Raw genomic sequence first — 44219 nt, 5'->3', positions numbered from 1 at the left:
GTGGAGCTCTTCGGCATCGTCGATCTCCCCGCGCATGAGCGTTCGAGCCACATGGCCATTGACGATCACTGAGATGCGGTCGCAGAGCTCGATCAATTCGACGAGATCGGACGAGACGACGAGGACGCCGGTGCCGTCACGAACGGCATTCCGGATTACACCGTAAATTTCCTCCCGTGCGCCCACGTCGACGCCAACCGTCGGCTCGTCCAGAAGCAGGACGCGCGGTCGCGGATCATTCCATTTTGCGAACACGACCTTCTGCTGGTTGCCGCCCGAGAGTGTCCGGACCAAGCTGGAGGCACCCTGCGCCTTAACGGCAAGCTTGGTGATCGCGGCCGCCGCACGCTTGGCGGCGGCGTGCTGCTGCATCCAGCCCCACCGCGAGAAATAGGGAATTCGTGACAGGGTGACGTTGCGTTCGATCGAATGGTCCAGGACCAGACCCTGCACGTGCCGATCTTCCGGCACTAGCGCGATACCCTGATCGATCGCATCGGCCGGGCTCTTCGGCAACCAGCGCCGGCCCTCGATCTCAATTGTGCCGCTGTCGAGTGGCCGGAGGCCGAACACCGTCTCCAGAATCTCCGTGCGTCCGCTGCCGATCAATCCGGCGAGGCCGTGGATCTCGCCTTTCAGCACGGACAGATCGACGGATCGTAGCCGGTCATTGAACGCACCCGACAGAGACAAGACCGACGACGGATCGAACGCGCGCTTTGCCGCGGGCTCGGCGCGCGACGCCGCTGCGGGCGTCAGTCGATCGGTTCCGACGATCGCATTCACCAGCCGCTTCATGTCGGTATCGACGGTGACGAACGTGCCAGCATTGGCCCCATCACGGAGCACTGTGACACGCTGCGAGATCTCGAAGACCTCGTTGAGCCGATGGGTCACATAGATCACGCCGACCCCCCGCCGCGTCACCTTTCCGATCGCATCAAACAGGATTCGGACTTCGTCCGACGTCAGCGACGATGTCGGCTCATCGAGGATGAGCAACCGCACCTCGCCCATTAGCGCCTTTGCGATCTCCGTCATCTGGCGGAAGGCGAACGGCAGCGAGCCGACCGTCGCTTTCGTATCCAGGGGTATGCCGAGTTCCGCCAGGAATGCTGTGGCCTGCGCCATCAGTTCTCGCTTGCGGACGAAGCCGAAACGCATGCGCGGCTCGCGGCCGAGCAGCAGATTGTCAGCGACGCTAAGCGATTCAACCAGGCTCAGGTCCTGATAGACGACGGCAATCCCCGCCTCGCGCGATTTTGCCGGACGGTCGAACGCCACTGGCCTGCCCGCAATCTCGATCGTGCCGCTGTCGAGGGCATGAACACCGCTCAGTATCTTGATCAGTGTGGATTTTCCGGCGCCGTTCTCGCCCAGCAGCGCGTGTACCTCGCCGGCTCGCACCTCGAGATTTACGTCGCGCAGCGCACGCACTCCACCGAAGCGCTTGTTGATGCCGTTGACCATCACAAGCGGCGTCGGAGGCCGTGCGGCAACCGAACCAGACGGCTCCAAGCTCTCCTCCGTCGTAGTCCCACCTCTGGTACGATGGTGACATTTTGTTATTATCGCAACTTAGTTTGTTATAATTCTATCAGATTGACCGACTGTCAATGGGAGATCGGCCCGAACGAACGTTTGAGGACACTGATCCGGCCGCATGCGGCCGTCATCATCGTGCGATAGGGTCGTGCGATAGAGATTGTCGTCGGCGTCGACATGCGGCCAACGCGCTGGGTGCGCCTGGTTCGCCGCAACCGATCTCTGCGCCAAGCCCTGCGGATTTTGCTTCGAACAGAAGCTTCACGGTAATCGCCGCAGCGACTACGTCTTGGCGTTGCCCAATTAGAACCGACCCGGCTCGCTCCGAGGCGGCTTCATCAGGCTTGAAAGTTGCGGGCTTCACCAATGGTTAGAAAGAGGCAGTCGACCTTACCAAGTTGGTGCCTTTTCCTTGTCAAAGATGAGACGTTGAAGCTGGACGTCACCTTCTCGAGGACAGAATTGACCTGATCTCGGATCTGCGCTCCGGATGACCAGGCGTCCTCATTTTAGGCATCACGCTTCATGATCCATTCGACCGCCGGGCTCGGCAGGAAACGCCATTTGCGCAAAGGGCCGGCCATCACGTTGAGATAGTACATCTCGAAGCCATGGGGTGCGCCGCAGGGATGGTGCCCGCGCGGAACCAGGACTACGTCGCCGTCGTGCACAGCCATCGTCACGTCGAGTTGTAAATCGTCGGTGTAGACACGCTGAATACCGAAACCGCTCGATGGTTTGATGCGATGGTAGTATGTTTCCTCAAGGTAGGTGATACGCGGAAAATCATCTTCGTCGTGACGATGCGAGGGGTAACTCGACCAGTGGCCCGCAGGCGTGAACACTTCGGTTACGAGAAGGCTATCGCAATAATCCTCGTTCTCCATCGCAATATTGTTGATGTAGCGCGTGTTCGTCCCCTTGCCACGCTCGATCAGCGTGATTCCGTCCGGACCAATGCGCCGCGCCGCGTGGCCACCCCTGCCAGGAGCCGAACAGACGGCGATTGTACAATCTGTTTCGGCAGTTGCCTGCCACGCGGCGCCGCTGGGTAGATAGAGGCAGTGTGGCGGGGTCTTTTCAAAGACGTCCATCCGCTCGCCCAGACTACCCCAGTCATGCCCACAGCCGGTAAAGGCGGCCTTGCCCTCTACCATCACAAGGATCACCTCGCGATCGCCCTGCGCCTCGGCGGCCTGCTCGCCCTGGCGCAGCCGGTAAAGCGAGAAGCCGACATATCGCCAGCCTGCGGATTGCGGCGTGATTTCATGCACCTTCCCGTGGGTACCAAAGGGTTTGCGTAGCAGTTCCGCCATATTTTTCTCCTGAAGCGCCGCATGCTGGTTCAGCTAGGTTGGCGCTAACCCGCACGATCTACGCGAGGCCGACACGCGCGGCGATCTCCTTGAGCGTGCGCAAGCCCAGACCCTGATATTTGAGCGGTTCGCGGACCCGGCTGTCCTGCTCGGCCTCAATGACGATCCAGCCCGAATACCCATGTTGAGCGGCAATCGTCAGCACCGGCTCAAAGTCGATACAGCCTTCGGGATCGCCCGGCACCGTGAAGGCTCCGCGCCGCACACCTTCGAGAAAACTCAAACCGTGCTCACGCACCTGCCGCATGATCGGGGGACGGATGTTCTTGCAATGGATATGAGTGATGCGGTCGATATATTTGCGCACCATTTGCGATGGATCAGCACCTCCGAAAAAGGCATGGCCCGTGTCGAACAATAGCCGGGTATGGGGACCTGCCATTTCCATGAAGCGATCGATGTCGGCGCCGCTTTCAATGATCGTACCCATGTGATGATGATACCCCATCTTCACACCCTGACCATGGGCGTACTTCGAGAGCTCCTCATATCCTTTCGAGAAGCGCTCCCATTGTTCATCTGTCATGATCGGGCGGTCGTTGACCGCCTCGCGGTCATTGCCATGCACTGTGTTCGAACACTCGCACGCGTTGATGTGATCTCCACCGGCGGCTCTTACCATGTCGATGAAATGCTGAAGGCTCTTCTTCTCAGCATCGATATCGTTCACGAGAATATTGGTCGAGTGCCAGCCGGCCGCAAAGCGCAGACCGTACTCTGCGAGCTTCGCTTTGAGCGCCTGCCCCTCATCAGGCATCTTGTGGCCCTTTTCGATGCCGTCGAACCCGATTTTCTGGCAGTCGCTCAGACAGTCTTCGAGCGTGAGATGATCGCCAATGCTCCAGTCATCATCATTCGACCAAGCGATTGGGTTAGTACCAAACAGGATCATGAGGGACCTCAATCAAAAGTGCGCTGAAGTTGCGCGTTGGCTTCGTGCCGTTCTCGGGCATGCTCAAGACGCTCAGGACCACCGGCTTGCGGAACGGCCACGTCCCACCAGTGTCCGCCGGCGCCTGTACCGGGTACGGCGTCGGTATCGATCACGATGACAGTAGGCTTGTTTCGCGCGCGCGCCGCGATGATCAGCGCTTCCAGATTGGCGATGTCCGATGCTTTCTCCGCCCAGGCGCCCATGGCTCGAGCATGTGCGACGAAGTCGATTTCGGGCTGCTCCTCAACGGCGCAGTCCTTGTACAGGTTGTTGAACTCGGCTCCGCCGCATTCGATCTGCAGACGGTTGATGCAACCATAGCCGCGGTTATCGGTCAGAACGACGGTAAACGGGATGCGCCTCATGACGGCGGTGGCAAGTTCAGAATTCGCCATCATGTAGGAGCCGTCGCCGACGAAGCAGACGACCTCCTTGTCCGGCGCGGCGAGCGCGATGCCGAGCGCGCCGGCGACCTCGTAGCCCATGCAGGAATAGCCGTACTCCATGTGGTAGCCACCCGCTGCCGCCTGCCACAGAACCTGCAGCGCGCCCGGCATGGTGCCGGCGGCGCACATGACGACGGTCTTTTCGGTCGCGACCCGCTGCACTGCGCCGATCACCTGCGCGTCAGTCGGCAGGACGTTGGCGGTCCCCTCCGGCGCGGCCGTCACCGCCTTCACCTTGGCGTGCCAGGCGGTGCGCGAAGCGGCGTCCGGGGCTTGCGCCTTGTGGCCGCCGAGCAGAGCCGAGAGCTGTTCGAGCGCCACCTTGGCATCGCCGACAACACCGATCGCGCCGTGCTTGGTGGCGTCGTAGCCGTGCAGATTGATCGAGACGAGCTTGCGGGCGCCGTTCTTGAACAGGGCCCAGCTGCCGGTCGTGAAATCCTGAAAGCGCGTGCCGACGCCGATGACGAGATCTGCGTCGGACGCAAGCGCGTTGCCGCATTCCGAACCGGTCACGCCGGGCGAGCCGAAGTTCAGGGGATCGGTCCAGGCGTTCGCCCCCTTGCCGGCCTGGGTCTCCAGGAAGGCGATGTTATGCTTCGCGGCGAAAGCGGCGAGCGTCGCCTCGGCGCCGGAATAGACCACGCCGCCGCCTGAGATCAGCACCGGCTTCTTGGCGGCACGGATCAGGCCCGCGACCTCCTCGACCTCGCGCGGGTCCGGCCGCGGCCGGCGGATGCGCCAGATCTTGGGCTCGAAGAAGCTTTCCGGATAATCGTAGGCCTCGGCCTGGACGTCCTGGCAGAAGGCCAGGCACACCGGCCCGCAATTGGCCGGATCGGTCATCACGGCCAGCGCGCGCGGCAGCGCGGTCAACAGATGTTCGGGCCGCGTGATGCGGTCGAAGTAGCGCACCACCGGCCGGAAGGCGTCGTTGGCCGAGCCCGTGCCGTCGTCGAAATCCTCGACCTGTTGCAGCACGGGGTCCGGGCGACGGTTGGCGAACACGTCGCCGGGGATGAGCAGGACCGGCAGGCGGTTGACATGCGCGAGCGCGGCCGCCGTCACCATGTTGGTGGCGCCGGGGCCGATCGACGAGGTCACCGCCATCGCCTTGCGGCGCTTCATGGTCTTGGCATAGGCGATCGCCGTATGCGCCATCGTCTGCTCGTTCTGGCCGCGCCAGGTCGGCAACGCCGTGCCGATGCCGTGCAGCGCCTCGCCGAGACCGGCGACGTTGCCGTGGCCGAAGATCGCCCAGACACCCTCGATGAAGCGCCCGCCCTCTTCCGTCATCTGCACCGAGAGCCAGCGCACCATGGCCTGCGCCGCGGTCAGTCGGATCGTCTTGGTCATGCCGCCTTCTCCCCCGCGGTTGCGCGCGCCTCGTCCCAGATCTCGCAGAGCCGGCGGTAGCGCAGTGCCATTTCGGCGACCGCCGCCTCGTCGGACGTCTCACCCTTGAACCACGCCCGCGCCACCTCGCCGAAAATGGTGCGCCCGACCGCAAAGCCCTTCACCAGCGGGAAGCTGGCGGCGACGCGGAAGCTGGCGGCGAGTTCGGCCTCGGGCGCATCGAGACCGAGCACGACGATGCCGCGGGTAAAGCGGTCGTGCGCCTCGATCGCCTTGCAGGCAGCATCCCAGGCGGCTGCGCTCGCCAGCGGTTCGAGCTTCCACCAGTCGGGATAGATGCCGGCGGCGTAAAATTGCCGGATCAGCGTTGCCGTCGTCGCATCGTCGACCGGCCCGACCTTCGAGGCCACGATCTCCAGCAGGAACTCGAGGTTGTTGCGCCGTGATGCCTCGAACAGGCGCTTGACGCTCTCTTCCTGCGCCGCGCGCGTCGCAACGTCATCGTTCGGATGGCAGAAGCAGAGCACCTTCACGACGTTCTCGCGCGCCCACTCACCGAGGCCGCCGCAGTCGGCCCCGAGCTCCGGCTCCAAGGAGAGTGGCCGCGAGCCCGGCCATTCGCAGGGCCGGCCGATCCAGAGGCCCGAACCGGAGGCAGCGTGGAGCGCGCGCCGACCGGTGCGGTTGTCGCAAAGGATGCCGTAGCCGGGCTGCCCGCCCTGCACCTCGAGCGCGGCCTTGAGGCACAGCTCCTTGAAGGCGCCACCCTTGGCGAGCGTGTAGCCGTCCATCTGCTCGAGCTGCGACCGATGGTCGAAGGCGAACACCCGACATTCCGACCAGTCGCCCGACCGATTTGTCGCCCAGTGGATCTGTTCGAGCTCGGTGTCGTGGCGCAGCGCCTTCACCGTGATGCCGCGCTTGAGGAAGAACCGGAGCTCCTCCCAGGACGGATAAGCCGGCGTGCAGCCGTGGCGGCTGACCGCGAAGGCGCCGCAGGCATTGGCGTATTCGAGCGCCTTCGGCCAGCTCTCGTCGTCGAGCCAACCGCGCAGCAGCCCGGCGAAGAAGCCGTCACCGGCGCCAAGCACATTGAAGACTTCAATCGGGAATCCCGGGCCCATCTCGCCGTCGTCGAGACTGTCGGGGATGGCGGCAGCGAAGGCGACCGCCCCCTTCGCCCCGCGCTTGCAAACCAGCGTCGCCGGGGTCAGCGCGCGGACAGCTCGCAGCGCGGCGACCGTGTCGGTCGAGCCGCCGGCAATGTGGAATTCCTCCTCCGTGCCGACGATCAGGTCGAAGAGATGGAGCGCGCCCTGGAGCTTCCTGGTGACCGTCGCGCTTTCGATGAAGCGGCTTTCACCGGCGCCATGGCCCGCGAGGCCCCAGAGGTTCGGGCGATAGTCGATGTCGAGCGCGGTGCGGGCGCCGTGGGCGCGGGCGAGCCGCAGCGCCTTGAGGACGGTGGCTTCGGTTCGCGGGTTCGACAGATGCGTACCGGTCGGCACGACCGCGCGCGCGGAGGCGATGAAGGCCTCCTCGATGTCGTCCTCGGAGAGAGCCATGTCGGCGCAATTCTCGCGATAGAAGATCAGCGGGAACTGGTCCTCGTCGCGGATGCCGAGCAGCACCAAGGCAGTCAGACGCGCGGGGTCGGTCTTGACCCCCTGCACGTCGACGCCTTCCCGCTGGAGCTGTTCGCGGATGAACCGGCCCATGTGCTCGTCGCCCACCCGCGTGATCAGCCCGGACTTCAGCCCGAGCCGCGCCGCCCCGCAGGCAATGTTGGTCGGAGAGCCGCCGATGTACTTGTTGAACGATCCCATGTCCTCGAGCCGCCCGCCGACCTGCGCGCCGTAGAGATCGACCGAGGATCTTCCGATCGTGATGACGTCGAGTTTCTTCATTGGCCGGCTCCTCGTCAGCGGTAGAGCGACGGCCGGTCCGCCATCGTGATGGCGACGAGCGCGCCTGCACTTTCCTGCGCGGCAACGCAGGCATCAGAGGTGATCGCCGCGACATAGCCGTCCCAGGAGCTCGGACCCGTTGCCGTCCCCTCCGCCGCTGCCTTCAGGAAGTCCTGAAGCTCGACGTCATAGGCTGCGACGAAACGGTCCTTCCAATCGGTCAGGATGTCGTTCTGCAATTTCGCGCCGAGCCGCAGCTCGATCGCCATGGGCTCGGGCAGGCGCGCGGTTCCGTCCTCGCCCACGATTTCGCACTGGATGTCGTAGCCGTAGTGGCAGTTCACGAAGATCTCGACGTCGATCAGCACGCCCTTCTTCGTTTCGAGCACCACCACCTGCGGGTCGCGCAGCTTGGCATGCGACCGCGTGGCTCGACGCGGAAACAGCACACGGGCCGAGACGTAGTCGTCGTCGAGCAGCCAGCGCAGCACGTCGATCTCGTGGATCAGCGTGTCGTGGATCGCCATCGGCGTGACGTAGGCCTCGGGCACCGTGGGGTTTCGATGGGCGGCATGGACCATGATCGGCGCGCCCGTTCGCGTCCGGATCGCCTCCTTGAGGGCGACGTAGCCCGCATCATAGCGGCGCATGAAACCAACCTGCACGAGCCGGCGGCCGAGAGCCGCCTCCGCATCGACGATCCGCCGCGCGCCCTCCGCCGTCGTGGCGAGCGGCTTCTCGCAGAAGCAGGGCTTGCCGGCAGCAATGGCTGCGAGAACATACTGCTCGTGCGTCGCGCCCCAGGACGTGACCAGAACCGCATCGACGTCCTTCGCCGTGACCAGTTCCTCCCCCGTCGCGTAGATCGCCGCATCCGGCGCCACGTCCGCCTTGACGGCCTCCGCCACCGCCCGGTTGACGTCGGTAACGGCAACGATCCGACCTCCCGCGAGCACGTTATTGATCCTGCGGGCATGGTCGCGGCCGATGGCTCCCGAGCCGATCACGCCGATCTTGACTGTCATTGCTGGTCTCACTTTCTGTTCGGTTGCGTTAGAAGCCTGCTCGCCGCAGGAAATCGCGGCTGGCCGCGAGATCGTCGAGAATCGAGCTGGTATTGCGGGGGTCGCGCTCCTGCTCGATCGTGATGTAACCGCCATAGCCGATGTCGCTGAGCAAAGTCCGAATAGCCGGATAGGCGATCTTGCCTCTGCCGATCGGGCACATCACGCCTTTGGCGCAAGCATCGAAGAAACGGATACGCTCGTTCATCACGGTACTGAAGACGCCTGGGTCAATGTCCTTGAAATGGATGTAGTCGGCGCGCTCACGGTATTGCCACAGCACCTCGACCGGATCCATGCCCGCATAGGCGAGATGGCCGGTGTCGAGGCAGAGGCCGGCAAGCTCGGACGGAACATCCGCAACGATGCGCTCGATCTCGTCGGCGAACTCGATGTAGCCGCCGGCGTGGGGATGGATCACGGCGCGCACGCCGTATTTGTCCCGGGCGAGCGCCGCAATCGCGCGAATGGTCTCGACCATGCTTCGCCACCCGCTCGCCGCGAGGCGCGGTGCGCGATCCGAATGGCCGGCCGCGAAGTCGCGCGCGTCGTGTCCCCAATCCATGACCGTGAGGTATGGCGCCTCATGACGCTGGCCATCATGGGTCACGGGTTTTGGAAGGCTCACGATCAGCGCGCAAATCTCATCAGTTTGCCGGAGCAAATTGTCACGGTTTTCCGGCGAGACCAAATCATCGAAGATGGTCCCTGCGACGATGCTGAGCCCGCGCCGCTCAAGCGCGTCCGAGACGCGGGCCGCATCGAGCGGCAGGTAGCCGTAAGGCCCGAGCTCGAGACCACCGAACCCGGCCTCCGCTGCTTCGTCAAGCACCTTTTCCCACGCCGGCAGGTGGGGATTCCTGACGTCGTCGACGCCCCAGCAGCAGGGCGCGGTCGTGATGGTGATCGGCTTGATCATCCCCGGCCCCTCACCGAAAATCCACCCACACCGAACCAGCGTTGGCGGAGCGCACGCAGTTCTCGATCCAGCGGACGCCTTCGGTACCGTCGTTGATCCCGGGATAGATCAGGCCATCGAGCGCAGCCTGGTCGCCTCGCCGCTTCGCGTCGATTGCCTGCGCGAGGCGCAGATAGACGTTCGCCCAGGAGTCCCCAAGGCCTTCAGCATGCAGGCCGCCCATCCGATCGCTGCCAAGTGACAGCTCGTCGAGGTAAGGCATGCCGTGGCTCATGAGTTGAGCCGGCCGGCCCTGCATTTCATGCCAGAGCTCGTTAGGATGGGCGTCGCGCCAGACGAGGCTGGCCTGCGAGCCGACGATCCGGATCGTCTGGGAGTCCATCGAGCCCGCACAGACCGACGAACACCACAGGCGGCCGACGGCGCCGTTGTCGTAGTGGAAGAGCACATAGGCGTTGTCTTCGAGCGGCGCGCGCGACTTGACGAAGCTCTGCCGGTCGCACAGAAGCCTGGTGACCTTCATATGCGGCAGCACCATCTGGCTCAGGTAATAAGTGTGTGTGGAGAGGTCGCCAAGCACGAATGTCGGCCCGCTCGTTGCCGGGTTCGTCCGCCACCTCTGCGCTTCGGACGCGTTGGAGTCGTCAGCCGAATTGAAGCCGTGGATGTAGCAGAGGTCGACCATGCGGATCTCACCCAGCACGCCCTTCGCGACCATGGCCCGCATTTGCAGGAGCATGGGAAAGGCCGAATAGGTGTAGGCGACACCGACGATCAACCCCTTGTCGGTGGCGAGCCGCTCGATCTCGCGACATTCCTCAACCTTGAAGAAAAGAGGCTTCTCGCAGATGACGTGAAGTCCGGCCATGAGGCAGGCCTTCGTGATCTCGAAGTGCGTGTGGTTGGGCGTCGCCACCGTGACGACTTCCACCCCGTCCGGCCGTCCCGCTTCTTCGCCGATCATGGTCCGGTAATCGGGATAGCAGCGCTCGCCATCGACGCCGATATTGATGCCGAAATCCCGTCCGCGCGCCGCATCGACATCGAAGGCCCCGCACACCAGCGTATAGGCCGTGTTGTCCCGCAGCGCGCCGGTCCGGTGTTTGTAGCCCACTTGGCCCGTCCGCCCACCGCCCACCATTCCCCAGCGAAGCGGGCGCTGGATCAATCTCTCACCGTTCAGCATGGACGCTCCTCGCTTTCCGCCCCGACTACTTCTTCCAGTGGCTGTCGACGTATTCCTGCATCTTCCGCCGCATGAACCGGCCGGATTCGTCGGCCTTGTCCTCCCATGCGAAGACGCAGGAGCTCATGATCCCGTCGAAGCCGATCTCGGCGAGCGTAGCGAAGAAGTCGTCCCAGGGAACTTCGCCCTGGCCTATGTTGAGATGCTGATGCACGCGGGCGTTCGTGCCCGGCGGATTGAGGATATAGCGCAGGCCGGACGAGGCCTTGTGATTGAAGGTATCGCCGACATGCACATGTGCCAGGACATCTGCACATTCGCGAAGCATCGCCTTGGTGTCATCGCCGAAATAAAAGGTGTGCGGCGCGCAATAGAGGAACTTCACGCGCTTGGAATTGACGGTCCGGATGATGTCGACGGCGGGCTGCAGGGTTTCGCACCAATCCTCAGGATGCGGTTCGATATGCAAACTAATGCCCTCTTTCTCGAAGATCGGCACCAGCTCCTCCATCGAGCGCCACCACGCGTCCTCACAGGTTTCGATCATCGAACCGGTATGGCAGCAGTAGCAGGAGCCCTTGTCCGGATGCGGCCCCCGCCCGAACTCGGAGTTCATCGTATCAACCTCCATCTCAACGGCGATCTCGATGGCACGCTTCCAGTGACGCACGGCGGCGCAACGCTCGACCTCGTCGTTGGACGCCCAGCGATACATCGGCAGCAGCGAGGCAATGCGGACGTCCGCTTGCTTCAGCGCCTGCTTGAAGGATCGGATGCGCTCCGGAAAAACGCGTGGAGCCTTGAACCATTCGAGAAAATCTTCCCGCGGCGAAAGCTCGATCCAGTCGTAACCGAGTTCTTTCACCTTGACGGGCAAGGCTTCCAGCGAGAGGTGCCGATGCATGAAGGGATCGAGCGCGATACGCATCTATCTGTTCCTTGGTGTAATCTGGTTCGATCTAAGGTCGATCCCGATCGGTGGACCGCAGCCGCCAGACCTGGATCGAGCGGACATCTGAGCAATACCGTTGCTTTGCCGGTTGGCCTCGAGTCCTCTGAAAGAGATCTCGTAGGCCGTGGCGAGTGTCGATGTTCAGGCGACCAGTCTCATGATTTCTTCTGCCGCTTCTTCTGGCGATGAACATCGGTCACGACGGCGGCCACGATGATCGCGCCCTTGATCATCTCCTGGTAGTAGGCGTCGATACGCAGGAATGTGAAACCGGAGATAACCACGCCGAAGATGATCATTCCGATTGTGGTTCCCAGGACCGAGCCGCGCCCGCCCGACAGCGACACCCCGCCGATCACCGCCATGGCGATCGCGTCGAGCTCGTACATCTGACCCATGCCGGCCTGCGCGGTGAGACCGCGCGCAGCCACGACGATGCCGGCGAGAGCGGACAACAAACCGGCGACGGCATAGATCTTGACGATGTGGCGTTCGACGTTGATGCCAGTCACGCGCGCCGCTTGCGGATTGGCTCCGATCGCATAAGTGAATTTGCCGTAGCGTGTGTAACGCAGCACCACATGCATCACCACGGCGACGAACAGGAAAATGAAGACAGGGGTGAGCTTGGAGCCCAACGCGGCGAAGCTCTCCGTCGGAAAGCTGATCGGTTGGCCCTTCGTGTACCACTTCGCGAAACCGCGCGCTGTCACCATCATTCCAAGCGTAGCGATGAACGGTGGAATTTGGGTGTAAGCAATCAGCGCACCGTTCACGACGCCGCACAGAAGGCCCGTAAGCAGCCCGGCGACGATCGGCACGACGACCGGCATGTCCGTCAGCGCTGGATAGACAGCACGGGAATAGGTGCTGACCTGGGCGAGACTCATCGAGATCATGGCCGTCGCGCCGACGATCGAGCCCGAGCTGAGGTCGATGCCGCCGGATATGATGATCTGGGTCACGCCTATGGCGATGATACCCACGACCGAGACCTGGAGGATCATGATCGACAGGCGTTGCGGGTTCGCCAAAAAGCTTTGCCCCTGGATCAGCCATCCCAGAATCTCGAACGTCGCGGAAATGCCGATGAGAACGAGCAGAATGCTCAACTCGGGCGGCAACCGCCGCGTCGGCTTCGGCACGGCCTGCACGGATTGAACGACCGCCTCTGTCATGATCGATTCCTCCTTTGCTCTCTCTTGTTCTGTAACTCGCGCGTCGCAGTTCAGCGTGCGGCGAGATCCATGATCTTGACCTGGTTTGCCTCGCCACGATCGAGAAACCCGGCCACATGTCCTTCGTGCATCACCATGATGCGGTCGCTCATCCCGAGCACTTCCGGCAGCTCCGATGAGATCATGAGAACGGCGACGCCCTCGGCGGCGAGGCCAGTGATCAGGCGGTGGATTTCCGACTTCGCGCCGACGTCGATCCCGCGCGTCGGCTCGTCGAGGATGAGAATCCGGGGCTTCGTCAGGAGCCAGCGAGCGATCAACAGCTTCTGCTGATTGCCGCCCGAAAGGTTTTCGACGATCTCGGCGAGGTCCGGTGTCTTGACCCTGAGCTTCGCCGCCATCTCCGCAGCGAGCCTCGTCACCGTCTTCTGGTCGACGAATCCGGCCGTCACATGCGCGCCGGTGATCAGTGCTGACTGGATGTTCGCGAGACAATCAAGGATCAGGAAGCAGCCGGTCTCCTTCCGGTCCTCCGTGAGGAAGGCGATGCCGTGCTTCATGGCGGTCGCCGGACTATCGATGCTGACCGGCTTGCCATCGATCAGTATCTGTCCGGCTTCGGCCGGTACCACGCCGAACAGCGCCTCTGCGACATTGGAGCGCTTGGACCCGACCAGCCCTGCGAGCCCGAGGATCTCACCCCGGCGCAACGTGAAGGAAATGTCGTGGAACACCCCCTTCAGGGTGAGGTTCTTCGCCTCCAGCACGACATCGCCGATCGGACAATCGACCTTCGGAAACATGTCGGTGATCTCTCGTCCGACCATCATCCGGATGATGTCGTCGCGCGTCACGTCCTTCGCGGCATGGGTGCCAACGTAGCGCCCGTCACGGAACACCGTGAATTCATCGGCGATCGCGAAGAGCTCGTTCATCTTGTGGGTGATGTAGACGATGCCGATCCCGCCGGCTTTGAGATCGCGGATGATCTCGAAGAGATGCTCCACCTCACGTTCGGTCAGCGCCGAGGTCGGCTCATCCATGATCAGGATTTTGGAATTGTAGCTCACCGCACGGGCGATCTCGACCATCTGCTTCTGTGCCACGGTGAGCTCGGAGACCTGTGCGATCGGATCCAGGCTCAAATTGAGCCGGTCGAACAACTCCCGCGTCATTGCCGCCATGCGCGCGTGATCGATCAAGCCATACCGATTCCGCGGCTCGCGGCGAATCCAGATGTTCTCCGCGACCGTCATCCAGTTCATCAGCGCCAACTCCTGGTGGATCATCGCGACCCCCTGCTCCAGCGCATCAAGTGGAGACTTGAGCGTAACGGGCGAGCCGAAGAGCCGGATTTCGCCGGCGTCGGGCTGATAGATGCCGGCGATGATTTTCATCAGAGTAGACTTGCCGGCCCCGTTTTCGCCCATGAGCGCATGGACCGTGCCCGGCCGGACGCGCAGACGCACGTCGTCAAGTGCAACCACGCCTGGGAATTCCTTGCGGATACCTTCGATCGCCAGAAGACCGTCCTGTTCGATCTTTTCCTTGTAGCGAGCGACCGCTGCCAGCGTTTTCGGACTCAGCATGGCCTTGCCTCCCGGCGTCGTGGGGTTGCGCGCGGTTTCTCCGCGCCCGCCGTCACCGGCCGCGGGCTCGCAAGGGAGCATGCCTACGGCCGGAAGACGTTCGGGACTCAGTTCTTGGTGAGATAGTTCTTGAGATTTTCCGGCGTCACGAGTTCGAACGGCACCCACACGGTGCTGTCGACCTTGCTGCCCTTGGCGAGCTTGAGCGCGGTCTTCACGGCGCCCTGGCCCTGACCGGCTGCGTTCTGGAACACGGTCACCGCAAGGTCGCCGGCCTGCATCGCCGCGAGCCCGTCCTTGGTGCCGTCAATGCCGCCGACGAGGATCTCCTTCGTCGAGAGGCCCGCAGTCTTGATCGACCCGATGCCGCCGATCGCCATCTCGTCGTTGTTCGGGATGAAAGCATCGAACTTGAGCCCGGCCGACAGCCAGTTGGTCATGAGATCGGCCGCCTGGGTGCGCGACCAGTTGGCGGCCTGCTTCTCCACGATCTTCATGAAGCTACAGTCCGGAGTGGCAATCACATCCTCGATGTCCTTGGTCCGCTGGCGGGCCGCCTGGTTCGAAAGTTCCCCCATCATGACGACAATCCGGGCTTCTTTCTTGCCTTTGTCCTTCAGCGCACGGCAGATTTCCTTGGTTTCAAGCGTGCCGGACTCGGCCTCGTTCGAGCCGACGAAGGCCTGATTGGATGGAAGCTTTTCGAGATTGACCGGCATGCGGTTCACGAAGACGAGCGGGATGCCGGCGTCCGCCGCGGCCTTGCTCATCGCTGCCGTGGCGTCGGTGTCGACCGGGTTGACGATGATGGCGTCGACTTTGGCCGCGGCGAAGTTCTGGATCTGGTTCAGCTGCTTGCCGACATCGTTCTGCGCGTCTTCGATCTGCAGCTTCACGTTCTGTTTGGCAGCGCTGTCCTGAATCGCCTTGCGGAGCACTGTCAGGAAATTGTCGTCGAACAGTGCCATCGAGACGCCGATGTTCTCGGCCAAGGCCGATCCGGACATGAGCGCCGAAATGGCGGCCGCGAGCACGAGCTTCCTCATTATTTCCTCCCGCGTTCTGCGTGGCCGGCGTCCACGCTGATTATGCCGGTCGTGTTTTCCGCCGCATGCCGGCGGCTGCCGTTACGCGGGCGTGAGAGAGACCCTCTCGTTCATGAAGCCAATTGATCGACGCAGCGCGCTCTCCGGATCGGCCAACGCGTGCACCGCCGGAGAGAATGCCTCGTACGAAATCGGCCCGGCATATCCGGCTGCCAACAGAGCTTCGATCTGGGCGATGTTGCCGAGCCGGTCCGCCTCGTCGACGAGAACCCGATGGGCATCGCGCATGTCGGCTACCGCGAGATCGACATCGACGACGCCGGAAACGTGGACGATGCCCGTATATTCCGGAAAAAGGGGACCGCCGCCGGCAAGGTGATGATGAAAGGTGTCGTGAACGAGCCGGTAATGGCGCGCGACACCGAGACTCTCGATCACTTCGATCGTTTCCGCCTTGCTGCGGAGCGAAGAAGTTTCGAAGCCGAGCGGCTCGACAAGGGCGATCATGCCCGCGGCCTCCAGCATGGGCGCGATCTCGCGTAAAGCAAGGCGCAGATTGCCGATCCGCTCGCCCGCGCCGAGGCCCCAGCCGTCGTTCCGCGGGATGAGGCTGATGGTCTCCGCCCCGCAAGCCGACGCAGTCCGGATCAGAACATCGACAGCATCGCGACGGGAATCTGACCAGTCGTTGAACGGATAGACCTGTGACAGGCCGACGATCCGCAGCCCCTGATCCTTCGCCTTGGCGGCCACGACGCCGGGCGCATCGCCATTGAATAGCGGTTGAGCCAGATCATTGCGCAGTTCGACGCCAATGCACCCAAGCCGCTTGGTAAGCGCAAGGAGGCCCTCGTAACGCAGCCCCGGCACCGTCATGTGATTGATCGCTATGGGCAGCATGTCCGCCTGTTCCTCCGGCCTGTTGATGTCTGGTTGTACGTTCGGCGTGTTGACGCTCGGGATGTAACGATGCCGAAGCAGTGAACGTCAAGGCGTGTGGGGTATTTCGCGTCATTACATGACGTATCATGACGCATTTATGAGGCGACTCCACCACGCCTATCGGGGACAAGCATGAAGACAGATATGTTTTGTATTACAGATATTTGATCCGCATTTCTCGACCGTTGGCTTTAATTCCCGTTCAGCGAGTCAAACTTGACGCGCCATGAAAGCATCAATATCGTTGAGATCAATGATGTAAATTACATCAGAATGCGCAGTGCAATGGCTGACAGACCGACCATCATCGACGTCGCGAGGGAGGCGGGTGTCAGCCCCTCGACCGTCGACCGTGTTCTCAACGGGCGCCAGAACGTCCGCTCCGACACTGCGCACCGCGTCTTCGCGGCTGCCGTGCGGGTCGGCTATCACGCCACTCGGCTGATCGAGCAGCGTCTGAACCCGGATCTACCGAATTTCCGGCTAGGCTTTTTGCTGACCAAACCGGAGCAGAGCTTCTATCAGTCGATGGCGCGGCATCTGGAGCATGCGGTCAAAACCGCTCCGGGCATTTCAGCTCAGGCGATCATCGAGTTCTGCCCGACACAAACAACCAAGGACATGGCACCTGTCTCTTATACACATCCTATGTCGGACTTAACAATCTCAAGGTAGGGCGTGTCGCGGCCTATATGCTTGCGACGGCCATGCACGAGCCGGGAAAAGTCGCGGTCTTCGTCGGCGGTCATCGCTGGCACGGGCATGAATTGCGAGAAACCGGCTTCCGCAGCTATTTCCGAGAATACCATCCAAGGTGCACAGTGCTCGATACTCTCGTCAACTTGGAGACGCCCCAACTCACGCATGAAGCGACGCTCGACCTGCTCGAGCGCCACTCTGACCTGAAAGGATTGTACGTTGCCGGAGGCGGCATGGAGGGCGCAATCTCCGCCTTACGCGAAGCGCGCAGGCCGGGAGAGGTAAAGCTCATCGTGAACGAACTGACGCCCGAATCCCGGGCCGCGCTGTCTGATCGCTATGTATTGTTGGCGGTCTGCACTCCACTTGAGGAGTTCAGCAGGGATCTCGTGTCTTTGATGATCAATGCCACGCGGGGCCCCGGCGAAGGCCTGCCCGGGCAACGCTTTCTGGAACCTCATCTGTATCTGCCGGAATCGCTATGACTGGGTAAGCGAACTCGAACGCACCGCCGAGCGGCGCCTTGAAGTACCAGAAGTCGTTCGAGCCGGGAACATGAGGTCCGGGACCTGAGTCGCAGTTGCTCCTGAACCAGACGACGCAGACGAATTTGAGTCATTGCCTCTCTTGAAGTGTCAGCAGTTTGGCGATCCGATTGTCGGCGCGGCGGAGTCGTCGACAAAGCTCGCGGTTGATGTTCTGCATCACCATCACATAGGCGTGGATGTCGGCCTTGTAGTACGCGTAGAGTTTTCCGGCCGTGAGTTCATACAGTACGGTTGGGCTCTCCGCGACGACGGTGGCTGATCGGTTCTGCATTTCGATCAGCGTCATTTCACCGAAAAAGTCACCCGGCTCGAGAGATGACATTCGAACGACGCGCCCGGAGTCCCCGAGCTTGCTCACTACGAGCTCGCCGGAGTGAACAATGAACATCGATCGCCCCGCCTCCCCTTCCGCTACGATGGTGGCGCCGACGTCGATGCGTCGCTCGATCAGCATTGAGAGCAAGAGATCGAGGCTTGCGTCTGAGAGGCCACCGAAAAAAGGGGTGGCGAGTAAGAACGCTTTCAGATCGGGCGAGCTGACGGCCATCGACCTAGTATATGCCTGCCTCCAGCGACGGCAAGCGGGCCAAGCCCAACGAGCAGGCCGCTGACGTTGAAGCCATTCCTCGCCCCCGAGATGGGTGGAGCGCATATTTCGGGGCGGACCGGTCGTCGCCCTGTCGGACTGCCAAGTCGCACCATGTGCGCGGGATCACGGACGTCGATTTGGCCGCCTAGTATGACTCCGGCATGCAGGGGTGAGCTTGCTCACCCGGATGTTGCAAGGAGGCGTACATGGCTCAGATTTATTTCCATTGTTCCAATGCTCGGGGCGTATTGATGGATCGTCGCGGCACATTCGTGTCCGATCTGATCGAAGCGTGCGAGGAGGCTACCCGCAGGGTTCGATCGCTCGTCGCAGCGAGCACCCTGGAAGACTGGCGTCATTGGGCCCTGCATGTCAGCGATGAGGCTGGCGACGAGATCTTCGTTCTCCCCTTCGCATTCGTGCTCGGCAGGCCGCACTGAGTGGATGCCATGTCGTCGGGGCTGCCCTCATACTTGGTTGTTCGTCAGGGCGTCGATGCGATTGTGACGGCGATCATCCGACGTGCCTTCGCCGGAGCGATGTTCGCGCAAGCGCATGCCGGTCGTAGCCATCGTGCCATCTCAAGTGCATCGCGCGACTCCAAATGGCACATTTGGGAAAGACCACTTAAAGCTCTTGCCTCCCGGAGTCGTGCAGTGCCTCTCTAATGGAGTTTGCGGATTGGACGGAACAACCGGGCCAGTCGCAGCGCCGGGAGCCTGCGTCATAGTTGGCTCGGTCGTGGTCGTTAACTGTGGTGCGGTGATCGGATCGCCGTCTGAGACCAGCGCCAGTCCAAGCGAACCCACGGTGTGAGCGGACGCTGAAGCCAGCACCATGGCCACAATCATCTTGTGCATGTGATGTCTCCCGTTTTGCGTGTCCCGTGAATTGAGCTGCGGCCTTCCCCGCGACCTCGACGGTCGCGGGACGTGAGAGGGGTGGTGGCGGCGACATTGGGGGGCTGGTCACATCTTGTTTTGCAGGCCCATGGCTTTCATCAACCTGTCGAGCGTCTGCTGCGATTGCGGCGAGGCACCTTTGCGGATCTGCCGGTAGACGTCGGCATCGGTCGGCGGGGGATTGTGATCGGCATCGCCATCGGCTTCGCCTGGAGCTGCCTGCGCATCCGGGCTTTTGCCAGCTTCTGCGCCGGTCGGATCACCCGCAGCGGGGTTGGAGCGCTGGACGATCGTCGCCGAGTTGCCGCCGCTATGTTGCTCGATGCTGGTGTAGCCGGGGGCCGTCTTGACCTGCTTCTCGGTCTTGGATGGATCGCCGCTCTGGGTGATCGTAGCAGAATTGCTGCCGTTGTTCACGGACGTCGTCTCGGCCCGCGCGGACGCGCTCGCCAGCGCAGCCATCAACATTGCGGCAAGCACAACCGACTGTCGTTGCATGGGTTTCATGTCTACCTCCTTGACGATGGCGTGCGTTGGGCGAGAGGAACGCTCCGCCCAATCGCCGTACCGCTGGCCCGATTGGCCAGCGGTCTTACCATTGATGGACCCTGACGCGGTTGCCATCGCCGATCTGCATGGCGCCGGCGCTGTTGTCACGGCCATGCTGGCTGGTTCCAGCAAAGTTGCCGTTCCCGAGCTGGGTCTGGTACGACGTGTTGTTCGTTCCGGACTGCCGGGCAGTCGCCGACATTCCGTTGCCGGCCTGCACTTGGCCGTTCATATTGTACTGGCAGTTCTGGCTGGTGCTATCACTCGATCCACTGCCGATCTGCGTCCTCGCGTGCACGCAGGCGGTGGTGCCGCCAGCGAATGCCGGAGCGGAGACCAGGGTCAGCGCGGCACTGGCAATCAACAGAAGCTTTTTCATGGATTTGTCCTTTCGAGGTCAGGAATGGAAAGGAGCGTGCGGGAACCTGCCGGCACGACTCCTTTCAGGGCGATGTGGGATCGCTCGGCTGCCGGCTTACCAGCGCCGCCGCTGCACCTGGTCCACACCGGCAAAGTTGCCGTCGCCGACCTGACCGATGCCAGCGTTGTTGTTCCGGCCGACCTGGTGGATGCCGGCACCGTTGTTGTTGCCGTACTGAATGACCTGGCTGTCGTTGGTGTGACCGCGCTGATACGTCACGGCGTCGTTGCCGTTGCCGCTCTGCACGATGGAGGACGAGTTGCCAGCATAAGCCGAAGACGCGAGCGAGAGCACGGCCGCCGAGACGAGGAGGATGGAGCGAAACATAATATTTTCCCTTTGGATGATGTCGAACCGCGTGATTGCCGTTCGATGATTTGACGATAGGCCTCGTCGGCCCCCAATTCTGTGCGCGGAGTCACGCATGGTGGAGCAGCGCTTTTGCATTCGCATCGCGAATTCGCTGCATCCAACGAGCGGTACGCGAATGCGTTGAAGCTCACGACTCAGCCGTGCGCGCGCAAGCGATCAGAGGATTTTTCCAACCACATCGAATCACGCCGGTGTTGGACGCACAGCGATCACGTGCACCGCTGTAACAGCCTTTCTGACTCTTGGCGTTCGATGGTCGTGCGCGATCAGAAGACGCGCTCGGATCTCAATGCGCGGTCGATCACCACGTCTCTTGCGGACAATTGTCCGGCGACCTGCTCAAGGATTGGGGCCGGCGCGATTGGACGCTTCGGTCGCAACCGCGTTGCCGATCAGGAGATCGATCGGAATGCCTTGTCCACTGCGGCAGGTCAGCAACCCCGAGCCTGATGCTCCGGATGCGACGATGCGGCATTCATCGTCGTCCATGATCAATGTGCCTTCCAGTCGTCCGGACGACACTTTCAACTGCACGCGCGCCTGCTTCTGCTCGACGCCATTGACGCTGCACAGGCCAACGTGCCGCAGCGTGACTGCTCCTGAATAATCCGCGGCCTGGTGCGTTGCCGCTTTCGCGATACTTCCTGCAATCTCCCATTCGTGGAGATAGCCGATGTGCCCACTGATGGTGTGGGATTGCGCCCAAGCAGCGGAAGTCGCCCCAGTCAGCACGAGTAGTGCCACAACCATCGAACGCATCGTACTCGCGGGCGCCATGACTACGGCAGCTCCCGCACGACACGAAAGCCGTTGGCGTAGTAGCGAACGTCAACGTCGTAGCGAAACCTCGCCGACGATCTGACGTCGCTGCCCTTGCTGAGAAAGTTGCCCCCGCGCAGCACCCGCAGGCGGCAGTCGCCCGACGTCCAGGCCGATGCGTCCTTAGGCGCATTGCGATAGGAGTCGTTCCAGCAATCCTCGACCCATTCCGCAGCATTACCTGATGTGTCGTAGAGCCCAAAGCCGTTTGGCCGGAACGAACCCGCTGGCACGACCTGCTGCTTGATCGGACTACCACAGCCCTCGCACTGCGCATGACCGGCGCCGATGTCCCTGCCCCACCAGAATGGCGTTTTGGTTCCCGCGCGCGCGGCATATTCCCATTCCGCCTCGCTGGGCAGACGGTATTTTTGCCCGGTTCTCTGCGACAGCCAGGCGACGAACAGCTTGGCGTCCTCCCAGCTGACATTGATCACCGGCCGATCGCCACGTCCCCAGCCGTGATCCTCGGGGCGCACCCTGCACGCGCCCGTATCAGCGCACTGATCCCATTCCGCGAACGTCACCTCGCGGCGGCCGATGGCGAAGGGTTTGCGAATGCTGATCGAATGCTCAGGCTTCTCGTAGGGCGTGTCATTGGATCCCATCACGAACTCTCCCGGCGGCACGATCACAAGCTCGGGACAATTGTCGCAATCGCGAAATAGCTCTCCCGGCTCCGGATTGGCGCTTTGCTGGGCTACCCTGGTGTCTGATGACGCGGACGGCGGGTCCGCGGACGGGCTGTTGCTCAGCCCTCGCTGGTCGCTCGCTGCAGTACCTGCAAATTCAACGAGTGTTATGAGCAAAATCACAGACAAGACGGCGGATCTCATGTCTTGATCTCCGGTCGGCTCGAACGATCGGGAGTATGCACACGTCACATTCAATGCGGAATAACATGCTTCATTCGGCCGCAACCGGCAAGGCGGCGGTCGCGGCGCCGAATTTCGGTTTACATTGGGCGGCAAAGGAATATCGTTCCACTTCTCCCCTTCGTATTGCCGGATGGGGATACTTTCGACACGCAATTATTTCAGTTTCCCGCGGCCAGCGCGGTCCAGATTGTGGTCCATGCATTGGGAATATTGCGATGATGCAGCGATTGCTGACATTGGTTCTGGTTCCATTTGTCGCCGGATTGATCCATTGCCACGCCGTGCAGGCGCAGGCCCAGACGGGCGGACCGACGCCGTCGCCGCCGGGGGCTGCTGTTTATTTCATCGGGTTGAAAGATGGCGACACGCTGCCAACCAAGGCCACCCTGCATTTCGGGCTGCATGGCATGGGCGTCGCGCCGGCAGGTTCGGACCGCGCCAATAGCGGGCACCATCATCTGATAGTTGACTCGCCAACGCCGCCACTGAATTCCGAAATTCCCAACGACTTCCAGCACCTGCATTTCGGCGCCGGACAAACTGAGGCTGAGATTTCGCTGACGCCCGGCGAGCACACCTTGCAGCTTGTGTTCGGCGACAAGAATCACGTTCCGCATTCCCCGCCGGTGGTCTCCGAGCGGATCAAGGTCAAGGTGACTGACCAAACTGCTCCCGCGGCGGCTCAAGCCCCTCCTGCGACGGTTCAAGCCGCAGCCGGCGGACGTCGCCCCTCACCGAAAGATGCCAAAGTTTATTTCATCTATCCGAAGAACGGCTCCTATATTTCTCCGAACCCGGTGATCCGTTTTGGCCTGTTGAATATGGGCGTGGCTCCGGCGGGCTACGACAAGCCCAACACTGGCCATCATCATCTGCTTGTCGATGCCGAACTGCCTCCGCTCGACCAGCCGATCCCAAACGACTTCAACCACCTGCACTTCGGTGCCGGCCAGACCGAAGCGAAGATCACCCTTCCGGTCGGCCAACACAAGCTGCGCCTCCTGTTCGCCGATTTCGCCCACGTGCCGCACGATCCGGCGGTTTTCTCCGACGTCATCAACGTCACCGTGACGGAGAGCGGCCAGCCGCCGAGAAAGCGCTCCAAGTACCGCCATCGTTCCTGGCGGAGTTACGGATATTGATGCAGCGATGAAACTACGCCACCTCTTGATCTCCTGCCTCTGCCTTGTCGTCGGCGCGACGTTCGCCAACGCGGCAGCAGCGGAGCGTCGCGTGGCGCTGGTGGTCGGCAATTCCGCCTATAAAAACGCATCCACGCTGTCCAATACCATCAACGACTCAAATGCGATCGCAGCGTTGTTCAAATCGATCGGCTTTGAAGTCGTCATTTCGCGCAACGACCTTGGCGTCGTCGAGTTCAAACGAACCGTGCGGGAATTCCTCATCACGGCAGAGAACGCCGACATGGCGGTGGTCTATTACGCCGGCCACGGCCTCGAGATCGGCGGCACCAACTATCTTATCCCGGTGGATGCCCGGTTGAGCCGCGACTACGACGTCGACGACGAGGCTATCGCGCTCGACCGCATCATCTGGGCGCTGCAGCCAGTACGCCGCCTGCGCCTGATCCTGCTTGACGCCTGCCGTGATAACCCCTTTGCGGCCAAGCTGCGCTCGGCAGGCCGCACACCGTCCAGAGGCGGGCTCGCGAAGCTTGACGAAGTCGGGGCCGATACGCTGGTCGCCTACGCCGCGAAAGCGGGCTCGATTTCCTACGACGGCGACGGCGTCAACAGTCCCTATGCAATCGCGCTGCTGAAACACCTTGCCGAGCCTGGCGTCGACATTCGGATCGCACTCGGTCGTGTCCGCGATGCGGTTATCGCCATGACCGGCGGGCGTCAGGAGCCGTTCATCTATGGCTCCCTTGGCGGCGCAACCATCTCCTTGGTGTCACCGTCGGACGCAACAAGAGTCGCGCCGGCGGCTGCCCCAGCGCCACCCCCGGTTCCGGTGCCGACCTTGCCGAAGCCGCTCATGGTCAGTCCAGCGCCGGGAACGCCAACCACTGCGCCAACCGTAAACGCAGGGCTCCCAAAGATGCCCCTTCCGGCTCAGGCGGCGCCCCAGACGACAGACCCTTGCGTCCGCGACGAAGCGAGGCTGGCGCGTCTGCGCGCCAACCCCGCGCCGGAAGAAATCACCAACTTCCAACGCGAGGTCGCATGCAGTCGGCTGCGCCCGCAAGTGCAGCGCCTATTCGAAAGTTATGTGGGCGATACCGCTCTGCCCCCCGGCGGGACTTCGGCACCGCAAACGGCTCCGAGACAACAGGCTCAGAATGAGTCCACCCGTTCCGAAGACGCTTGCACCCGCGACATGGCGCGTCTGCAGACCATGCGCGCTGAACCTACACTTGAGGCGATCACCAAGTTTGAGAACGAATTGGGCTGCGAGCGGCTCCGGTCTCAGCTCCGCCGACTGCGCGAGAGCGTCGCACCTTGATTTTGTCGCTTACGGAACGAATCCGCGGTCGCCCTTCGGTTCTGTAGCCTGAAGCGACGTCTCACGCGCCACATACGGTCAAACGACCATTTGCATCGATCAGGCGCGCCTGGACATTCGGACGGCTGGCGACGATATCCCGTATGCGAGGAATGGCCATCAAGCTGAAGGCTGTCGAGAGAGCATCAGCTTCGGTTGCGCTCGGTGCGACCACGCTGACCGTTCGATAGAGCGACGGACTTAGTCCCGTTGTGGGGTCAAAGAGGTGAGTAAAGCGACCCGCGGCGTCGAAACGGAATCCGGCACCGGCCGTTGTCGCGACGGCGCGGTCGACGAGATCGATCGTCTCGGTGAGAGCGCCTGCTTTGTCCGGATCTGCAAGACCGACACGCCACGGCCCGCCCTCGGGTCGCGGCCCGATTGCGCGTATCTCTCCCATATTGATCAAGCTCGTCGACAAGCCGGCCTTTCGCAGCTTCTCGACGACCTTGTCGGTCACAAACCCCTGTGCAATGCCGTTCAGAGTAATCGCAGCGCCGCGGTGTGCCAGGGCAATGCGATCTGGCCTCACCAGCAGTCCGCGGCGACCGACCCTGGTCAGCACTTCAGCGAGTTGCTCCCACTGCGGACCGTTCGGATCCGGATGCTCCGAAGAAAAGTGATCGGCATAGAGCCGCCACAACGGCTGAACGGTCGGATCGAATGCGCCGCTGGTCAGGTCGGCAAAGGCCAGCGAGGCCTCCAGCAGAGCCACCATGTCCGGGTCCGGCGCAACGAGGATGCCCGTGGAGTTGAGCGTGCAGATCGCGGACTCCTGCCGATACAAGCTGAATTGCTGCTCCAGCCTGCGCACGTCGAGAAGACAGCTGCCGACCAATCGCGCTGCCTCGGCACGGTCCGGATGATAGATCTCCATCGAGACCTGCGCCCCGAGCGCCGAACCATGCCAACGCACGGCCTCTTGCGCCCGAGCCATACGTGAGCCGCTCGCGAGGGCCGAGCCGAGCGCCGTCGCCGTGATTGCAATCATCCGTCGCCGCGAGAGAGTTGGCTTGCGCATCATCGAGGTCCTCAGTTGAGCCTGACATCGCCACGATCATGTTCGACAGACTCGCTTGCCGCATCGCTACCCAGCACGTACGCGTCGGGAATTTCCGTAAGCGTCACGACCCGCCCGCCGTTATCGGCCGCGAACCCATCGGCTGCCGCCCGGTTCCCGAAGGACACTGCCTCCGCCGCCCCCATGCCGCCCTGCTTGCGGCTTTCGATCACGAAGAAAGCTTTCCGCGCGTCGATCCAGTTCGTTGCGCCAGGGTCCTCCCAACTCGTTGCCCGGGCCATGTCCGAGACGTAGATCGCCCGGATGTCACGCGGCTGATCCGGCATCAACGTGAACGCCACAGTATCCCGGACGGAGGTGAACCAGAACGGATCGATGCGGCTCGCCGTGATGATCTGCCCCTTGGGTCCGGGATGCTCCATCAGGTTCATGCCGCAAAAGACGCCCATCGCATCGCGCGTAAGAGGAAGCGGCGGCGGCATGTTGGTGTTGCCCGTGTCAGGATTGCAGCCAAGAAGCAACGCCGCGATGATGATCGCACCGACGGATCTTCGGGTCATAGTTCCCTCCGTGCGAAGAAGGTCGCCGCAAGCCCGAGCGGCGCCACAATCCAGACCAGCAGCCCCAGCAGGAGCGTGGCAATCCCGGTGGTGGCCGTAGCCGACAGCCCGGCCATGCCGGAAAACTGGCTCACATTGAATCCCGTGAGATTCGCCAGACGGTAAAGATCAGTGGGATTGAGAAACAGAAGCCATTCGAGGACCCTTGCCGAGATAATCTGTCCCTGGTCGATCACCAGGATCCCAAGCAGTGCCATATCGAACACCAACACCATCAAAAGCCAGATGCCGACCGACAGGCCCGCCGCGGTGCCACGGTCGCGGACGAGACTGCTGATCAGGTATCCTATCGCTACGAATACAGCCCCAAGCATGATCGACGTTCCAAGCATCGAGGCGAAGGCGTACCAGCTCGCCGCCAGGACAGAGGCGCCGGTGATCGCGAGCGCAGCGGCGGCTGCGCCATAACCGAGGATCGTCGCGAAGGCGAGGATCAGGACATGACCGCAGAATTTGCCCAGGATGACCTGGCTGCGACCGACGGGGTAGCTCAGCAGCAGGATCATCGTGCCCCGCTCCATCTCACCGACCACCGCATCGTGCGAGATCAGAAGTGCGATCAACGGCAACAGAAAGATCGTCAGGCTGGACAGGCTGACCACCACCACGTCGAGGGCACCGGCACCAACGTTGCCGGTCGGAGCGCTGCCGAGGAACGTCAGCGACAAGGCAAGACTGGCGAGCAGCAGCGTGGTCGCCAATACCCAGCGGTTCCGCAGGCCTTCCTGGATCTCCTTGAAGGCGATGACTGCGACTGTCCTCACGCGGCCTTCTCCTGCGTGTCGAGGAAGTGTGCGTAGAGATCGTCGAGGGTCGGTGCCGCAATTTCGATATTCTTGACGCGGGGATCGCTCGCAGCCGCGCGCAACAGATCCATTTTCCCCTTTTCGTCAGCCACCAGCACGGTTCTGCGGCCTGCAGCCGAAAAGGTTTCGTCCGCGATCGGGGCAATGGCGTCATCGGCGCCGGCCACCAGATCGAGCGAGACCCGGATCGGCAACTGCGAGAGCGAGCGCAACTCCGCCAACGTGCCCTGTGCGACCAGCCGGCCGCGATTCATAATCAGGACATGCTCGGCGCGATCTTCGAGTTCGTTGAGCGCGTGGGATGAAATCAGGACGGTGGCGCCACCGTTCCGCAATTCGTTCAGAACTTCGTAGAACGTTTGCCGCAGCGCCGGATCAAGTCCCGTGGTCGGTTCATCCAGCAACAGCACGCGTGGCTGCCCGAGCAGCGCCTGCGCCAGGCCCAGTCGCTGCCGCATGCCCTTGGAATAGGTCCCGACGCGGCGATCGGCGGCATCGCTCAATCCGACGCGGTCGAGCAGCGCCCACGCCGAGGCCGGCTCGATCCTTTTCAGGCGCGCATAGAATGCCAGCGTTTCGCGCCCTGTAAGGGCCGCATTGAACGCGACGTTTTCGGGAAGATAGCCAAGAAGCCGACGCGCCGAAAACTCGCCCGCCGCCGGATTTTGCCCCATCATGCGAATTTCGCCGCGGTCTGCGTGGATCAAACCCAGCATCAATTTGATCAGCGTGGTCTTGCCCGCACCATTGTGGCCGACCAGCGCACTCAGCCGCCCGGGGACGAGAGAGAACGAAACATCACGCAGCGCTCGCACCTTGCGATAACTCTTGTCGACGCCGGTCACGGACACGGTCGCGGTCATCTGAAACTCCGCTCGGGAGAGGGCTTCGGCGGCGGCGCCACCAGCGGATGGCTGTCGACAATGCCGCCGGGATAGAGAGCCGGAAACTGCGCTTGCGCCCAGCGCAAGACCTGCACCGCCGGGCTGTTGATCAAGACCTTGGCGGACGGCGCCGTCCACAGCACGCGGTCGACCAGATCGTTGGGCCGATAAGCAGTGTCGGCAATGCCGTCACCGTTCAGGTCGAACGCAGGGTTGTCGCTCCAGTAGTTGCCGCGGCCGCCCTTGGACCAGTCGAGATCGCGCGTGCCGACGTACTTGACCTGGTTGCGGTTACCGACGAAGGCATTGCCGGAAATCTCATTGCCTTCTGAGCCGGCGGTGAAGTGGACGCCGATGCCGCAACGTTCGAACCAGTTGTTGCGGAACTTGTTGTGGTTGGTGTTGTAGATGAACACGCATTTTTCCGGCCCGCTGCCGACGTCCCGCGTCGGCCGTATGTCGGGCACCATCTCCTTCTCACCGTCCACCCCTTCGCGGCTGACCGCGACATTGTCCAGCGGTCCGCCGACGACCCGGTTACCGTCAATCTCGGCGTAGTTGGCGTAGTTGAACAGTATCCCGTAGTCCCGGTCGCGATCGGAGATGTTGTTGCGGATCACCAGTCGGTTCGAATACATGATGGCGTAGCCGACAGTATTGCGCACGGAAACGTTGCCGCTAACCTCGCTGTCGTTGGTGTACATGTAGTGAATCGCGAAGCGCACCTGTTCGAAGCGGTTGTTGATGAAGCGGTCCTTGCGGCTGCTGATCGTGAAGATGCCGTCTCGACCATAGCGGAAGGTGTTTTCCGCGATGGTGACGTCTGGCGCGTTCCAGAGCGACACGCCATTCCCGCTCTCGCTGCGGCGCCCCTCGCGCAATCCTTCGATGATGTTGCGTTCGACGTGGGATCCCGCTGCGCCGTGAACGTAGATGCCAAACAGGTTTTCTTCCAGGCGGTTGTTTTCGATCACCGTGCGCTCGGCGGTCTTCTCGAGAAAGATCCCTGAATTCATGGCCTGAAGGTCGCGGCCGGATTCCCTGATCGTGATGCCGCGGATCGTGACGTCAGGCGCGGCGACAGTAACGACGTTGCCGGCCCCGCCGCCACTGAGCACGGCGCCCGGTCCCCCGGTCAAAACGAGGCGACGGTCAATCCTGATCGCACCTCGGTAAACGCCGGGCGCCAGCTTGACGACGTCGCCTTCCTGCGCACGGTCCAGCACTGCCTGAAGCGGCTGGTACGCGACAGCTTTCAGCTCAGCCGCGGCAGCGGGACCGAAGACTCCGGCGGCGAGGATCGCCGCCGGAATGAGTCGTTGCAGGAAAAACACTTTCCGTCCTCGCTTCAGACCATCTTGGGCTCGACGAACATGCGGCCCTTCATCTCCATGTGCATGGCATGACAGAACCACGAGCAGTAGTACCAGTAGACGCCGGGCTTATCCGCCGCGAACGTCACCGAGGCCGTCGCCATCGGCGCAACCTCCATCTGGATACCGTAGTTCACGATGCAGAAGCCGTGGGTCAGATCCTCGACGGCGTCGATGTTGGTGACATAGACGGTCACCTCGTCGCCCTGCTTGACCTGGAACGTCTCGAGACCGAACGCCGGCGCGGTCGACGTCATGTAGACGCGAACCTTGTTGCCGTCGCGGATGATCTTGGAGTCGGCTTCGAGATTGATCCCGTCGGCCTTCGCCTGCTTCACCGCGTCGGCGAACATCGGATCGGCCCTGTCCCAGATCGAGATCGGGTTGATCTTGGAGCGATGGACGATCGTTGCGTCGTGCGGCTCGGCGAAGCTCGGACCATCGTGGACGAGAACCATCTTGTCGCCCGATATGTCGATCAGTTGATCGTTCTCCGGCTTCAGCGGACCGACATTAAGAAAGCGGTCCTTGGAGAACTTGTTCAGGGAGATCAGCCACTTCCCGTCGGCCTCCTTGGTCTGGCCCATGGACGAGTGGTTGTGACCGGGTTGATAGTGGACATCGAGCTTCTGGATGATGGGATCGACCTTCTCGCCCTTGAATGCGCGTTTGGCGAGCTCGATGTTCCACTTGCAGACCTGGCTGTCGAGGAACAGCGTCGTATAGGCGTTGCCTCTGCCGTCATAAGCCGTATGCAGCGGCCCGAGGCCGAGTTCGGGTTCGGCCACAACGACGTCGCGCGGCTTGATCTTGTCGTCGAACAACTGGTCGAACAGCCGGACATCCATCACCGTGACGGTGGGTGACAGCTTTCCGGCCGCCACGATATGGATGCCGTCCGGCGCGGTATTCAAGCCGTGCGGATTGTTCGAGACCGGGACGTAACGCGTGTAGGGCGAGCCCTTGCGGCCGTCGAGTACCGGCACGCCGTTCATCTCCTTGAAGTCGCCCTTCTTGACGCCCTCTTCGATCCGCTTGAGATTGAAGATCACGACCCAATCCTGCTCGTTGGCCGTCATCTCGGCGAGGGTGACGCCCTCTTCCGAATTGTAGCAGGTCGAGACCGCGTACTTGCCCTGGTAGTCGGCATCGACGTTGTCGAGGTTGCCGTCGACGATCACCTGCCACGCGACCTTCATGGTATCGCTGTCCAGCGCCGTAAAGATCGAGTGATATTCCTTCGGCTTGTCGAGCACCTTGCCATCGTTCGGGAGCGGCACGCCATCCTCGCCGTTGCAGAACACGTATCCGGTGCGGGGATATTTTTGCAGTCGCAGACCGTGGACCGTATGCTGGTTGGGCAACTCGATGATCTTGTCGCACTTCATGACGTCGAGGCGCACGCGCGCGACCCGGCTATTGGCCTTGTCGTTCATGAATGCAAATCGGCCGTCATAGGTGCCGTCGGTGAACGTGATGTGGGGGTGATGCAGGTCGCCGTTCATGAACGTGCCGCCGCGGTTTTTGAGCAATTCGCGGGTGGCCGGCTGCATCCCTTCGGTCAACACCTTCAGGCTTTCATTGGTCTGTCCCCATCCCGTGGCGCTGCAGCGGTTGAAGACGGGAACGCGCATCAGCTCGCGCATCGAGGGCAGGCCGATGATGCGCATTTCGCCGGACTGGCCGCTGGAGAAGAACACGTAATATTCGTCGAGTTCGCCCGGCGCCACCTCGGTCTTCTGCACTGCTGGACGCGCCGTCGGCGCCTTTGGTGCCGCATTGGTCTGCGCGTCCGCAGCCGCGACGAGGCCGCGGCCGTCGCTCGACAGGCCGACGCCGCCCGCGATGCCTACGCCGGCGGCCGCAGCCGAGGTCCCCAACAAGGTGCGTCGACTGACGGATTTTCCATTTTCGTTCTCACTCATGCTATCCTCCTGGCTCTTCAAGTTGATGGTGGGGTGATGGCTTCTGTACGCGGCAGCGCAACCGGCTTGCCGCCCGCGGTGATGATCGTGCCTGGACCCTTGCCGCCGCTGCGCATCGACTGAGACGAGAGGGCTTCCCGCTTCTCGCGCTTAAGCCGCACCTGGATCATGTGCGGGCAGCGGTGGTCGTCGAAGTAGAGCTCCTGGCAATGCATGCAGTAGATGCACTCATTGACATTGATGTGCCCTTCGGGATGGATCGCCTGTACCGGGCATTCGACAGCGCAGCGCTGACATGGCGAGCCGCATTCTGGCCAGCGGCGCAGCCATTCGAACATTCGGATGCGGCCCGGAATCGCCAGCGCCGCGCCGAGTGGGCACACGTAGCGGCAGAAAAAGCGCTCGACGAACAATCCCGCTGACAGAAGTGTCAGCGCGTAGATCACGAATGGCCATTCGCGCGCGAACTTCAGGACGATCGCAGTCTTGAAGGGTTCGACCTCCGCAAGCTGCTCGGCGAACGCGGTCGAGTACAACGACATCCCGAACAGGCCGAGAAAAATGATGTATTTTAGTGGCCACAGCCGTTCATGAAGACCCCACGGCAATCGATATTGCGGAATCTTCATCGCCTGCGCGACGTTGTTGAGGAGTTCCTGCAGGGCGCCAAATGGACAGAGCCAGCCACAAAACGGACCGCGTCCCCAAAACAAAAGCCCAGCGGCGATCGAACACCACAGCAGAAAGATCAGCGGTGCGGAGAGGAAGTATTCCCAGCTGAATCCTGTCAGTAGTGAATTGGCGAACGTCAGGACGTTGACGACCGAAAGCTGGGCATTCGCGTACCATCCGAGCCACACGAGGATGAACGCGAGGTAGGCCCGGCGCACCCAGGTGTAGACCTGCGGGCGGCGCACGAGCTGATTCTGAAAAAAGAAGATCAGGGTGAGCGCGCCAAGCGCGAGGACCGTCGTGCTGATCTTGACGATGTTGCCTCGCCAGATCTTCATCCACAGCGGTTCATCTTCGGCGCCAGGCGGTATCGCAGTGCTGCGTTGTTCTGCCGTCGATACAGGCGTTCCCTCCGGCATCTTAGCCGGCGAGGCGGCCGACTGCTGCGCCACCGGCCTGATCGGCTCGCGCTTCACGTAGACATCGGGCAGCGCATACCCCAGTTCGAAAGTCACCCATGCCTTTTCTCGCGTGCCCACGACGCGCTGCACGAGCAGTTGCAGCGTCCACGGTTCGGTCGGATCGAAATTGAATTCTGCCGGCACGACAAAAAGCGCGATCTCGGGAAAGTCGGGCGCGCCCTCGGCCTCGAGGCTCCCCAGCCGAGTGTGGTCGCGATCGCGAAAGCGGATGCTATTGGTCTCCTGGATCAACTCGATCCGGTCGAAGATCCCGCCGCGAACGTAGGCGGCTCCCTTGAAGGAGTAGCGGCCAGAACCTGCGACGACGAGAGCCTGCTGACCCGGCTTGAGCTTCGCGGTCAGGCGATCGTATCCGTCGTTGCCGAGCAGGCTGCGGCCGATGGTCGGCACCGCAACGTCGGCGACATAGAGGTTGATGAAGGTGTCGCCGGGGTCCCCTTCCTCGGTACGCGCCGCCGCAGCCGCATTGCCGGATTTCTCGAAAGCCATGTTGACATCGGCAACGGACAGGGCCAGGCGGCGAACGGAGCCGTCACCGACCAGGCTTGGCCAATCGCGGATCTCGCTCTTGCTGGGATCAATCGCTTTGGTGGCTTGAGGAGCCGTGTCGGCGTGCGCATTGCCCTGAGCATCGAGACGACCGCTCTTGATGAGCTTGGTCGCGGACCGGACGATGCTGTCTCCCATCACCAGAACGGTGACCGTCGCGCCACTGACGATGTCGACCTGCGGCGCGGGCACCGCTCCGCGCACGACGGGTTCCATGTCGGTGCCGATCAGCTTGTTGACGGCCTCCAAGATGCGTTTTTCCGGAATACCCACCAGAACGATGGGCTCCTTGTGCTCGACCAGCTTGAGGCCTGTGAGGATGCCTTTCGGACTGATGCCAATCAAAAGCTGAATTGGCTTGCCGGAGTAGCCGGTTGCGTTGGCGAAGTCCGAATTCAGGTAGACGAACCCGAGAAGCTGATCGTCCTTATATGCCGCCGCGATCGCCGGATCGCCTTGCGGCGATCCGAGCCTGTTTGCGCCGGGGACCAATTCGCCCGACTCTGCCTTCGGCAGATACTCGCTCAATCTGCCAGCCGCATTGGCCGGACAGCCGGAGCCGTTCCAGCCGAGAATGGCGAGTGCCAACCCCAAGAACAGACGGATGCCGAGGAATTTTCGCAAGGGCGCCGCTTCCAGTTAGCAGAACGCCGTTGTTCTGAATCCCGCTCCTTGTACCAGCGCGACTGCGCTCGCCTTTGCGCTATCTCAAACTAACGCGATCTGGTTCAGATCAAGCTCTGCAGCCTGATTGGAACCCAAGATGCGCAGCGAACCCCTGTTGGCCGCAGAGCCGCCCGCTCCCGTTCGGAATACCGGTGAGCTCTATGCGATTGCATTGGCTCAGAGCGAAAGGGCTGCGCAGCACTATGGCAAGCTCGCCGCGGCCGGTGACGATGCCTTCGAGCCCGTCCGTTGCGTATTCGAAGTGTTGAGTCAGCAGGAAAACGAACGCGCTGGATTAATCGAAGAAGCCTGCATCGCGGCTCTCGGACGCGCGCCGGCTCAGGCCGATCTGAGGTGGATGCCGGTAGATTTGGTTCCCACGGAAGAGCTTTCCGATTTCAAGAACTCCCTCCTTTCGACCGCCTATGGCGCTTGGGCTCTCGCCGTCAGGCACCGCGAACGTGCTTTCATCTTCTGGACATATGTTGCAGCGCGCGCGGAGACGGGAATCGTGCGCACGGTCGCCGAGAGTATGGCCCGCGAGGCGCTGCGCGACGGCAATCTGCTTCGCCGCGAACGTCGCCGGGCATGGCGGACTGAGCGAAGAGAGGCCCTCGCAGGGGACGCGCCGGAAACCACTGAGCTGTCCTCGGCTGCGCTGCTTGAGAGCCTCCTCCTCCGTGACATCTATCGATGGTCGCAGGACGCGCCCGCGCCGCAGCGAGGACACCTCCTGTCCCTGATCGGAGACGGCTCGCAGGGGTTGATCACCGGGACGAACGACACGCTGCCGCACACCGACGCACTCGACGAGATCAAGCGGCGCGTGCTTCGTCGCGCGGAGCAGCTGTCTTCGATTTATCTGGATGAAGCAGACAATGCCGTCGACCAGTCTCGGTTGGAGCTGGCTCAGCAACTCGCGGCGCGCTCTATCGCTCGGCTGGCGGACCTTCGGACCATCGCATCCCTTGCCGGATGATAGACAGCGAACGTCTCCGACGCTCGCGCTACGACCAAGACATGATAGCCATCCCGGCCGATGTCGAACAACAGCAGCTCGTCGAGAGAAACCTTTCTCCGAGCGCGCAAGTCCATTGCGACGCCAACCCGCGAGCACGTGCCGTGAAAGTTCAGGCCTTGTGATAGACGGTCTGCAAGCCATAGACCGGCGTTGGGATGCCCTCGTAGCGTGCTTTCAACTGTAGCGAAAGGAATTGCGAGTAATGGCGCGACTGGTGCAGATTACCGCCGTGGAACCACAGCCCCTCCTGCTGTGTCGGCTTCCACATATTGCGCTGTTCGCCTTCCCATGGGCCGGGGTCCTTGGTCGTGTTCGAGCCGAGCCCCCAGACCTTGCCGACCTTGTCGGCCATTTCCCGGCTGATGAGGTCGGCAACGAAGCCGTTCATCGAGCTGTAGCCAGTCGCGTAGACGATTACATTAGCGGGCAGTTCCTTGCCATCGTCGAGCTTGACGCCGTTGGGCGTGATTTCCTCGACCTGCCCCGCGGCCAGCTTGACCTTGCCGTCGATGATGAGCTGCGAAGCGCCGACATCGATGTAATAGCCGGAGCCGCGCCGCAGATATTTCATGAACAGCCCGGAATCATCGTCGCCGAAATCGAGACGGAAACCGGCTTTCGCTAGCCCCGCATAAAATTCGGCGTCATCCTCGCGGATCTTGTCATAGACCGGCTTCTGGAATCCGGCCAGGATCTTGTATGGCAGCGAGGCGAAAATCAGATCAGCCTTTGCCGTGGTCATGCCGCCGCGGACGGCGCGCTCGGAATAGAGATCCGCTATCGATGACATCAGCGAATCCGAGCGCACGATATGGGTGGTCGAGCGCTGCACCATGGTCACGTCGACGCCGGCCTCGTATAGGGCGGCGCAGATGTCATGCGCGGAATTGTTCGAGCCGATTACAACTACCTTTTTGCCTTTGCAGCGGTCGGCACCTGGATGGCGCGAGGAATGGTGTTGCTCGCCCTTGAAAGCGTCCATGCCTCTGAATTGCGGCATGTTCGGCTTGGCCGACATACCGGTCGCAAACACGAGCTGCTTTGGCTTCAGCGTGATCTCCTTGCCATTGCGCTCGACGGCGACCGTCCATTCTTTGCGGGTATCGTCCCAGTCGGCGTGTTTGACCGTGGTACCGGTCCAGTAGTTCAGCTCCATGACCTTAGTGTACATCTCCAGCCAGTCGCCGATCTTGTCCTTCGGCGAAAATACCGGCCAGTTCTTCGGGAAGTCGATGTATGGCAAATGATCATACCAGACCGGGTCATGCAGGCAGAGCGACTTGTACCGGTTGCGCCAGGAATCGCCTGCGCGTTCGTTCTTCTCGGCGATGATGGTAGGCACGCCAAGCTGACGCAACCGCGCTCCGAGCGCGACGCCCCCTTGGCCGCCGCCTATGATGAGCACATAGGGCTGGGTCTTGATGCCGAGCTGCTCGGTCTCCTCGTCGCGCAACTCCTTCCACGTCTTGGCGCCGGGATTGACTCCGTGCCGGGCGCCGAGCGGGCGGGTGAAACCCGCCTTTTCCTCGTGACCTTTGAGCTCGACCATCGTCGTCAGAAGGGTCCAGATCTGGCCGTTCTGGAGGCGGATCAAGCCGTAGCCGCGCGCGAGTTCAGTCTCGAACGAGATCCAGCACTCGGTTACGCCGCCGGCTTCGGTCGCGCTTTCCCCATCGGCGACTTTCCAATCGCGCGGCTTTGTGCGCTCAAGGCAAGAGCTGAGCATCTCCCGGACCTGATCGCGGCCTTCCAGGGTCTTGATATTCCAGGTGAAAGCAACGAGGTCGCGCCAGTAGCATTCCGAAGCGAACATCGCTGCGGCGGCATCGAGATCACCTGCCGCAAGAGCCGCTTCGAATTTGTCAAGAAAGACCTGGACGCGCGCGTTGAGCGTGGTGTCGAGCATGACTTCCTCCCGGCGGGTCGATTGGTATCCCTCTGTGTTTCTTGAAACTAGCTTATCCGAATTATCGAACGAATCCACACTTGCGCAGTTCGGGAAGCGCCTCAATAGAGCGTGAAGGGCATGATGAAAACTGGATCACATGGCCAACCGCCCCAGAGCGCAGCGGGACCATCGATTCCGTGCCAGATCCGTCAAATGCACGTGCAAGGCGTCGAATCACACCAAAGCGCATGAGATCGGGATGAATCGTCATCGCGCTTTAGGTCATTGTTTGAGCATGATCTTCTTGGAAAACCGCTGCACGCTTTTCCGGATCATGCTTTAGTTTCGCGAACTGAGTATCATTCCGAGGTTCGCCCTTCCGCGAACGGAATTACCGACCGAGCATCTTCTTCACGCCGGCCAGACCGACGCGAAGGAACGGATCGGAATGAATGTAGAAGTATCGCACGCCCTGCTCGAGCCAGGACGGCAATTCGTCCGACGTCACAAGCGTACCGGCGACCTTGCACGCAGCGCGAGTCTTCTTCACGGCAAAGCCGACCCGCTCGGTGACGGCTTGCGGCCGCGGCTGACCGAATGGCGGCGCTGGCGGGTACCCCATGTTTTGAGAGAGATCGCTGGGGCGCGCGCGCGACATCATGTGGGCTGAGCATCACCGCACGTTCGTTTTGCAACGGGGGCCGTGCGCGATTGTCCATGATCGGAGTATCGGTCTCGCCCGGCAGGATCGTGTCGCTTGGATGCCCTGATTGCGGTACGTGTTGTGCAGGAAGGTCATGAAATTCTTCACGCCGGCCTTGGCCGCGCCGTAGGCAGCACCTCCGAGCAAGTTCGGATTGACGACCGCCAGCGAAGAGATGGTGATGATCGTGCCCTCCTTCTGGGCGATCATGCCCTCCAGCACAGCCTGGGTCAGGTTGAAATTGCTGGTCGGCGGCAATTTCGTCAGCGGGCGGATCAGGCGCGCCGCTTGTGGCGCTCGATCAGCTGGTCGGCCACGTCGCTTAGATCATTGCCTATGATGTGCGGCTGCGGGCCGACGCCCAAGACATCATTGCCGATGCGCTTGATGAGGGCTGCTTCCCAACCGGCCGCGACCGCACCGAGCGTGTCCCAGGTGTGACAGGCGATCAGGCAGAGCTGAGATGGACGGACACCAAGTTCCTTTTCAACATAGCCGTAGGCCTGGCGCGAGGGCTTGTGATGCTTCACGCCGTCCGCGCTGAACCGCCGCTCGAACAAATCGACAATGCCGCCATGCTCGAGCTGACGGGTTTGCACCTCGAGCAAATTATCCGTGAGCGTGAAGAGCTGGAACCCGGCGCCACGCAGCTTTCGCAAAGCGCCCGGCACCTCCGGATAGGGCGGCATGGTCGAGAATTTTTCGGTGAGCTCTCGCTTGTCCGCATCACTGATCTGGATGCCTTGCGTATCCGCGAGCATCTTCATCACGGCCGCACCGATGTCGGTGAACGGTACATAACAGCCGGCCACCGTGAGCGCCGCCGAATACATGATGAAGTTGGCAAACCAAAGCCGCATGTCCCGCTTGTCGCCGAAGATGCGCTCAAAGGTCGGCTCCATGGTACGAAGGTCGAGCAGTGTTTCATTGACGTCAAAGACGATCAGTGGAAGATCGGACATGGTCAGCCTCCAATATTGCGGTGACCCGGTTAGATCGACTTTACCTCACCGGCGTCGATGCGGATCTGCGCGGCGGCGTGCAGTTCTGCGTGACCGGATGACCGCTCATCCTCCAGCGCCGCACGTGTCACATCTTGCTTGAGCAGGTAGAACGACGCGGCGAGGAACAGAACGTCCTTCATGAGGAAGCCGACCGGCAGGGTCATGATCGGAAATCCACCCGCCTCAGGGGCCCAGCCATCTGGCAGAAAGGGAATGATGCTCGTGGTGCCGACGAAAGTTACGATCGACCCGAGCGCCCCCAGGATGCCCAGCCTCGAGCTCCAATAGCCAAGGAAGATGAGACAGCCGAAGATCGTTTCGGTCGTCCCGAGGAAGTAGCCTGCGCCCCGCACGCCAAAGGCCGGGATCAGCCAAAAGACGACGGGGCTATGGCTGATCAAAGGCACCAGCATCTCAACGGTATACTGGTTCCATTTCTGGACGCTGAATGCGAAGAAGGTAAAGACCATCGCGGCACGAATTAGATGACGGTCCAGATCGCTCCGGAACGGAATGGTCCTCGAAGCATAACGAACAAGCTGGCTCACCTGCTTCATCATGTCGTTCCTCAACAGCGGCCACGGAGCGGACTTTTCCAGATCCTCGTCAGCCCAACGTTCTCATTCAACCGACCGCAACCGACTGCGGATCGCAGCGATGAAGCTGATTGGACATCACTAAGCCGCCTTTGAGCTGGTCTGTTGCACCTCGCGAGGAGGCACGACCGAAAATAATGCGCCGAGCCCTTCAGCCATTGTTGGATGCGCAAGAGCTGCGCCAGCCAGGCTGGAATACGGAAGGCCTGCCAACACGGCCATTTGTACGGCCGCCATGACCTCGCCGGCAGCGGCACCAATCATCGTAAAACCGAGGATGCGGTCGTCGCCGTCGCCGACAAGTGCCTTCATAAAGCCCTGTGTCTGATCAGTCGCCTGCGCTCCGAGCACAGAGTCCATCGGCAGCTTTGCGACACGAGTAATGATACCTTGGCGTTCCGCCTCTCCTTCGCTCAGCCCTATATGGGCAAGAGGCGGATCGGTGAACATACAATACGGAATCAGCCGGCCGCGCGTGCTGCGACTTGCTCCCGCCAGATTGTCGCGTACGATTCGAAAGTCGTCCTCAGATATGTGAGTGAATTGCGGACTGCCCGCGCATTCGCCTACCGCCCATACATCCGGCGCACTCGTTTCCAGCCGATCGTTGACGCGAATGAAACCGCGCGCGTCCAGCTCGACGCCGGCCTTATCCAGGCCAACTTCAGCCGTATTGGGAATACGCCCTGCTGCTACCAGGATATCGCTGCCATCGATTTGCTGCTCTCCCGAGGGGGTGCGCACCACGACAGAAACTACATCTCCGGATCGCCCGCTTACCCGAAGCAGCTCGGCCGCGACAAGAACTCGAATAGCTTCGCTGCTGAGAATGCGCCTCATCTCCTCCGAGACGTCGATATCCTCGCGAGCCAGGAGTTGAGGACCGGATTCGATAATGGTTACATCGCTGCCAAAGCGACGATAGGCTTGTGCAAGTTCCAGCCCCGAATAGCCCCCGCCGATCACGATCAGGTGTCGCGGTAAATAATCAAGCTCCAGAACCTCCACATGCGTGAGCGGCCCAGCCGCTCGAAGGCCCGGAACGTGTGGAATTGCCGCGTGGGTTCCGACATTGAGGAAAACCTTATCGGCCGCGAGTTCGCGCGTGCCTCCGCCGTTCAAATTCACTTCAACGGTTTTCGGCGCGATGAAACGTCCGCTGCCCGTGATCAGTTCTGCGCCGCTCGCCTGGTAGATCTGCATGTGCTTCGCAACTTGGCGCTCGACCATCGCGCGCTTGCGCTGACGAATCGTTGCCATGTCGACAGTGACGTTATGGGCCAAGGTGCCGTATTCGCCGGCCTGACGCGCGACATGCGCGACTTTTGCGCTCGAGATCTCATTCTTGGTCGGCATGCAAGCAACGTTGGGACAGGAGCCGCCGATCCATCGCCGCTCGACCACCGCGGTTTTGAACCCTGATCGGGCCAGGTGCCAAGCCAGAAGCTTGCCGCCGGTTCCGCTGCCAAGGATGAGGGCGTCCAATTGCTCTAGGTGAGGCATGTGCTTCTCCGCTGATGCGGGCCTTGCGTTGACATCGCTACGCTGCCTTCGATCTGGTCGCATCCAGGAAATCGCCGATGGCTTTTGCGATGTCCTCGCAGTGCGTCTCCAAGGCGAAGTGACCTGTATCGAAGAAGCGTATGTCGGCGAGCGGCAAGTCGCGTTTGAATGCCTCCGCCCCTGCCGGCAGGAAGAATGGATCGTTCTTACCCCAGGTTGCCAAAAATGGCGGCTTGTGCTGGCGGAAGTAAGCCTGGAATTCCGGATACATGGCGACATTGCTCTTGTAATCGCCAAAGAGATCGAGTTGCACGTCATGAGCGCCGGGACGTGCCAGATAGAAATTGTCGAGCGAATAGCCATCCGGAGACACACGCGATGTGTCGGCAACACCATGGGTGTATTGCCAGAGCGTGGTCTCCGGCGAAAGAAAGGCCCTGAGCGCGGCACGGTTCTTCTCCGACGGGTCCTGCCAGTACGCGCGGATCGGGATCCAGCCGTCGCTCAGCCCCTCCTCATAGGCATTGCCGTTCTGCGAGATGATCGCGCTGATGCGCTCGGGACGGCGAACCGCCAAGCGAAAGCCGGTGGGCGCACCGTAGTCGAAAACGTAGATCGCAAACCGCGACAGACCGATCACTTCCGTGAAGCGCTCGATCACGTCAGCCAATTTAGCGAAGGTATAGGAAAAAGTGTCGCGCGGCGGCGTGTCGGACTGGCCGAAGCCGGGCAGGTCCGGCGCGATCAGGCGCAACCGATCCGAAAGCATGGGAATGAGCTCGCGAAACATGTGGCCCGCGGACGGAAAGCCGTGAAGCAGCAGCAACACCGGCGCGTCGCTTCTGCCGGCCTCTCGGTAAAACACATTGAACCCGTCGACATTGACCTTGCGGTATCTGAAAGGCGCCATCGGATTCTCCTACCTGCAAATTCGATCTCCGCGACCGATGCTTCGTCGCGAGCCTGGCCGTAACCGATCAGTTGCCGGCGACCGACTGGACCGCGTCATGGATGATGTCGATGACAGGTCCGGGAGCCGTGACGATCGGCGTGTGGTCGACGGCATGCGACCTGATCTTCGCTTTCATGCGCTCGGCCATGAAATGCTGCGTCGCTGGGATGATCATATGATCCTGCTCCGCGAGCATGAACCACGTCGGAACGTCCTTCCATAACGGACGCCCTGCCGGGACCGTGATGCACGCCAGCGAGATGGGCCGCTGCACCGCGGCGAGCACCGACCGATCTTCCGCCGAAGCGTTCGGCGCGAAAGATTTGGCGAAGGCATCGTCGGGCAGCCAAATCAAATTGTTGGCGTCCGGTGCAAGCTTCGGCGCCAGCGGATGCGGTTCCGCGCGATAGAACACGTCCTCGACCTTCTCACCCTCGTCCGGCGCCAGTGCGGCAACATAGACCAGCGCCTTCACTTGCTCGGGCCGCGCCAATGCAATGACGGCACCCGCATAGGCATGTCCGACCAGGACGACCGGTCCGGACATGCGCCCGATGCTGCGATTGAGCGCGGCAACGTCGTCGGCAAGCGACGTGAGCGGCAGCGGCGCCGCAGACGCCTTCACGCCGCGGGCCGCGAGGCCGGTTATGACGCGCGCCCAGCTCGATCCATCCGCCCATGCGCCATGAGCCAGCACAATGCCCACATCCTTTGTCGTCATCCGACTTCTCCCGGCCACGCGCCCTAGGCGTCACCTGCAGCCCATCCTTCCCACCCAGCCTCATAAAATATTGATTTTGCTTACAATCCTTCCATCTGGAGCAATCGATCATCTGTTACTTTCCCAAGGGCCCGGCAAACCCTAAGACCTTGAAGTTAGGCGGCCGTCGTTGGAGCAAGCGTTGGAGAAATCATGGAAATGGCCACTCCGGCGGACCATGTGCTTTTGCTGGGACCGTTGCAGATCATCCGGAATGGGGCGGAGTTATCCGAGCCGCCTTCGCGCAAGGTGCGGGCGCTCCTTGCCTATCTGGCGATGGCGCCGCGTCCGGTCACCCGCGAAAAACTCTGCGAGCTGTTCTGGGACGTCGCCGATGATCCCAGAGGCGAATTACGTTGGTGCCTTTCCAAGCTGAGGTCTCTGGTCGATGGACAGGCGACGAAGCGGCTCATCGCCGACCGCAGGCAAGTCAGCCTCGATACGGCGTCGCTCCACGTGGATGCCCTCGCCGTTGCGCGCAGTGCGCAGAGGACGCTAAGCAGTCCCTCGCCGAGCGACCTTCGCTCGCTACTGGCTTTGTTTCGCGGCGACTTTCTCGAAGGTCTCTCGATCGAAAGGGCCCCGTCGTTCGAGAATTGGCTCGCAAGCCAACGGCACCGTTTCGGTCAATGGCGCCAACAGCTCCTCGAACGGCTCATCTTCATCCTGCCTCCGGAGAACGATGACCGCATCGCATTGCTGCGTCAGTGCATCGAAATTGCGCCGTTCGACGAAGCGGTTCACATCGAGCTCGTTCGCACGCTGCTTCGCCGCGGGCTTTATGCCGAGGCCGAGCACCAGATCGACGCAGCGGTGAGGCAATTCCAGACCGGAGGCATCGATCCGGCATCGCTCAAGGCCGTTCTGGCGGCGGCACAACGCTCGGGTTCGAGGCCGGCCAGTGTCAGTTCGGCCGGCGTCGCGCATTTCGAGCCGCCGACGGATCAGCAAGCGGTGGCCACGAATAGGCCGACGCTGCTGCTGATGCCGTTCACAGCGGCGCAGGAAAACGTTGCGGATGCCGACAGCGTCACAAGCGACATCATCTTTGGTTTTGCCAAGCTGCGAAGCATCCGCGTCATTGCCCGCGGTACGGCTTTTTCGCTGCGCAGCCAGACGCCCTCGACGGCCGCCGGGATTGTGAACGCGCAATATGTTGCGTCCGGCCATCTGCGACGCGACGGCAGGAAATATCTTGTCTCGGTCGAGCTCATCGACCCCAAGAGCGATCGCATCTTCTGGGTTGACGAATTCAGCTGCAACGCCGTCGATTCCTTCGCTGCGCCTCCGCTGCTGGCCACGCGGATCGTCTCGGGTCTTGATGCGGAAATTCACGTTATCGAACGCAACCGTGCGCTGCTCATGCCGCCTGCCTCGCTCGACGCGTGGCAGGCGTACCATCTGGGGCTCTCCCACATGCATCGCTTTACGAGCGAGAGCAATCGAGAGGCGCAGCAGTTCTTCACCAGGGCAATAGCTCTCGACCCGACCTTCTCGCGAAGTTATGCGGGAATGTCGTTCACACATTTTCAGAACGCGTTCCATCTGCACGTGCGTAAGTCCGAACACGAGATTGCGTCGGCGATCGAAACTGCCGAACAGGCCTTGCAGGCGGATCCCAGCGACCCGGCGGCACATTGTGCGATCGGCCGGGCGCTATGGCTTGCGCACGCGCACGACGGCGCCGTTGGCGAGCTCAATCAATCGATTCGCTTGAGTCCCAATTATGCGTTTGCTCACTACTCTATGGCCTTTGTGCAATGCCAGACCGGCGATCCCGGGTGCGCGATCGACGCAGCCGACATCGCAGCGCAGCTCAGCCCGCTTGATCCGATGATGTTCGGGACGCATCGAGTGCGAACGTTCGCCTTGTTGCGGCTCGGCAAGATCCAGGAGGCCGCGGACTGTGCGGCGCTTGTTGAACGGCATGCCGGCGATCATTTTCATGCACATGCCGTAGCAGCGCTGACGCTTGCGGCCGCTGGCCGCATCGAGGAGGCCCGAGCGGCACGTCAACGCATCAGTGCGTTACGTCCGGACTACAATTTCAGGCAATTCACCGAGGCGCTACA

General features: G+C 61.8%; 37 protein-coding genes and 4 pseudogenes (1 of these 41 running past the window's edge). 7 read left to right on the top strand and 34 right to left on the bottom strand.

The genetic code is table 11. The features are described 5' to 3' along the window. The 13 genes from SO180_RS07255 to SO180_RS07195 form a co-directional block, all read right to left on the bottom strand. Nucleotides 1–1518, bottom strand: a 1518-nt coding sequence (locus tag SO180_RS07255) for a sugar ABC transporter ATP-binding protein (protein WP_449378128.1), incomplete at its 3' end; no start/stop codon positions are given. Nucleotides 1519–2054: 536 nt separating this feature from the next. Next, complete coding sequence (iolB, locus tag SO180_RS07250; protein WP_449378127.1) at nucleotides 2055–2861, bottom strand: 5-deoxy-glucuronate isomerase; 807 nt, start codon at nucleotides 2859–2861, stop codon at nucleotides 2055–2057. Between the two features lie 58 nt (nucleotides 2862–2919). Beyond that, entirely contained in the window at nucleotides 2920–3813 is an 894-nt protein-coding gene (iolE, locus tag SO180_RS07245; RefSeq protein WP_449378126.1) for a myo-inosose-2 dehydratase, read from the bottom strand. A gap of 8 nt (nucleotides 3814–3821) precedes the next feature. After that, on the bottom strand, nucleotides 3822–5657 hold the full coding sequence (iolD, locus tag SO180_RS07240; RefSeq protein WP_449378125.1) for a 3D-(3,5/4)-trihydroxycyclohexane-1,2-dione acylhydrolase (decyclizing): 1836 nt from the start codon (nucleotides 5655–5657) through the stop codon (nucleotides 3822–3824). Beyond that, nucleotides 5654–7564, bottom strand: coding sequence for a bifunctional 5-dehydro-2-deoxygluconokinase/5-dehydro-2-deoxyphosphogluconate aldolase (locus SO180_RS07235; RefSeq protein ID WP_449378124.1), 1911 nt, complete (start codon nucleotides 7562–7564; stop codon nucleotides 5654–5656). The genes iolD and SO180_RS07235 overlap by 4 nt, the downstream gene beginning before the upstream one ends. A 14-nt stretch (nucleotides 7565–7578) precedes the next feature. Then, nucleotides 7579–8589: a Gfo/Idh/MocA family protein gene (locus tag SO180_RS07230; protein ID WP_449378123.1), complete on the bottom strand. Its 1011-nt coding sequence runs from the start codon at nucleotides 8587–8589 to the stop codon at nucleotides 7579–7581. A 28-nt stretch (nucleotides 8590–8617) separates the two neighbouring features. Continuing rightward, entirely contained in the window at nucleotides 8618–9547 is a 930-nt protein-coding gene (locus SO180_RS07225; protein WP_449378122.1) for a sugar phosphate isomerase/epimerase family protein, read from the bottom strand. 10 nt (nucleotides 9548–9557) lie between these two features. Further along, a complete protein-coding gene (locus tag SO180_RS07220) occupies nucleotides 9558–10733 on the bottom strand; it encodes a Gfo/Idh/MocA family protein (protein ID WP_449378121.1) in 1176 nt (391 codons plus the stop codon). Nucleotides 10734–10758: 25 nt separating this feature from the next. Continuing rightward, complete coding sequence (locus SO180_RS07215) at nucleotides 10759–11661, bottom strand: sugar phosphate isomerase/epimerase family protein (RefSeq protein WP_449378120.1); 903 nt, start codon at nucleotides 11659–11661, stop codon at nucleotides 10759–10761. Nucleotides 11662–11840: 179 nt separating this feature from the next. Continuing rightward, entirely contained in the window at nucleotides 11841–12863 is a 1023-nt protein-coding gene (locus SO180_RS07210) for an ABC transporter permease (RefSeq protein ID WP_449378119.1), read from the bottom strand. A gap of 50 nt (nucleotides 12864–12913) precedes the next feature. After that, entirely contained in the window at nucleotides 12914–14452 is a 1539-nt protein-coding gene (locus SO180_RS07205) for a sugar ABC transporter ATP-binding protein (RefSeq protein WP_449378118.1), read from the bottom strand. A gap of 107 nt (nucleotides 14453–14559) precedes the next feature. Continuing rightward, nucleotides 14560–15498 (bottom strand): sugar ABC transporter substrate-binding protein, encoded by a 939-nt coding sequence (locus SO180_RS07200; RefSeq protein ID WP_449378117.1) that lies wholly within the window; start codon nucleotides 15496–15498, stop codon nucleotides 14560–14562. 81 nt (nucleotides 15499–15579) lie between these two features. Beyond that, nucleotides 15580–16398, bottom strand: coding sequence for a TIM barrel protein (locus SO180_RS07195; RefSeq protein WP_449378116.1), 819 nt, complete (start codon nucleotides 16396–16398; stop codon nucleotides 15580–15582). A gap of 327 nt (nucleotides 16399–16725) precedes the next feature. Between SO180_RS07195 and SO180_RS07190 the strand changes: the two are divergent. Next, nucleotides 16726–17624, top strand: a pseudogene (locus SO180_RS07190) (LacI family DNA-binding transcriptional regulator). A 130-nt stretch (nucleotides 17625–17754) separates the two neighbouring features. On the opposite strand, the gene SO180_RS07185 reads toward SO180_RS07190, so the two are convergent. Further along, the gene (locus SO180_RS07185) at nucleotides 17755–18234 is read right to left on the bottom strand and encodes a cyclic nucleotide-binding domain-containing protein (RefSeq protein ID WP_449378115.1); all 480 of its coding nucleotides are present in this window, start codon (nucleotides 18232–18234) and stop codon (nucleotides 17755–17757) included. A gap of 248 nt (nucleotides 18235–18482) precedes the next feature. On the opposite strand from SO180_RS07185, the gene SO180_RS07180 reads away from it, so the two are divergent. Continuing rightward, the gene (locus tag SO180_RS07180; protein ID WP_449378114.1) at nucleotides 18483–18716 is read left to right on the top strand and encodes a DUF6894 family protein; all 234 of its coding nucleotides are present in this window, start codon (nucleotides 18483–18485) and stop codon (nucleotides 18714–18716) included. A 528-nt stretch (nucleotides 18717–19244) separates the two neighbouring features. On the opposite strand, the gene SO180_RS07175 is transcribed toward SO180_RS07180, so the two are convergent. From SO180_RS07175 to SO180_RS07155, 5 genes are all read right to left on the bottom strand, one after another. Next, nucleotides 19245–19685, bottom strand: coding sequence for a hypothetical protein (locus SO180_RS07175; protein ID WP_449378113.1), 441 nt, complete (start codon nucleotides 19683–19685; stop codon nucleotides 19245–19247). 85 nt (nucleotides 19686–19770) lie between these two features. Then, nucleotides 19771–20106 (bottom strand): hypothetical protein, encoded by a 336-nt coding sequence (locus SO180_RS07170; protein WP_449378112.1) that lies wholly within the window; start codon nucleotides 20104–20106, stop codon nucleotides 19771–19773. A 96-nt stretch (nucleotides 20107–20202) separates the two neighbouring features. After that, the gene (locus SO180_RS07165; RefSeq protein ID WP_449378111.1) at nucleotides 20203–20475 is read right to left on the bottom strand and encodes a curlin repeat-containing protein; all 273 of its coding nucleotides are present in this window, start codon (nucleotides 20473–20475) and stop codon (nucleotides 20203–20205) included. A gap of 384 nt (nucleotides 20476–20859) precedes the next feature. Next, a complete protein-coding gene (locus tag SO180_RS07160; protein ID WP_449378110.1) occupies nucleotides 20860–21270 on the bottom strand; it encodes a hypothetical protein in 411 nt (136 codons plus the stop codon). Between the two features lie 29 nt (nucleotides 21271–21299). Then, the gene (locus SO180_RS07155) at nucleotides 21300–22175 is read right to left on the bottom strand and encodes a formylglycine-generating enzyme family protein (RefSeq protein WP_449378109.1); all 876 of its coding nucleotides are present in this window, start codon (nucleotides 22173–22175) and stop codon (nucleotides 21300–21302) included. Nucleotides 22176–22240: 65 nt separating this feature from the next. Between SO180_RS07155 and SO180_RS07150 the strand changes: the two genes are divergently transcribed. Both SO180_RS07150 and SO180_RS07145 read left to right on the top strand, forming a co-directional pair. After that, nucleotides 22241–23359 (top strand): DUF4399 domain-containing protein, encoded by a 1119-nt coding sequence (locus SO180_RS07150; protein ID WP_449378108.1) that lies wholly within the window; start codon nucleotides 22241–22243, stop codon nucleotides 23357–23359. A 91-nt stretch (nucleotides 23360–23450) separates the two neighbouring features. Then, on the top strand, nucleotides 23451–24683 hold the full coding sequence (locus tag SO180_RS07145; RefSeq protein ID WP_449378107.1) for a caspase family protein: 1233 nt from the start codon (nucleotides 23451–23453) through the stop codon (nucleotides 24681–24683). Between the two features lie 61 nt (nucleotides 24684–24744). On the opposite strand, the gene SO180_RS07140 is transcribed toward SO180_RS07145, so the two are convergent. The 7 genes from SO180_RS07140 to SO180_RS07110 are packed head-to-tail and all read right to left on the bottom strand — an operon-like array spanning nucleotide 24745 to nucleotide 33642. Next, a complete protein-coding gene (locus SO180_RS07140) occupies nucleotides 24745–25743 on the bottom strand; it encodes an FAD:protein FMN transferase (protein WP_449378106.1) in 999 nt (332 codons plus the stop codon). 11 nt (nucleotides 25744–25754) lie between these two features. Then, complete coding sequence (locus SO180_RS07135; RefSeq protein WP_449378105.1) at nucleotides 25755–26303, bottom strand: nitrous oxide reductase accessory protein NosL; 549 nt, start codon at nucleotides 26301–26303, stop codon at nucleotides 25755–25757. Then, nucleotides 26300–27127, bottom strand: coding sequence for an ABC transporter permease subunit (locus tag SO180_RS07130; protein ID WP_449378104.1), 828 nt, complete (start codon nucleotides 27125–27127; stop codon nucleotides 26300–26302). The genes SO180_RS07135 and SO180_RS07130 overlap by 4 nt, the downstream gene beginning before the upstream one ends. Beyond that, nucleotides 27124–28032: an ABC transporter ATP-binding protein gene (locus SO180_RS07125; RefSeq protein WP_449378103.1), complete on the bottom strand. Its 909-nt coding sequence runs from the start codon at nucleotides 28030–28032 to the stop codon at nucleotides 27124–27126. The genes SO180_RS07130 and SO180_RS07125 overlap by 4 nt, the downstream gene beginning before the upstream one ends. After that, on the bottom strand, nucleotides 28029–29387 hold the full coding sequence (locus SO180_RS07120) for a nitrous oxide reductase family maturation protein NosD (protein ID WP_449378102.1): 1359 nt from the start codon (nucleotides 29385–29387) through the stop codon (nucleotides 28029–28031). The genes SO180_RS07125 and SO180_RS07120 overlap by 4 nt, the downstream gene beginning before the upstream one ends. A 14-nt stretch (nucleotides 29388–29401) precedes the next feature. Next, complete coding sequence (gene nosZ / locus SO180_RS07115; protein ID WP_449378101.1) at nucleotides 29402–31351, bottom strand: TAT-dependent nitrous-oxide reductase; 1950 nt, start codon at nucleotides 31349–31351, stop codon at nucleotides 29402–29404. Nucleotides 31352–31368: 17 nt separating this feature from the next. Next, nucleotides 31369–33642, bottom strand: coding sequence for a 4Fe-4S binding protein (locus tag SO180_RS07110; RefSeq protein WP_449378100.1), 2274 nt, complete (start codon nucleotides 33640–33642; stop codon nucleotides 31369–31371). Between the two features lie 175 nt (nucleotides 33643–33817). Here SO180_RS07110 and SO180_RS07105 point away from each other — a divergent pair, with 175 nt between their 5' ends. Then, nucleotides 33818–34699 carry a ferritin family protein gene (locus SO180_RS07105; RefSeq protein ID WP_449378099.1) on the top strand — a complete coding sequence of 294 codons (882 nt, stop codon included), beginning with the start codon at nucleotides 33818–33820 and terminating at the stop codon, nucleotides 34697–34699. A gap of 151 nt (nucleotides 34700–34850) precedes the next feature. Here SO180_RS07105 and SO180_RS07100 read toward each other — a convergent pair whose 3' ends face one another. The 8 genes and pseudogenes from SO180_RS07100 to SO180_RS07065 all read right to left on the bottom strand — a co-directional run bounded on the left by SO180_RS07100 (nucleotide 34851) and on the right by SO180_RS07065 (nucleotide 42108). After that, the gene (locus SO180_RS07100; RefSeq protein ID WP_449378098.1) at nucleotides 34851–36647 is read right to left on the bottom strand and encodes a flavin-containing monooxygenase; all 1797 of its coding nucleotides are present in this window, start codon (nucleotides 36645–36647) and stop codon (nucleotides 34851–34853) included. Nucleotides 36648–37020: 373 nt separating this feature from the next. Next, nucleotides 37021–37272, bottom strand: a pseudogene (locus tag SO180_RS07095) (HpcH/HpaI aldolase family protein); the annotation flags it as partial. Between the two features lies 1 nt (nucleotide 37273). After that, nucleotides 37274–37581: pseudogene (locus tag SO180_RS07090) on the bottom strand (SDR family NAD(P)-dependent oxidoreductase); the annotation flags it as partial. A gap of 26 nt (nucleotides 37582–37607) precedes the next feature. Beyond that, on the bottom strand, nucleotides 37608–38294 hold the full coding sequence (locus SO180_RS07085; RefSeq protein WP_449378097.1) for a haloacid dehalogenase type II: 687 nt from the start codon (nucleotides 38292–38294) through the stop codon (nucleotides 37608–37610). A gap of 29 nt (nucleotides 38295–38323) precedes the next feature. Beyond that, nucleotides 38324–38896 carry a YkgB family protein gene (locus SO180_RS07080; RefSeq protein ID WP_449378096.1) on the bottom strand — a complete coding sequence of 191 codons (573 nt, stop codon included), beginning with the start codon at nucleotides 38894–38896 and terminating at the stop codon, nucleotides 38324–38326. A 117-nt stretch (nucleotides 38897–39013) separates the two neighbouring features. Then, nucleotides 39014–40435 carry a mercuric reductase gene (locus tag SO180_RS07075; protein ID WP_449378095.1) on the bottom strand — a complete coding sequence of 474 codons (1422 nt, stop codon included), beginning with the start codon at nucleotides 40433–40435 and terminating at the stop codon, nucleotides 39014–39016. A 37-nt stretch (nucleotides 40436–40472) separates the two neighbouring features. After that, nucleotides 40473–41345, bottom strand: a complete 873-nt coding sequence (locus SO180_RS07070; RefSeq protein ID WP_449378094.1) for an alpha/beta fold hydrolase — start codon at nucleotides 41343–41345, stop codon at nucleotides 40473–40475. Between the two features lie 67 nt (nucleotides 41346–41412). Continuing rightward, on the bottom strand, nucleotides 41413–42108 hold the full coding sequence (locus SO180_RS07065; protein ID WP_449378093.1) for an alpha/beta fold hydrolase: 696 nt from the start codon (nucleotides 42106–42108) through the stop codon (nucleotides 41413–41415). Between the two features lie 192 nt (nucleotides 42109–42300). On the opposite strand from SO180_RS07065, the pseudogene SO180_RS07060 reads away from it, so the two are divergent. Together SO180_RS07060 and SO180_RS07055 are read left to right on the top strand one after the other, a co-directional pair. Then, nucleotides 42301–42936 (top strand): annotated as a pseudogene (locus tag SO180_RS07060) (AfsR/SARP family transcriptional regulator); the annotation flags it as partial. A 573-nt stretch (nucleotides 42937–43509) separates the two neighbouring features. Further along, nucleotides 43510–44219 carry the 5' portion of a tetratricopeptide repeat protein gene (locus SO180_RS07055; RefSeq protein ID WP_449378133.1) on the top strand. 64 nt of this gene lie beyond the right edge of the window, so only the first 710 of its 774 coding nucleotides appear in the window; it begins with the start codon at nucleotides 43510–43512; the stop codon falls past the right edge of the window.

The organism is Bradyrhizobium sp. UFLA05-112, assembly GCF_053572325.1.
Note: the sequence above shows the minus strand (reverse complement) of the source record. Positions and strands in the feature narration are given on the sequence as shown.

Excerpts from the sequence above, each read along its gene's own strand:
- SO180_RS07140 (WP_449378106.1), bottom strand. The coding sequence starts at position 25,743 with ATGCGCAAGCCAACTCTCTCGCGGCGACGGATGATTGCAATCACGGCG.
- SO180_RS07225 (WP_449378122.1), bottom strand. The coding sequence starts at position 9,547 with ATGATCAAGCCGATCACCATCACGACCGCGCCCTGCTGCTGGGGCGTC.
- SO180_RS07185 (WP_449378115.1), bottom strand. The coding sequence starts at position 18,234 with ATGGCCGTCAGCTCGCCCGATCTGAAAGCGTTCTTACTCGCCACCCCT.
- SO180_RS07175 (WP_449378113.1), bottom strand. The coding sequence starts at position 19,685 with ATGAAACCCATGCAACGACAGTCGGTTGTGCTTGCCGCAATGTTGATG.
- SO180_RS07125 (WP_449378103.1), bottom strand. The coding sequence starts at position 28,032 with ATGACCGCGACCGTGTCCGTGACCGGCGTCGACAAGAGTTATCGCAAG.
- SO180_RS07160 (WP_449378110.1), bottom strand. The coding sequence starts at position 21,270 with ATGGTTGTGGCACTACTCGTGCTGACTGGGGCGACTTCCGCTGCTTGG.
- SO180_RS07200 (WP_449378117.1), bottom strand. The coding sequence starts at position 15,498 with ATGAGGAAGCTCGTGCTCGCGGCCGCCATTTCGGCGCTCATGTCCGGA.
- SO180_RS07105 (WP_449378099.1), top strand. The coding sequence starts at position 33,818 with ATGCGCAGCGAACCCCTGTTGGCCGCAGAGCCGCCCGCTCCCGTTCGG.
- SO180_RS07065 (WP_449378093.1), bottom strand. The coding sequence starts at position 42,108 with ATGACGACAAAGGATGTGGGCATTGTGCTGGCTCATGGCGCATGGGCG.
- SO180_RS07150 (WP_449378108.1), top strand. The coding sequence starts at position 22,241 with ATGCTTCATTCGGCCGCAACCGGCAAGGCGGCGGTCGCGGCGCCGAAT.
- SO180_RS07220 (WP_449378121.1), bottom strand. The coding sequence starts at position 10,733 with ATGCTGAACGGTGAGAGATTGATCCAGCGCCCGCTTCGCTGGGGAATG.
- SO180_RS07210 (WP_449378119.1), bottom strand. The coding sequence starts at position 12,863 with ATGACAGAGGCGGTCGTTCAATCCGTGCAGGCCGTGCCGAAGCCGACG.
- SO180_RS07070 (WP_449378094.1), bottom strand. The coding sequence starts at position 41,345 with ATGGCGCCTTTCAGATACCGCAAGGTCAATGTCGACGGGTTCAATGTG.
- SO180_RS07180 (WP_449378114.1), top strand. The coding sequence starts at position 18,483 with ATGGCTCAGATTTATTTCCATTGTTCCAATGCTCGGGGCGTATTGATG.
- SO180_RS07170 (WP_449378112.1), bottom strand. The coding sequence starts at position 20,106 with ATGAAAAAGCTTCTGTTGATTGCCAGTGCCGCGCTGACCCTGGTCTCC.
- nosZ (WP_449378101.1), bottom strand. The coding sequence starts at position 31,351 with ATGAGTGAGAACGAAAATGGAAAATCCGTCAGTCGACGCACCTTGTTG.
- SO180_RS07135 (WP_449378105.1), bottom strand. The coding sequence starts at position 26,303 with ATGACCCGAAGATCCGTCGGTGCGATCATCATCGCGGCGTTGCTTCTT.
- iolE (WP_449378126.1), bottom strand. The coding sequence starts at position 3,813 with ATGATCCTGTTTGGTACTAACCCAATCGCTTGGTCGAATGATGATGAC.
- SO180_RS07215 (WP_449378120.1), bottom strand. The coding sequence starts at position 11,661 with ATGCGTATCGCGCTCGATCCCTTCATGCATCGGCACCTCTCGCTGGAA.
- SO180_RS07235 (WP_449378124.1), bottom strand. The coding sequence starts at position 7,564 with ATGAAGAAACTCGACGTCATCACGATCGGAAGATCCTCGGTCGATCTC.
- SO180_RS07205 (WP_449378118.1), bottom strand. The coding sequence starts at position 14,452 with ATGCTGAGTCCGAAAACGCTGGCAGCGGTCGCTCGCTACAAGGAAAAG.
- iolB (WP_449378127.1), bottom strand. The coding sequence starts at position 2,861 with ATGGCGGAACTGCTACGCAAACCCTTTGGTACCCACGGGAAGGTGCAT.
- SO180_RS07085 (WP_449378097.1), bottom strand. The coding sequence starts at position 38,294 with ATGTCCGATCTTCCACTGATCGTCTTTGACGTCAATGAAACACTGCTC.
- iolD (WP_449378125.1), bottom strand. The coding sequence starts at position 5,657 with ATGACCAAGACGATCCGACTGACCGCGGCGCAGGCCATGGTGCGCTGG.
- SO180_RS07165 (WP_449378111.1), bottom strand. The coding sequence starts at position 20,475 with ATGTTTCGCTCCATCCTCCTCGTCTCGGCGGCCGTGCTCTCGCTCGCG.
- SO180_RS07080 (WP_449378096.1), bottom strand. The coding sequence starts at position 38,896 with ATGATGAAGCAGGTGAGCCAGCTTGTTCGTTATGCTTCGAGGACCATT.
- SO180_RS07230 (WP_449378123.1), bottom strand. The coding sequence starts at position 8,589 with ATGACAGTCAAGATCGGCGTGATCGGCTCGGGAGCCATCGGCCGCGAC.
- SO180_RS07100 (WP_449378098.1), bottom strand. The coding sequence starts at position 36,647 with ATGCTCGACACCACGCTCAACGCGCGCGTCCAGGTCTTTCTTGACAAA.
- SO180_RS07075 (WP_449378095.1), bottom strand. The coding sequence starts at position 40,435 with ATGCCTCACCTAGAGCAATTGGACGCCCTCATCCTTGGCAGCGGAACC.
- SO180_RS07155 (WP_449378109.1), bottom strand. The coding sequence starts at position 22,175 with ATGAGATCCGCCGTCTTGTCTGTGATTTTGCTCATAACACTCGTTGAA.
- SO180_RS07195 (WP_449378116.1), bottom strand. The coding sequence starts at position 16,398 with ATGCTGCCCATAGCGATCAATCACATGACGGTGCCGGGGCTGCGTTAC.